The sequence below is a fragment of the Streptomyces sp. NPDC014727 genome (assembly GCF_043083485.1).
Classification (GTDB): Bacteria; Actinomycetota; Actinomycetes; order Streptomycetales; family Streptomycetaceae; genus Streptomyces.
This window is the reverse complement of record NZ_JBIBYR010000012.1, coordinates 171,342-228,503: the sequence shown is the minus strand read 5'-3', so window position 1 is coordinate 228,503 and position 57,162 is coordinate 171,342. Positions and strand designations below refer to the sequence as shown.

Annotated in this window: 49 protein-coding genes (1 of these 49 cut by a window edge); 32 read left to right on the top strand and 17 right to left on the bottom strand. The window is 71.4% G+C overall.

Annotated features, from left to right (window positions below):
- Positions 1-2,407, bottom strand: partial view of an FtsK/SpoIIIE domain-containing protein gene (locus tag ACF1B9_RS20920; RefSeq protein WP_391744624.1) — the 5' portion only. It extends 1,976 nt beyond the left edge of the window; only the first 2,407 of its 4,383 coding nucleotides appear in the window; it begins with the start codon at positions 2,405-2,407; its stop codon lies beyond the left edge, outside the window.
- 243 nt (positions 2,408-2,650) lie between these two features.
- Here ACF1B9_RS20920 and ACF1B9_RS20915 point away from each other — a divergent pair, with 243 nt between their 5' ends.
- A complete protein-coding gene (locus ACF1B9_RS20915; protein ID WP_391744476.1) occupies positions 2,651-3,592 on the top strand; it encodes a hypothetical protein in 942 nt (313 codons plus the stop codon).
- An 85-nt stretch (positions 3,593-3,677) separates the two neighbouring features.
- On the opposite strand, the gene ACF1B9_RS20910 is transcribed toward ACF1B9_RS20915, so the two are convergent.
- The 4 genes from ACF1B9_RS20910 to ACF1B9_RS20895 all read right to left on the bottom strand — a co-directional run bounded on the left by ACF1B9_RS20910 (position 3,678) and on the right by ACF1B9_RS20895 (position 7,404).
- Positions 3,678-4,262 carry a sigma-70 family RNA polymerase sigma factor gene (locus ACF1B9_RS20910; protein WP_391744478.1) on the bottom strand — a complete coding sequence of 195 codons (585 nt, stop codon included), beginning with the start codon at positions 4,260-4,262 and terminating at the stop codon, positions 3,678-3,680.
- A 142-nt stretch (positions 4,263-4,404) separates the two neighbouring features.
- Positions 4,405-5,175 (bottom strand): LamG domain-containing protein, encoded by a 771-nt coding sequence (locus tag ACF1B9_RS20905; RefSeq protein ID WP_391744479.1) that lies wholly within the window; start codon positions 5,173-5,175, stop codon positions 4,405-4,407.
- Between the two features lie 360 nt (positions 5,176-5,535).
- A complete protein-coding gene (locus ACF1B9_RS20900) occupies positions 5,536-6,069 on the bottom strand; it encodes a hypothetical protein (protein ID WP_391744481.1) in 534 nt (177 codons plus the stop codon).
- A 165-nt stretch (positions 6,070-6,234) separates the two neighbouring features.
- Entirely contained in the window at positions 6,235-7,404 is a 1,170-nt protein-coding gene (locus tag ACF1B9_RS20895) for a pyridoxal phosphate-dependent aminotransferase (RefSeq protein ID WP_391744483.1), read from the bottom strand.
- Positions 7,405-8,277: 873 nt separating this feature from the next.
- Between ACF1B9_RS20895 and ACF1B9_RS20890 the strand changes: the two genes are divergently transcribed.
- The 15 genes from ACF1B9_RS20890 (at position 8,278) to ACF1B9_RS20820 (ending at position 24,889) form a co-directional block, all read left to right on the top strand.
- Positions 8,278-8,799 (top strand): DUF2617 family protein, encoded by a 522-nt coding sequence (locus tag ACF1B9_RS20890; protein ID WP_391744484.1) that lies wholly within the window; start codon positions 8,278-8,280, stop codon positions 8,797-8,799.
- Positions 8,800-8,884: 85 nt separating this feature from the next.
- Entirely contained in the window at positions 8,885-10,483 is a 1,599-nt protein-coding gene (locus tag ACF1B9_RS20885; protein WP_391744486.1) for a polyamine aminopropyltransferase, read from the top strand.
- A gap of 184 nt (positions 10,484-10,667) precedes the next feature.
- Positions 10,668-11,639 carry a carbon monoxide dehydrogenase gene (locus tag ACF1B9_RS20880; protein ID WP_391744487.1) on the top strand — a complete coding sequence of 324 codons (972 nt, stop codon included), beginning with the start codon at positions 10,668-10,670 and terminating at the stop codon, positions 11,637-11,639.
- A gap of 22 nt (positions 11,640-11,661) precedes the next feature.
- Positions 11,662-12,459, top strand: coding sequence for an aldose 1-epimerase (locus ACF1B9_RS20875; RefSeq protein WP_391744489.1), 798 nt, complete (start codon positions 11,662-11,664; stop codon positions 12,457-12,459).
- Between the two features lie 77 nt (positions 12,460-12,536).
- Positions 12,537-13,076, top strand: a complete 540-nt coding sequence (gene pyrE, locus ACF1B9_RS20870) for an orotate phosphoribosyltransferase (RefSeq protein WP_351084159.1) — start codon at positions 12,537-12,539, stop codon at positions 13,074-13,076.
- Positions 13,077-13,287: 211 nt separating this feature from the next.
- Positions 13,288-14,319 carry a class II fructose-bisphosphate aldolase gene (gene fbaA / locus ACF1B9_RS20865; protein WP_391744491.1) on the top strand — a complete coding sequence of 344 codons (1,032 nt, stop codon included), beginning with the start codon at positions 13,288-13,290 and terminating at the stop codon, positions 14,317-14,319.
- A gap of 113 nt (positions 14,320-14,432) precedes the next feature.
- Positions 14,433-15,608, top strand: coding sequence for a MalY/PatB family protein (locus tag ACF1B9_RS20860; RefSeq protein WP_391744492.1), 1,176 nt, complete (start codon positions 14,433-14,435; stop codon positions 15,606-15,608).
- A gap of 166 nt (positions 15,609-15,774) precedes the next feature.
- On the top strand, positions 15,775-17,337 hold the full coding sequence (locus ACF1B9_RS20855) for an MFS transporter (protein WP_391744494.1): 1,563 nt from the start codon (positions 15,775-15,777) through the stop codon (positions 17,335-17,337).
- Between the two features lie 93 nt (positions 17,338-17,430).
- Positions 17,431-17,844 (top strand): DUF3151 domain-containing protein, encoded by a 414-nt coding sequence (locus ACF1B9_RS20850; protein ID WP_391744496.1) that lies wholly within the window; start codon positions 17,431-17,433, stop codon positions 17,842-17,844.
- A gap of 272 nt (positions 17,845-18,116) precedes the next feature.
- Complete coding sequence (locus ACF1B9_RS20845; RefSeq protein ID WP_391744497.1) at positions 18,117-18,965, top strand: tryptophan 2,3-dioxygenase family protein; 849 nt, start codon at positions 18,117-18,119, stop codon at positions 18,963-18,965.
- The gene (gene kynU, locus ACF1B9_RS20840; RefSeq protein ID WP_391744499.1) at positions 18,958-20,154 is read left to right on the top strand and encodes a kynureninase; all 1,197 of its coding nucleotides are present in this window, start codon (positions 18,958-18,960) and stop codon (positions 20,152-20,154) included. The genes ACF1B9_RS20845 and kynU overlap by 8 nt, the downstream gene beginning before the upstream one ends.
- Before the next feature lie 268 nt (positions 20,155-20,422).
- A complete protein-coding gene (locus ACF1B9_RS20835; protein ID WP_391744500.1) occupies positions 20,423-21,298 on the top strand; it encodes an alpha/beta hydrolase family protein in 876 nt (291 codons plus the stop codon).
- A gap of 139 nt (positions 21,299-21,437) precedes the next feature.
- A complete protein-coding gene (locus ACF1B9_RS20830) occupies positions 21,438-22,895 on the top strand; it encodes a histidine kinase (protein ID WP_391744626.1) in 1,458 nt (485 codons plus the stop codon).
- Positions 22,896-22,900: 5 nt separating this feature from the next.
- The gene (locus tag ACF1B9_RS20825; protein WP_391744502.1) at positions 22,901-23,581 is read left to right on the top strand and encodes a response regulator; all 681 of its coding nucleotides are present in this window, start codon (positions 22,901-22,903) and stop codon (positions 23,579-23,581) included.
- 69 nt (positions 23,582-23,650) lie between these two features.
- Positions 23,651-24,889, top strand: a complete 1,239-nt coding sequence (locus ACF1B9_RS20820) for a cytochrome P450 (RefSeq protein WP_391744504.1) — start codon at positions 23,651-23,653, stop codon at positions 24,887-24,889.
- Positions 24,890-24,905: 16 nt separating this feature from the next.
- On the opposite strand, the gene ACF1B9_RS20815 is transcribed toward ACF1B9_RS20820, so the two are convergent.
- The 3 genes from ACF1B9_RS20815 to ACF1B9_RS20805 all read right to left on the bottom strand — a co-directional run bounded on the left by ACF1B9_RS20815 (position 24,906) and on the right by ACF1B9_RS20805 (position 27,937).
- Positions 24,906-25,235: a hypothetical protein gene (locus tag ACF1B9_RS20815; RefSeq protein WP_391744506.1), complete on the bottom strand. Its 330-nt coding sequence runs from the start codon at positions 25,233-25,235 to the stop codon at positions 24,906-24,908.
- A 117-nt stretch (positions 25,236-25,352) separates the two neighbouring features.
- On the bottom strand, positions 25,353-26,999 hold the full coding sequence (locus tag ACF1B9_RS20810; RefSeq protein WP_391744508.1) for an ABC transporter permease: 1,647 nt from the start codon (positions 26,997-26,999) through the stop codon (positions 25,353-25,355).
- Positions 26,996-27,937: an ATP-binding cassette domain-containing protein gene (locus ACF1B9_RS20805; protein ID WP_391744509.1), complete on the bottom strand. Its 942-nt coding sequence runs from the start codon at positions 27,935-27,937 to the stop codon at positions 26,996-26,998. The genes ACF1B9_RS20810 and ACF1B9_RS20805 overlap by 4 nt, the downstream gene beginning before the upstream one ends.
- A 101-nt stretch (positions 27,938-28,038) precedes the next feature.
- Between ACF1B9_RS20805 and ACF1B9_RS20800 the strand changes: the two genes are divergently transcribed.
- Positions 28,039-28,581, top strand: coding sequence for a GbsR/MarR family transcriptional regulator (locus tag ACF1B9_RS20800; RefSeq protein WP_391744510.1), 543 nt, complete (start codon positions 28,039-28,041; stop codon positions 28,579-28,581).
- A 21-nt stretch (positions 28,582-28,602) separates the two neighbouring features.
- On the opposite strand, the gene ACF1B9_RS20795 is transcribed toward ACF1B9_RS20800, so the two are convergent.
- Together ACF1B9_RS20795 and ACF1B9_RS20790 are read right to left on the bottom strand one after the other, a co-directional pair.
- Positions 28,603-30,624 carry a hypothetical protein gene (locus ACF1B9_RS20795; protein WP_391744511.1) on the bottom strand — a complete coding sequence of 674 codons (2,022 nt, stop codon included), beginning with the start codon at positions 30,622-30,624 and terminating at the stop codon, positions 28,603-28,605.
- A gap of 38 nt (positions 30,625-30,662) precedes the next feature.
- Entirely contained in the window at positions 30,663-31,520 is an 858-nt protein-coding gene (locus ACF1B9_RS20790) for a diacylglycerol kinase (RefSeq protein WP_391744513.1), read from the bottom strand.
- 186 nt (positions 31,521-31,706) lie between these two features.
- Between ACF1B9_RS20790 and ACF1B9_RS20785 the strand changes: the two genes are divergently transcribed.
- Both ACF1B9_RS20785 and ACF1B9_RS20780 read left to right on the top strand, forming a co-directional pair.
- Positions 31,707-32,990: an adenylosuccinate synthase gene (locus ACF1B9_RS20785; protein ID WP_391744515.1), complete on the top strand. Its 1,284-nt coding sequence runs from the start codon at positions 31,707-31,709 to the stop codon at positions 32,988-32,990.
- A gap of 326 nt (positions 32,991-33,316) precedes the next feature.
- On the top strand, positions 33,317-34,201 hold the full coding sequence (locus ACF1B9_RS20780; protein WP_391744517.1) for a glycoside hydrolase family 19 protein: 885 nt from the start codon (positions 33,317-33,319) through the stop codon (positions 34,199-34,201).
- Between the two features lie 66 nt (positions 34,202-34,267).
- Here ACF1B9_RS20780 and ACF1B9_RS20775 read toward each other — a convergent pair whose 3' ends face one another.
- The gene (locus ACF1B9_RS20775) at positions 34,268-35,758 is read right to left on the bottom strand and encodes a helix-turn-helix domain-containing protein (RefSeq protein WP_391744627.1); all 1,491 of its coding nucleotides are present in this window, start codon (positions 35,756-35,758) and stop codon (positions 34,268-34,270) included.
- A gap of 397 nt (positions 35,759-36,155) precedes the next feature.
- Between ACF1B9_RS20775 and dnaN the strand changes: the two genes are divergently transcribed.
- Positions 36,156-37,283, top strand: a complete 1,128-nt coding sequence (dnaN, locus tag ACF1B9_RS20770; protein WP_391744518.1) for a DNA polymerase III subunit beta — start codon at positions 36,156-36,158, stop codon at positions 37,281-37,283.
- 168 nt (positions 37,284-37,451) lie between these two features.
- Here the strand turns inward: dnaN and ACF1B9_RS20765 are convergent, their stop codons facing one another.
- From ACF1B9_RS20765 to ACF1B9_RS20750, 4 genes are all read right to left on the bottom strand, one after another.
- Positions 37,452-39,443 (bottom strand): Ig-like domain repeat protein, encoded by a 1,992-nt coding sequence (locus tag ACF1B9_RS20765; RefSeq protein ID WP_391744519.1) that lies wholly within the window; start codon positions 39,441-39,443, stop codon positions 37,452-37,454.
- Between the two features lie 346 nt (positions 39,444-39,789).
- The gene (locus ACF1B9_RS20760) at positions 39,790-40,650 is read right to left on the bottom strand and encodes an RNA polymerase sigma-70 factor (protein ID WP_391744520.1); all 861 of its coding nucleotides are present in this window, start codon (positions 40,648-40,650) and stop codon (positions 39,790-39,792) included.
- Positions 40,647-41,225, bottom strand: coding sequence for a carboxymuconolactone decarboxylase family protein (locus ACF1B9_RS20755; protein ID WP_391744522.1), 579 nt, complete (start codon positions 41,223-41,225; stop codon positions 40,647-40,649). Before ACF1B9_RS20755 ends, ACF1B9_RS20760 begins: the two co-directional genes overlap by 4 nt.
- A gap of 303 nt (positions 41,226-41,528) precedes the next feature.
- Positions 41,529-43,355: a protein kinase gene (locus ACF1B9_RS20750; protein WP_391744524.1), complete on the bottom strand. Its 1,827-nt coding sequence runs from the start codon at positions 43,353-43,355 to the stop codon at positions 41,529-41,531.
- A gap of 433 nt (positions 43,356-43,788) precedes the next feature.
- Between ACF1B9_RS20750 and ACF1B9_RS20745 the strand changes: the two genes are divergently transcribed.
- The 3 genes from ACF1B9_RS20745 to ACF1B9_RS20735 all read left to right on the top strand — a co-directional run bounded on the left by ACF1B9_RS20745 (position 43,789) and on the right by ACF1B9_RS20735 (position 46,984).
- Positions 43,789-45,162: an aspartate aminotransferase family protein gene (locus tag ACF1B9_RS20745; protein WP_391744526.1), complete on the top strand. Its 1,374-nt coding sequence runs from the start codon at positions 43,789-43,791 to the stop codon at positions 45,160-45,162.
- A 113-nt stretch (positions 45,163-45,275) separates the two neighbouring features.
- Positions 45,276-46,160: a GntR family transcriptional regulator gene (locus tag ACF1B9_RS20740; protein ID WP_391744527.1), complete on the top strand. Its 885-nt coding sequence runs from the start codon at positions 45,276-45,278 to the stop codon at positions 46,158-46,160.
- A gap of 173 nt (positions 46,161-46,333) precedes the next feature.
- Entirely contained in the window at positions 46,334-46,984 is a 651-nt protein-coding gene (locus tag ACF1B9_RS20735) for a hypothetical protein (protein ID WP_391744628.1), read from the top strand.
- A gap of 152 nt (positions 46,985-47,136) precedes the next feature.
- Here ACF1B9_RS20735 and ACF1B9_RS20730 read toward each other — a convergent pair whose 3' ends face one another.
- The gene (locus tag ACF1B9_RS20730; protein WP_391744629.1) at positions 47,137-47,916 is read right to left on the bottom strand and encodes an SLATT domain-containing protein; all 780 of its coding nucleotides are present in this window, start codon (positions 47,914-47,916) and stop codon (positions 47,137-47,139) included.
- A 373-nt stretch (positions 47,917-48,289) separates the two neighbouring features.
- Between ACF1B9_RS20730 and ACF1B9_RS20725 the strand changes: the two genes are divergently transcribed.
- The 9 genes from ACF1B9_RS20725 to ACF1B9_RS20685 all read left to right on the top strand — a co-directional run bounded on the left by ACF1B9_RS20725 (position 48,290) and on the right by ACF1B9_RS20685 (position 56,153).
- Positions 48,290-48,625 (top strand): YbaB/EbfC family nucleoid-associated protein, encoded by a 336-nt coding sequence (locus tag ACF1B9_RS20725; protein ID WP_351086067.1) that lies wholly within the window; start codon positions 48,290-48,292, stop codon positions 48,623-48,625.
- A gap of 61 nt (positions 48,626-48,686) precedes the next feature.
- A complete protein-coding gene (recR, locus tag ACF1B9_RS20720) occupies positions 48,687-49,286 on the top strand; it encodes a recombination mediator RecR (RefSeq protein WP_351086039.1) in 600 nt (199 codons plus the stop codon).
- 209 nt (positions 49,287-49,495) lie between these two features.
- Positions 49,496-50,155 (top strand): DUF5063 domain-containing protein, encoded by a 660-nt coding sequence (locus tag ACF1B9_RS20715; protein WP_391744528.1) that lies wholly within the window; start codon positions 49,496-49,498, stop codon positions 50,153-50,155.
- A gap of 112 nt (positions 50,156-50,267) precedes the next feature.
- A complete protein-coding gene (locus ACF1B9_RS20710) occupies positions 50,268-50,615 on the top strand; it encodes a hypothetical protein (protein ID WP_391744529.1) in 348 nt (115 codons plus the stop codon).
- 77 nt (positions 50,616-50,692) lie between these two features.
- Entirely contained in the window at positions 50,693-51,088 is a 396-nt protein-coding gene (locus ACF1B9_RS20705; protein WP_391744530.1) for a LamG-like jellyroll fold domain-containing protein, read from the top strand.
- Positions 51,089-51,485: 397 nt separating this feature from the next.
- Complete coding sequence (locus ACF1B9_RS20700) at positions 51,486-52,757, top strand: aspartate kinase (RefSeq protein ID WP_351086044.1); 1,272 nt, start codon at positions 51,486-51,488, stop codon at positions 52,755-52,757.
- Positions 52,754-53,818, top strand: coding sequence for an aspartate-semialdehyde dehydrogenase (locus ACF1B9_RS20695; RefSeq protein WP_391744531.1), 1,065 nt, complete (start codon positions 52,754-52,756; stop codon positions 53,816-53,818). The genes ACF1B9_RS20700 and ACF1B9_RS20695 overlap by 4 nt, the downstream gene beginning before the upstream one ends.
- 359 nt (positions 53,819-54,177) lie before the next feature.
- A complete protein-coding gene (locus ACF1B9_RS20690; protein WP_351086048.1) occupies positions 54,178-54,750 on the top strand; it encodes a SigE family RNA polymerase sigma factor in 573 nt (190 codons plus the stop codon).
- The gene (locus ACF1B9_RS20685; protein WP_391744532.1) at positions 54,750-56,153 is read left to right on the top strand and encodes a hypothetical protein; all 1,404 of its coding nucleotides are present in this window, start codon (positions 54,750-54,752) and stop codon (positions 56,151-56,153) included. The genes ACF1B9_RS20690 and ACF1B9_RS20685 overlap by 1 nt, the downstream gene beginning before the upstream one ends.
- A gap of 88 nt (positions 56,154-56,241) precedes the next feature.
- Here the strand turns inward: ACF1B9_RS20685 and ACF1B9_RS20680 are convergent, their stop codons facing one another.
- Positions 56,242-57,156, bottom strand: a complete 915-nt coding sequence (locus ACF1B9_RS20680; RefSeq protein WP_391744534.1) for an SURF1 family protein — start codon at positions 57,154-57,156, stop codon at positions 56,242-56,244.
- Between the last annotated feature and the right edge of the window lie 6 nt (positions 57,157-57,162).

Here is a 57,162-nt window from a genome sequence, read left to right as displayed (position 1 = left end):
AGGAGACGACGCCGCTGGGGCGCTGCGTCGCCAGGATCAGGTGGATGCCGAGGCTGCGGCCCCGCTGGGCGATGTTGACCAGACCCTTCACGAAGTCCGGCAGGTCGCGCACCATCGAGGCGAACTCGTCGATGACGATGAGCAGCCGGGGCATCGGCGCGCGGCCCGCCGGGTTGCGTTCCAGCAGCTCGACGTAGTCCTCGATGTCCTTGGCGCCGGCTGCGGCGAGGATGTGCTCGCGCCGGGTGAGTTCCGCCGTCAGCGACACCAGGGCCCGCTCGACGAGGTGGGCGTCGAGGTCGGTGACCATGCCGACGGTGTGCGGCAGGTCGACGCAGTCCTTGAACGCGGAGCCGCCCTTGTAGTCGACCAGGACGAACGTCATCGCGTCCGGACGGTTCGCCACCGCGAGCGAGGCGACCAGCGTCTGGAGGAGTTCGGACTTGCCGGAGCCGGTGGTGCCGGCGACCAGCCCGTGCGGGCCGTCGCGCCGCAGGTCCAGGTGGAACGGGCCGTCCAGGGAGACGCCGACGGCCGCCCGGGTCGAGCGGCCCCCCGCCGTCCAGCGCGCCCGGATGGCGGCGGCCTGCGGCGGGTCGAGGGCGAGGACGTCGAGCAGCCGCGCGGAGCCGGGAAGCACCGCGGCCTCCTCGTCGGCCCCGCCCGGGTCCCGCAGCGGGCCCATCGCGCGGGCCAGTGAACGGCACCAGTCCAGGGACACCGCGTCGGGCCGGATGCCCCCGACGGTGCCCCTCCCGGAGCGTCCCACCCGTACGGTTCCGCCGGGCTCCTCGGCGACGACGGCGTGGCACTCCTCGGGCAGCAGCCGCTCCTCGGCGTCCAGGCAGACCGCGCGGACGCCGACGGCCGGTCCGTCGCGCAGGATCTGCGCGACGCCGGGCAGCGAACGCAGCCTGCGGGCTCCGTCGAGGATGACGAGCACGTCGGGCCCGGCGGGCCGGTTCCGCCGGTCCTCCCGTCCGGCGCGCTCGACGATCAGTGCGGTGAGTTCGGCGACCCGCCGGGCGCAGGTCTCCGTGCCGTAGCCGATGCTGGCCGGGGTGTCGCCGGACTTCTTGCGCACATGCGGCAGCCAGCGCAGCCAGGACCAGCCGTCCCGGCCCCGTTCGCCGGTCGTCAGCAGATGGATCTGGAGGTCGCGGGGGCTGTGCAGGACGGCGGCCTGGGCGACCGCCCAGCGCGCCACGGCGCGCGCGGCCGGGCCCTCGCCGGCGATGCCCAGGACGTCGTGCTCCCGCAGCGGAACGGTCACCGGGACGTCGTACGCGGTCCGCGGGTCCTCGCGGCGGTGTTCGTCCTTCGTCGGGTCCTGGAGCACCACGTCGGAGGCCAGATCGGCGGTTCCGATGCGCAGTTCGAGGAAGTCGGCGTCGGAGGTGCGGCGTTCCCACAGGCGGCGCCGGGGGCCGACGGCGGTCAGGACGACCTCGGCCGGGTCCGGGAAACCGCGGCGCCGGGCGGTGCGTTCGGCCGCCAGGGCCTTCGCCGCGTCGCCCTCGATGCGTGCCTTTTTCTCCTCGTAGGCGGCGACACTGCCGGAGTGGGTCTGGCGCCCGCTGCGCCGGCTCATCAGATAGTTGCCGAGGATTGCGACCGGGGAGAGCAGCCCGAACAGCAGCATCGACATACGGCCGAAGATCAGCGCCCCGGCCCCCGCCATCACCAGCGGGGCCGCCGCGGTGATCCACGGGAGCGGCCGGGCGGCGGGCGGGGCGGGCGGGGAGGGCAGGGTGAAGCGGGTGGCGTTCTCGGCCGGCCGCAGCCGTGGCGGCCGGTTGTAGTCCCAGCCGGTGCCGTCCTCCGACGGCTGCACGGCCGCGTCCGGCTTCTGCGGGAGGGCGAGTTCGAGCAGGCTGTCTCCGACGAGGAGCTGTGCGCCGGCCGGCCAGGCGGTCGCCTCGTCGAGGTCCTCGCGGTCCAGTTGCAGGGTGCCGCCGCCCGGCGCGGAGGCGTCGGGCGCGATACGGCAGCGTCCTTGGGGTCCCACCGCCAGGACGGCGAACGGACGGTCCGGTACGGCACGCAGCACCTGGGCGGTCCCGTCGTGGGCCAGCCCGATCCGGTACTCGCCCATGTCGAGCCGGTGCACGGCGCCCGCGCCGGTCCCGCCGACCGCACGGATCTCCACCAGCCCGTCCGGTTCGGCCGACACGGTGCCCGCCGGGCGGCCCAGGCCCACGATGGCCGCATGGTGCACGGGCGCGTCTCGCAGCCGCATATCGGCGGGCAGCAGCCGGTCGCCGGCGTACAGGCCGAGGCCCTCCGGGGGCCGGTGGACGCCTCCCGCCCCGGCCAGCGCCTCCGCGACAGCCCGCACGGGCGTGTCGGGGTCGGCGTCGAGGTGGACGTCGAACGCGTCACCGCCCTCCTCGACCACGGTCAACATCAACGACACGAGAACGTCCTCCAGCCGGCGTGAATGGGGGGCCTCGGCAGCCGCACTCGGCGGCTCCCGTGCCACTGACGGGACCTACGGCGCCGGTACGCGGATGGTTCACCCGGCGCACCGGTGAACCATCCGCGGACGGGCGCCGTAGTGGCCATCGGGTGCACGGCGCAGCGACTGTGCCGCCCTCGTCCTCGACCGTCCCGGCTCCGCCGCCGGGGCGTCCCGACAAGGAGTCAGAAGATGATCTGGTACGTCCTGGCCGTGGTGCTGGGGCTGGCGCTGATCGGGGCGGTGGCCGCGCTGATCGTCACCGAGCGACGGCCCCGCCCGCCGAAGCCCGTCGCCGCCTCGGTGGCCGTCGTGGGCCGGGAGGCGCTGGACGTGGTCAACGCGGGCTTGCGCCGGCTGACGGGCGAATGCCTGCGCTCCGGCCGGTCGCTGCCCGACCTGTACGCCGTCGTCTACTCCGAGGAGCGGCTCGCACTGCTGCTGGCCGGGGCCGAGGAGGCCGCCCCCGCGCCCTGGACCGTAGAGGCGGACGGCGAGCGCTGGACGATCTCGCCCGACGATCTGCACCGCCCCGGCCCGGAGGGCGAACCGGCCCTGTCGTACGCGCTGACGGTGACGGTGGGCCTGGACGGACCCGACCGCGTGCTGGTCGACCTCTCCCGGGCGGCGGGGCCCGTCTCGGTGACGGGTCCGGACGAGGAGGTGCGCAGCCTGGTGCGGGCCATCGTCACCGAGGCGCTCGCCGGCCCGGTGGGGGCGCTCGCCGAGGTCACGCTGGTGGGATCCCTGGCCGGCGGCCGGTTCCTTTCCGGCGACGAGCCGTGGACCTCGCGTCTGCACGACGCGGCCAGCCTGGAGGAGGCGTTCGCCACCGTGGCGTCGGCGGGCACGGGGGCGCCGGAGCCCGGCTCGCCCGACGTCACCCAGATCTACCGGCTGATCGAGGGGAGCAGCCGGATCGCCGTTCAGGGCGAGGCGCCGCATCTGTTCGTCGTGGACGCCTCGCAACTCCCGCGACGGGAGGGGGCACTGGCCGGTCTGCGGCGCGGGGACGCGCTGCTAGTGGTCGGCGAGGCACCCACGGGGTGGCGCTGGCGTGTCGGTGCGGGTGGATCGCTCGACACCGGGCCGCTCGGCCTGGAGATCACCCGGCACGTGGGACGTCTGGCATGAGAGAGCCCGGCGGTAGGCAGCGGGGGTGAAGGTGCGTGCCCCAGCCCGGCGACGCCGCGAAGCCTACTGTTGGGCCCTCTAAGTGTCATCCGGCCTCGCGGTACAGGCCGGCCGCGTACAGCCCGCGGCTGTGCAGTGCCTCGCGCAGGGCGCGGGCGGCGTAGAACGTCCGGGACTTGACCGTGCCCGGCGGCACGCCGAGGACCTCGGCCGTCTGGTTGACGCTGCGTCCCAGGTAGTGCACGTGCAGCAGGACCTCGCGCTGTGCCGGCCGCAGGTCTCGCAACGCGTCGATGAGCACCTGGGAGGTGAGCATGTGGTCCACGCCGTCGGACACCGGCAGGTGGGCGAGTTCGGGGTCACCGGTCTCCGGTGGTCTGGCCTGGCGGGCCCGGTGGCCGTCGATGACCAGATTGCGCAGCGCGGTGAACAGCCAGGGCCGCACCGAATCCGTGGTCGGGTCGAGTTCCTCGGCGTGCCGCCAGGCGCGTATCGCGACTTCCTGGAGGACATCCTCGGCGCGGTGCCAGTCGCCCTCCAGCCGCCGTGCGGCGAACTGCAGCAACGCGCTGCCGTGGAAGTGGTAGAGCGCTCTGAGGAACTCGTCGGGGCGGGGTTCCGCGGCACGGGGGCCAGGAATGAGGTCTTCGGTCGCAGCGCTGGCCGACAAGGGCCTTTCCTCTCCGGTCGTCTGTAGGCAAGACGGGTTCCGCCGGCTGCGGGACAACCGGCAGACGCCGCCGCGAGCCGCCGTGCACCCGTGCGGCGCCCGTCAGGCTGCGGCGGCGGTGAACTCGCCCCGTCAGCGCCGGTCAGCCCGGTTCGCGAGAGGAAAGCGAGGCCACCTCACGGGACGTCAACTCCCGGTCATAGACATGTACGTCGGCGATGTCACCGTTCCAGTAGTCGGTCGCCTTCCCCCCGAACTTGGCGCGTCCGATCACCACAGTGCCAGTGGGCTTCACGCTGTTGGTAGCCACCTTGGTTCCCGCGAGCCGGCCGTCCACGTAGAGCTGCATTCGGTGGTCCTTCTGACTGTACGTGCCGGTCAGGTGGTACCAGCGGCCGGGCTGCGGCTTCTCGGGCGTCTCCGCGACCGTACGGGTACCGAAGAAACTGAAGGCGAAGTTCCCGTCCTGGTCGGAGTGCTGGAGGAAGAACGTGCTGATCCCGTCGCCGTCCTGGGACACGGCGGTGCGCATGCCGGTCATGCCCTGGGGGGTGAGGCGCACCCGCGCGGCGACCGAGTAGTCCTTGCCCACGGTGTCGAGCCGGGTGTTGGAGTCCGCATATCCGCTGGTGCCGTCCAGATGCAAGGCGCCGCCCTTGGGGCCGTCGGTCCACTGCGTGCCGCCGCTGACCACGGCGTCTTGCGCGCCGGCCTTCGCGGTGCCGGACTGGTGCAGGGGCCACCAGCCGAGGCCCTGCAGCGACTCGGCGTCGTCGGTCGGGCTCGACGCGGCCGGTTTCGCCTCGGCCCTTTCCTTCCCGGAGTCCTGGCCGCGCACCAGTTGGACGACGACGAAGGCCAGCGCGACGGTCAATACGGTGATCGTGGTGATGAGCGGCCATCTGCGCGTCATGAATGTCCTCAGGAGGTGCGGCATAAATGTGTCACCGGTGATTACGCGTCAGGTCCGGAAGTGGTTCGATGCGCACGTGAGTTGTGACAGACATGCGAGACAGCGGACCTGACCGCCCCTGGAGGTGCGCCGCGTGCGCCCGTGCGCCGGGAGATGCGGTGACGCCTTGTCCGGGGCAGCGGAACATGGGGAGTTGCGGCGTTCCGGCGGCGCGGGCGATGGTTCAGCCCGGCCTCGGCGATCGGTGCCCAGGCCGCTCGGAACCGCCTGACTCGGCTGAGTTGCACGGGAGTTCACGACGGCGCCCGACAGATTCGTCCACGCCCTGTTGCTGAACGCGGTTCCGCGTTGCTGGGCTGATCAGTCGGCCTTGGTGTACGTGAGCTGTTCGCCGGTGTCCGTGTTCCCGCGGCTCAGGGAGCCGTTCGGGAGCAGGGTGAGTGTGGTGGGTTTGCCCGCGGTGCAGGACGACATGGGTTCGCCGACGGTGACGGTGGAAGGGCCGACCTCGACGGGGCCGCTCGGGGTCGGTTCCGAGGCCAGGTCCGCCTTGAAGACGCAGTGGTAGGAGCCGCCGTTGTCGAGCGGGCCGTCCGCGGTGAGGGTGAGGACGGACTGGCCCACCGTGCCCTGCTGGATGACGAGTTGCCGGGTGGAGTGGCCCGAGGGGTTGTCGATGGAGCCCGACCAGGTGCCGAGGTAGCCGGCCGGGACGGGGCCGTCGCTGTGCTTCTTGCCGTCGGCCGGGCTCGACGCGGCCGGTTTCGCCCCGGCCGGTTTCGCCGTGGCCTGTTCCTTTCCGGAGTCCTGGCCGCGCACCAGTTGGACGACGACGAAGGCCAGCGCGACGGTCAATACGGTGATCGTGGTGATAAGCAGCCATCTGCGCGTCATGAAGGTCCTCAGGAGGTGCGGCATAAATGTGTCACCGGTGATCACGCGTCCGATCCGGAAGTGGTTCTGTGTGCACGTAAGTTGTGACAGGCCTGTGAGGCGGCGGACCTGTCCGCCCCTGTCAGGTTGCTGTCCGTACTTCATTCGGGATGAAGGGGCGCGGATTCAGGACGCCAGGCGTCGCAGGCGGCCGACCGCCTCCTGGAGGACGTCGTCGCGCTTGCAGAAGGTGAAGCGGACCTGGCTGCGGCCGGCGTCGGGGGTGTCGTAGAAGACGGAGTTGGGGACGGCGACGACACCGCAGCGTTCGGGGAGGGCGCGGCAGAAGGCGTAGGCGTCCTTCTCGCCGAAGGGGGAGATGTCCGTGGTGATGAAGTACGTGCCCTGGGGTTCGTAGACCTCGAACCCGGCCGCGCGCAGCCCGCCGCCGAGCAGATCGCGCTTGCGTCGCAGGTCGGCGCGGAAGCCGTCGAAGTACGTGTCCGGCAGGCGCAGCGCTTCGGCGATCGCGTACTGGAAGGGGCCCGCGCTGACGTAGGTCAGGTACTGCTTGGCCGTCCGGACGGCGGCGACGAGCGGGGCGTCCGCCGTGACCCAGCCGACCTTCCATCCGGTGTACGAGAAGGTCTTGCCGGCGGACGAGATGGAGACGGTGCGCTCCCGCATGCCGGGCAGGGCCGCGATGGGGCGGTGCGCGCCCTCATAGACCAGGTGTTCGTACACCTCGTCGGTGACGACGAGCAGGTCGTGTTCGACGGCGAGTGCGGCGATGGTGCTCTGTTCTTCGGCGGTGAGGACCATCCCGGTCGGGTTGTGGGGGGTGTTGAGGAGAAGGAGACGGGTCCGCGGGGTGATTTTGGCGCGCAGCTCGTCCAGGTCCGGGCGGAAGGACGGCGCGCGCAGAGTGAGCGGCACCCGCTCTGCTCCGGCCATCGCGATGCAGGCGGCGTAGGAGTCGTAGAAGGGCTCGAAGGCGATCACCTCGTCGCCCGGTTCGAGGAGGGCGAGCATGGTCGCGGCGATCGCTTCCGTCGCCCCCGCGGTGACCAGGACATCTGTGTCGGGGTCGACGTCCAGGTCGTAGAAGCGCCGCTGGTGGTCGGCGATCGCGGAGCGCAGTTCGGGGACGCCGGGGCCCGGCGGGTACTGGTTGCCGTGTCCGGCGCGCAGGGCCCGGACCGCGGCCTCGCGGATCTCTTCGGGGCCGTCGGTGTCGGGGAAGCCCTGGCCGAGGTTGATGGAGCCGGTCCGTACGGCAAGTGCCGACATCTCCGCGAAGATCGTCGTGCCGAACTCGGCGAGGCGGGGGTTGAGCAGCGGTCGTCCCTGGGTCATGGCCGCCATCCTGCGCCGAAGCTCTGGAGTTGCTCAAGTCTGCTTTGGCCGAACGAGGCCGGGGGCATCCCCCAGTCACGCGGGAAGCGCACGGAAGCGGGGGGACCTCGCTTCGGGGGATCGGAAGGACATGAGGTCGTGGGGACTTTTGTCGGAATGGTGATCGCGGTGGCCGTGATCGGACTGATCGTCTCGCTCATGGCGAGGGCCGGGAACAAGAAGAAGGCGCGCGCACGGAGTGCGCGCCGGGGTGCCGGCGGCGGCAGCGCCGCGGGTGGCAGCTGGTGGGCCGGTGGCGGTGGCGGTAGCAATGGCGGTGGCGGCGGCGGTGGCTCGTCCTGCGGAAGCGTCGGCGGTGACTCCGGCAGTAACTCCGGCAGTAACTCCGGCGGTCATTCGGGCAGTCACTCCGGCGGTCACTCGTGCGGCGGTCATTCCGGGGGGCACTCGTGCGGCGGCGGTCACTCCTCGTGCGGTGGCGGCTCCTCGTGCGGCGGGGGCGGATGCGGCGGAGGCAGCTGACACGGGGCAGCTGATCCGTGACCGGGCAGGCCACATGCCCGGTGCCGGACCCGAGCGGTCCGGTGCCCGACAGGTGCCCGGCGGGTGAACTCCCGCCGGGCACCTTTTTGTTGGGGCTTTCCGCGAGATCCCGGTGAACAGATGAACCGAGGGGCCCCCGAGGGGATGGAAACCACGTCAAGTTGGGTAAAAACACTGTGGACGCGGCTTACTTCGTGATTCCCTCGGTGGAGAGAACTTCCAGCCCTCGGACCTGAGTTGGACCTGATCGGGCGCCTCACCACCTCCCACGTGCAGCACGTCGGAGGCGCCCCCTGTCCATGCGTCCACGCTTGTTTGCGGAGCCGACCCATGCTCACGACCCTCCAGACGGCCTATTCCGACACCCGTGCTGCCGATTTGGCCTGGGCACTGGGGCGCGAACCGCTCCCCGCCCTGGCCGTGCTCGACCTCGATCTCGCGGGTGCCCGACTTCAGATGCGCCTTCTCGGCGCCTCCCATCAGGTGCTGCTCGAGGAGGACCGCGGCACCTGTTCCGAAACCGTGGCGTGCATCCCCGGCAGCAGCACACCGCTGCCGCTGGGTGTCGCCAAGCGGATCGGGGAGTGGGAGTACGAATTCGCGGCGCGCGTCGAGACACTCTCGGCGGGCTCGTTCGCGGGGCGTGCCCAGGAGCTCCTCGCGCTCGTGACCGACCATCCCCATGGCCTCGCCGGGACGTTCCCCGGCAGCCCGCACGCCTTCACCGCCATGCTCGCCCAGCGGGCGGAGGGCCAGGTGCGGTGGCGCACCTGGCACGCGTACCCGCAGGAGGGGCAGTTGGTGGTGACGCGCACCCGGGTGGGCGTGCGGACGCCGGCGGCAGCACTCTGACGCGGCCCCGACTCCGGTGTGAGCACGCCACTCGCACCCTTGTGGGTGACAGGCGGCAACCTCTTCGTGACGTAGCGTTCGCCTCATGATCGACCAGCAGGTGTCGCTGCGAGGGGGCGCGGCATGCCTTCCCGTACGACCGAGGACCGGTCGGTGTCTCGTGCTGGCCGCTGTCTTCGTCTGTGCTGCCTGCGGTCTGGTGTACGAGCTCGAACTGGTGGCGCTCGCTTCCTACTTGATCGGTGATTCCGTCACCCAGGCGTCCGTCGTGCTCTCCGTGATGGTGTTCGCGATGGGCGTCGGCTCGCTCCTCGCGAAACGTTTACGCAGCCGTGCCGCGGTCGGGTTCGGGCTGATCGAGGCGGTGCTCGCACTCGTCGGCGGCTCCTCGGCGCTCGTGCTGTACGCGACGTTCGCGTGGATCGGGGAGTCGCGGTACGCCCTGGTGGGGTTCTCGTTCGCGATCGGCGTCCTGATCGGAGCGGAGATCCCGTTGCTGATGACGCTGATCCAGCGTGTCGACCGGCAGGACGCGGGCGGGGCCGTCGCCGACCTCTTCGCCGCCGACTACGTGGGTGCGCTGGTGGGCGGACTGGCGTTCCCCTTTCTGCTGCTGCCGGTGCTCGGACAGCTCACCGGGGCGCTGTTCACCGGCGCGGTCAACGCGGCGGCGGGCGGGGCTCTGGTGCTGTGGGTGTTCCGGCGGGACCTCACCCCGCGCTCCCGGTGGCTGCTGGTCGTCGTCAACGTGGCTGTGATCGCCGTGCTCGCCGTCGCCACCGCGCTGGTCGACGACTTCGAGCGGGCGGCGCGGCGCGCGGTGTACGGGGACGGGGTGCGGGTCGCGCTGCAGACCGGCGTCCAGGAGGTCGTGCTGACGGGGGCGGGCCGCAGCTCCCTGGATCTGTATCTGGACGGGCGGCTGCGGGTCAGCGCGCGCGACGAGTACCGCTACCACGAGGCGCTGGTGCACCCGGCGATGAACGGGCCGCGCGCCCGCGTCCTGATCCTGGGCGGCGGCGACGGTCTCGCCGCCCGGGAGGTGCTGCGCTATCGGGACGTACGCCGCGTCACCCTCGTCGAGCTGGATCCCGGCGTCACCCGGTTGGCGCGTACCGACCGCGCGCTCTCGGCGCTGAACGCCCACGCGTTCCGCGATCCCCGGCTGACCGTCGTCAACGCGGACGCCTTCAACTGGCTGCGGGCGGCGCACGGCGGCTACGACGTGGTGATCTCCGATCTGCCCGACCCCGGGATCTCCACCAGCACGAAGCTCTATTCGGCGGAGTTCTACGGCCTGGTCGCCGAGGCCCTCGCCCCGGGCGGCCGACTGGCCGTGCACGGGGGTCCGCCGGTCACCCGGCCGCATACGTACTGGACGGTGGAGGCGTCGATGAGGGCCGCGGGCCTGCACACCCGTCCGTACCGGATCGGCGGCCGGCTCTCCGACTTCGCGGCCGGCCCCGACCGGGCCACGCACCGGGCGCAGGCCCAGGACGGCTGGGGTTTCGTCCTCGCGGGTACGGCGGCCAAGCCCGCGCTCCGGCTCTCCCCGCAGGCGCCGACGCTCCGGTCGCTGACGCGGTCCTCGCTGGTGCGCGCGGGCCGGGACGCGGAGAGCGCCCGGCCGGGCGGCCTGCTGCCGTCGACGCTGGTGCATCCGCGGTACTGGGAGGACCGGTGAACCCGCCGCCCGGCGGCGCCGGGGAGCCGAACGGCTGACGGGCCCGGGAACCGCCGGCTTGACGCGGAGACGCAGACGTGACGCGGAACCACCGAGGGGCAGCGAGACCGCCGAGGGGCCTCGGACCCCCGGCATGACGTAGAACCGCTGACGGGATGGCCGGGGCTGAGTAGGCTCGGTTTCCATGGAGCATGAGGTGTTCGTTCCGGTTCCGGCCCCGTCCCTGCGGCGGACGCTGGGCGATCCCGCCCGCGTCGCGCGCTGCGTACCGGGGCTTCAACGGGACGCCGACGAGTCCGCCGGTCCGCTGTCCGGCCGGCTCAGGATCCGGGTCGACGGCCACACGATCACGTACCGGGGCGTGCTGCGGCTCACCGCCTCTGCGCAGGACGGTCCGGACGGGGGCGGGATCCTGGTGGCGGGCGAGGGTGTCGAGGCCAGGGGAACCGGCTCGGCGAAGCTGACGCTGACGGTCAGCCTGACGGAGAAGGACGGCGGCACGGCGATCGGTTTCGCGGGTACGGCGAGCGGTGACGGCCGCCTGCTGGAGCTGGACCGGGCGGCGGCGCTCGCGGCGGCCCACCGGCTGCTGGACCGCTTCGCGCAGCAGTTGGTGACGGAGACGCTGGCGGGCGGCGCCGCTGCGGGTGAGGCACTCGGCGAGGCCGAGCGGTCCGTCGGGGAAGCGGTGGAGCAGGCGATCGAGGAGGGGGCCGAGGAGGCCGACGCGACCGGCGCGGCCGCCGCCCGGAACTCCGGGCCGGAGGCCACCGACGACACCGGCGACACGGACGACACGGACGACACCCCGCCCCCGCAGGATGCCGCCGCGGACGAATCACCCTCCGCCGAGAAGCCTCCGGGCACGGGCTCCGTCTTCGAGGCCCCCGTGCCTCCGTCGTCGCTCGACCCCATGGCGGACGCGGAGTTCACCGTCCCCGACGGCCCCCCGGCCGAGGCGGCGCACGCCCGGCGCACCATGATCGGCCGCAGCGCCGAGGAGGTCGACCACGCGCCGCCGCGCGGTAGGTACGCGCCGGTTCCGTCACCCGATTCGACCACCGCGGGCGTCACGCTGCGCTGGGTCGCCCCCGCCGCCGCGCTCGCGCTCGCGTCAGCTGTCGTGGTGAGCCGGGCGTTGCGGCGGCGCAGGTAGCGTCGCCAGTAATGTCGTTCCGGTGAGTAGCAGCGAGAAGGACGTCCGGCTGTCCGTCGGCGACGCAGAATTGACCGTGAACCCCGTCAACGGCTGTCGCATCAGCAGTCTGCGGATCGGTGGTACCGAACTGCTGCGGCAGGGGGAGCGGTACGGCTGCTTCCCGATGGTCCCGTGGTGCGGGCGCACCGAGGACGGGCTCTTTCACAACGGCGACGTCCAGCACCGGTTGCCGCTGAACTCCCCGCCGCACGCCATCCACGGCACCGGCAGGGACACCGCCTGGCGCACCGCCCGGGTGGGCGAGCGGGAGGCCTCGTTCTACTACGACCTCGCCGACCCGTGGCCGTATCCGGGCCGGGTGACCCAGACCTTCGAGCTGGCGGAGGACTCGCTCACGCTCGCGTTCGGCATCGAGACGTACGGTGACTCGTTCCCGGCACAGGCCGGCTGGCACCCCTGGTTCCTGCGGGACATCGGCGGCGGCAAGAACGTGGAGATCGCCTTCGACGCGGCCTGGCAGGAGGAGCGGGGCGAGAACCATCTGCCGACCGGCCGCCGCATCCCGCCGCTGCCCGGTCCGTGGGACGACTGCTTCGGGATGCCGGACGGCGTCGATGTGACGCTCATCTGGCCGGAGCAGCTGGAGCTGACCGTGAAGAGCCGGGCCGAGTGGGTCGTGATCTACGACGAGCAGGCCGAGGCGGTCTGCGTGGAGCCGCAGTCCGGCCCGCCGAACGGGCTGAACACCGACCCCCGGTACGTCACCCCGATCGAACCGCTGGAGATCGCGTCGACCTGGAGCTGGCGCAGGCTCTGACCCGGCACGGGCCCTGGCGCGGAGGCCGGCTCCGGCGCGGGCGCGGGCCCCGGGGCGCGCGCCTTAAGCTCGTAGCCATGACTGACGTACGTGCTGAGCTGCTCCAGCAGATCAAGGACAAGGCCGTGGTGCACGGCAAGGTGACCCTCTCCTCGGGTCTTGAGGCCGACTGGTACATCGATCTGCGCCGCATCACGCTGGACGGCAAGGCCGCTCCGATGGTCGGTCAGGTCATGCTCGACATCACCGCCGAACTGGACTACGACTGCGTGGGCGGGCTGACGCTGGGCGCGGACCCGGTCGCCACCTCGATGCTGCACGCCTCCGCCGCGCGCGGGCAGGAGCTGGACGCGTTCGTCGTCCGCAAGGCGCAGAAGGCGCACGGGATGCAGCGCCGCATCGAGGGCACGGATGTGAAGGGCCGCCGCTGCCTGGTCGTCGAGGACACCTCGACGACCGGGGGTTCGCCGCTGACGGCGGTCGAGGCGGTGCGCGAGGCCGGTGGCGAGGTCGTCGCCGTCGCCACGATCGTGGAGCGGGGTGCGGCTCCGGCCATCGCCGAGGCCGGGCTCCCGTACCTCCACGCATACACGGTGGCGGACCTCGATCTGGCCTGATGTAGGGGTTGACCTGCGGTTTCTTTCGAGGGCGGGCTGTTTCACGTGAAACAGCCCGCCCTCGACGCATGCCCGCCGACCACTCGTCCGGGTACCGGGGGAAGGGCCAGGTGGAGCCGGAGCAAGAGTCTGGGAAGATGGGGGCGACGATGACGTCGCCCCCAGGTCAGGGAACCAGCACGCACACCCGCACACCCCAAGGAGCGGTCAGATGCCCATCGCAACCCCCGAGGTCTACGCCGAGATGCTCGACCGGGCGAAGGCAGGCAAGTTCGCCTACCCGGCCATCAATGTGACGTCGACGCAGACCCTGCACGCTGCACTGCGCGGCTTCGCGGAGGCGGAGAGCGACGGCATCGTCCAGATCTCCACCGGTGGGGCGGAGTTCCTGGGCGGCCAGTACAGCAAGGACATGGTCACGGGCGCCGTCGCCCTCGCCGAGTTCGCGCACATCGTCGCCGCCAAGTACGGCATCTCGGTCGCGCTGCACACCGACCACTGCCCCAAGGACAAGCTGGACGGTTACGTACGTCCGCTGCTCGACATCTCCGCCGAGCGCGTCGCCAAGGGCCAGAACCCGCTGTTCCAGTCGCACATGTGGGACGGTTCGGCCGAGACCCTCGCCGACAACCTGGCCATCGGCCAGGAACTGCTCGCCAAGGCCGCCGCCGCCAAGATCATTCTTGAGGTCGAGATCACCCCGACCGGCGGCGAGGAGGACGGCGTCACGCACGAGATCAACGACGAGCTGTACACGACCGTCGACGACGCGCTGCGCACCGCCGAGGCGCTCGGTCTGGGCGAGAAGGGCCGCTACCTGCTGGCCGCCTCCTTCGGCAACGTCCACGGCGTCTACAAGCCGGGCAACGTCGTGCTCCGTCCCGAGCTGCTGAAGGACCTCCAGGAGGGCGTCGCCGCCAAGTACGGCAAGCCGGCCGGCAGCCAGCCCTTCGACTTCGTCTTCCACGGCGGCTCCGGCTCCACCGAGCAGGAGATCACCACCGCGCTGGAGAACGGCGTCGTGAAGATGAACCTCGACACCGACACCCAGTACGCCTTCACCCGCCCGATCGTGGACCACGTGTTCCGCAACTACGACGGTGTGCTGAAGGTCGACGGCGAGGTCGGCAACAAGAAGGTCTACGACCCGCGCAGCTGGGGCAAGTCCGCCGAGGCGGGCATGGCCAAGCGCGTCACGGAGGCCTGCGCCAACCTGCGGTCCACCGGCACCCGGCTGAAGTAGCCGCCGGTACGAAGCGCGGCCGTGGGCCCGGTATCCCCTGGGGTGCCGGGCCCACGGCATGTCCGAGAGAAGAAGTCCCACGACATGTCCGAGAGAAGAAGTGAGGGATCCCTGTGAGTTCCAGCGCCCACTATGACTTCGACACCGTCGTCGACCGCCGGGGCACCTGGTGCGTCCAGTGGGACGGGGTCGCGGACCGGTTCGGGGCGGACGGACTGCTGCCGTTCACGATCTCCGACATGGACTTCGAGACCGCACCGGAGGTGCTGAGCGCGCTGCGGGCCAGGCTCGACCACGGCGTGTTCGGCTACACGACCTGGCAGCAGGACGATTTCCGCTCGGCGATAGCCCACTGGTACGCGACCCGGTACGGGACGGGGATCGATACGGGGCAGTTGGTGTACGGGCCGTCCGTGCTCAGCCAGCTCTCGCAACTGCTGCAGATGTGGACGGCCGAGGGCGAGGGCGTGGTCGTCCACACCCCGACGTACGACGGTTTCCGCAAGGCGATCACCGGGCTCGGGCGCGAGCTGCGGGGCGTGCCGGTGGGGGACACGGCCGCGCTGGAACGCGAGCTCGCCCGCCCCGACAGCAAGGTCCTTCTCGTGTGCTCGCCGCACAATCCGACGGGCCGGGTGTGGACGGAGGCCGAACTGGGCGAGATGTCGGCGCTCGCCGCGCGGTACGGAGTCCTGGTGATCAGTGACGAGATCCACGCGGACTTCGTGCACGAGGGGCGGGTGCATGTGCCGTGGACGCGGGTCGGCGGCGAGGAGCGCTGGGCGCTGATCACCTCCGCGTCGAAGGCGTTCAACTTCCCGGCGCTGACCGGCTCGTACGGGCTGATCGCAGATCCGGCCGACCGGGCGGAGTTTCTGCGCCGGATGGAGACGGCAGAGGGGCTCGCCTCCCCGGCGGTGCTGTCACTGACCGCGCACATCGCCGCGTACCGGGAGGCCGGCCCGTGGCTGGACGAGGCTCGCGCGTACATCGCCGGAAACCTGGCGCTGGTCGCGAAACGGCTGAACGGGGCCTTCCCGGAGCTGGGGTGGGAGCCGCCGCAGGCCGGCTACCTGGCCTGGATCGATCTGCGTCCGGCCGGGATCGACGACGACGAGGCGTTGCAGCGGGTGCTGATCGAGCGCGAGAAGGTCGCGGTGATGCCGGGGGCGGTGTACGGGGCGGAGGGCTTCGTGCGACTGAACGTCGGGTGTCCGCGGTCCAAGGCGGAGGCGGGCGTGGAGGCGCTGATCCGGGGCGTGCGGGCTGTGACGGGAAGGGCGTCGTAGGGCCGGGGACCGACCGAGGCAACCCCCGGTACTCCGTCCCGGCACCGGAACGGTGAGGGGAGCAGCCGTCCGTCGCCCCGACCGGCCGACCGCAGCCCCGTGAGCATCCCCTGCCCCGATGGCCCGTCCGATGGCCTTCCCGGCGTGGAACGGGGATGCTGCTCGTATGTCTGACGCAGAGACGGGAGCCATCCGCGTCGCTTCTCCGACCGGACGGTGGGTCATCCTCACCACCGTCCTCGGCTCCAGCATGGCCCTGCTCGACTCCACCGTCATCAACGTCGCCCTGCCCCGCATCGGCAAGGACCTCGGCACCGACCTGGCCGCCCTCCAGTGGACCGTCAACGCCTACATGCTGACCCTCGCCGGGCTGATCCTTCTCGGGGGCGCCCTCGGGGACCGGTACGGGCGACGGCGGGTCTTCGTCGTCGGAGTCGTCTGGTTCGCCACCGCTTCCGTAATGTGCGGCATCGCGCCGAACGCTGTCGTGCTGATCGCCGCCCGCGCCCTTCAGGGCATCGGCGGGGCTCTCCTCACACCCGGTTCGCTGGCACTGATCCAGGCGAGCTTCCATCCGGACGACCGGGCCCGCGCGGTCGGACTGTGGTCGGGGCTCGGCGGGGTCGGTGCCGCCATCGGGCCGTTCGTCGGCGGCTGGCTCGTCGACGGACCCGGCTGGCGATGGGTCTTCCTGCTCAACGTGCCCGTCGCCGCGGTCTGCCTGCCGGTGGCGCTGCGCCATGTACCGGAATCGCGTGACCCCGATGCACACGGGCGCTTCGACGTGCTGGGCGCCGTGCTCGGCGCGCTCGCCCTCGCGCTGGTGACCTACGCGCTGATCGAGGCGCCGGGACAGGGCGCGTCCGGCGTGGTGATCGGGGCGGCCGTCGCCGGGATCGTCCTCGGGGCGGTGTTCGTGCAGGTGGAGCGGCGGCGGGCGGACCCGATGCTGCCGCCCTCGGTGTTCGCGTCCCGGCAGTTCACCGTCGTCAACATCATCACCCTCTGTGTGTACGCGGCGCTCGGCGGCTACTTCTTCCTCTCCGCGATCCAGCTCCAGGTCGTGGCCGGGTACTCGGCCCTCGGCGCAGGCACGGCCCTGCTGCCCACGACCGTGCTGATGCTCCTCTTCTCCGCCTCCTCGGGCGAACTGGGGCAGCGCATCGGGCCTCGTATCCCGCTCACCGTCGGCCCGCTGGTCGCCGCCGCCGGAATGCTGCTGATGCTGCGGGTCGGACCGGGGTCGAACTCCGTCTCCGGCTACTTCACCGACGTGCTCCCCGCCGTCGGTGTGATCGGCGTCGGACTCGTCACCGTGGTGGCGCCGCTCACCGCGACCGTCCTGGCCTCGGTGGACACGGCACGGGCCGGCCTCGCCAGCGGGATCAACAACGCGGCCGCCCGCGCCGCCGGGCTGATCGCGGTGGCCGCACTGCCGCTGCTCGCCGGAATGGGCCCGGAGGCCTACCGGAACGCCGACGAGTTCGCCGTGACGTTCCGGCGGGCCATGCCGATGTGTGCCGGGCTGCTCGTGCTGGGCGCGGTGATCGCCTGGGCGACCGTACGGAAACCTGCCGCGGTGCCGGACGAGAAGCGGAAGGCGCGACCTGAGTGCACGGTGCACTGTGGCGTCGTCGCCCCACCTCTGGAGCCCGAGCGCGAGGACGTGGAGACGCCGGGCGCGAACCGGCCCTCCGAGCGGCGGCCCGGTACCGCCGGCGCGGACTGAACCTCATGGAGCGTGCGAGCGCCCCGGCGCGAACTGCCTTCCCGAGTGGCGGCCGGGTACCCCGGCGCGCAGGTGCCAGGCACACTTGAACCCATGTCGATCCACGAGAACCTGCTCGGGGGGCCTCCCCCGACCCACCTGCCCGACGACCCGGAGCCGCGCGAGCTGCTCGCCAACGGCACGGCCCCCGCCGATGTCGCGGCGAAGTACCCGACCTCCTCCCTGGCCTGGGCGCAGCTCGCCGACGAGGCGTTCGAGGGCGGCCGCGTCGTCGAGTCGTACGCCTACGCCCGCACCGGCTACCACCGCGGCCTCGACGCGCTGCGCAGGGCCGGCTGGAAGGGCCACGGCCCCGTACCGTTCGAGCACGAGCCGAACCGCGGCTTCCTGCGCGCCCTGCACGCCCTCGCGCGGGCCGCCCAGGCGATCGGCGAGCAGGAGGAGTACGAGCGCTGCTCGGCGTTCCTGCGCGACTCCTCGCCGACCGCCGCCGAGACCCTCGGCTGACTGTCCCGTACCTCAGGGTCCCCCATTCGGATCAGGCCGGATCAGCGAGCCGGGGCCCGGTGCCGGGACACGCGAGCCCGGCATGTTCCGGACGAGCGGCCCCTGCCGTACACGTACACCTTGTGACGTTCCGGACCCCGCAGATGTACAGGCATCTGCGGGGTCTGCACGCTTGTGCGGGCTCCGTCTAGGATGCCGACAGGGGACCGGAGCTCCACCACCTCACGGAAGGGGCGGACCGCTACCCGGAAGCTCGTGTCGAGGAGACAGCAATGTCGACGATCCACCCCGACCCCGAAGCCACCGGTGCGCAGACCCCGCACCTCGACTTCGCGGGAACGACTCCGTACGAGGACTATGTCCAGGCCGATGTCCTGACCCACCTCCAGCACCCTCGCTCCGACGACCCGGGCGAAATGGTCTTCCTGGTCACCACCCAGGTCATGGAACTCTGGTTCACCGTCATCGTCCACGAGTGGGAGACCGCCGCGCACGCCCTGCGCGAGGACCGGACGGTCGTGGCACGCGACGCGCTCAAGCGGTCGGTGCGGGAGCTGGAGGCGCTCAACGCCTCCTGGACGCCGCTCGCCCAGCTCACTCCCGCCCAGTTCAACTCCTACCGCGCCTCCCTCGGTGAGGGCTCCGGCTTCCAGTCGGCGATGTACCGGCGGATGGAGTTCCTGCTCGGCGACAAGTCCGCGTCGATGCTCGTGCCGCACCGTGGCGCGCCCCGCGTCCACGCCGAGCTGGAGAAGGCGCTCGGCGAACCGGGCCTGTACGACGAGACGCTCGCGCTGCTCGCCCGGCGCGGGTACGCCGTACCGCAGGCCGTGCTCGGCCGGGACCTCACGCAGAAGTACGAGCCGTCCCCCGAGGTCGAGGCCGTCTGGACGGAGATCTACGCCAACCCCGACCAGCACGACGAGCTGGTCCGGCTCGGCGAGGCGCTGACCGACGTCGGTGAACTGGTGTGGCGCTGGCGCAACGACCATCTCGTCGCCACCCGGCGCGCGATGGGCTCGAAGACCGGGACCGGCGGTTCCGCCGGGGTCTCGTGGCTGGAGAAGCGGGCCACGAAGAACGTGTTCCCCGAGCTCTGGACGGCGCGCAGCCATGTCTGAGACCTTCGCCGCGCGTGCCGCGGCACTCGACGCAGCCGACCCGCTCGCCGATCTGCGCAAGCTGTTCACCCTCGACGACACCGTGTACCTCGACGGCAACTCGCTGGGCGCGCTGCCCGCCCATGTACCCGCCCGGGTGCAGGAGGTCCTCACCCGCGAATGGGGCGAGCTGCGCATCCGGTCCTGGGGCGAGAGCGGCTGGTGGACCGCGCCCGAGCGGATCGGCGACCGGATCGCCCCGCTCGTCGGGGCCGCCGCCGGGCAGATCGTCGTCGGCGACTCGACGAGCGTGAACGTCTTCAAGGCCGTCGTCGCCGCGAGCCGGCTGGCGCCGGAAGGACGCGACGAGATCCTCGTCGACGCGACGACCTTTCCCACGGACGGGTACATCGCCGCGTCGGCGGCCCGGATGACCGGCCACCGGCTCGTCCCGGTCGCGCCCGCCGACGTGCCGGACGCCCTCGGACCGCGTACCGCGGCCGTCCTGCTCAACCATGTCGACTTCCGCACCGGCAGGCTCCACGACCTGCCCGCACTCACCGCCGCCGTGCACGCGGCGGGCGGGCTCGCCGTCTGGGACCTGTGCCACAGCGCGGGCGCCCTGCCCGTCGGCCTCGACGCGCACGGCGTGGACCTCGCGGTCGGCTGCACGTACAAGTACCTGAACGGCGGCCCCGGTTCGCCCGCCTACCTCTACGTCGCCGAACGCCACCAGGCGGCCTTCGACTCGCCCCTGCCGGGGTGGACGTCGCACGCCGACCCGTTCGGCATGACACCGGGGTACGTCCCGGCGGACGGTGCGGTACGCGGCCGGGTCGGTACCCCGGACATCCTCTCCATGCTGGCGCTCGAAGCGTCGCTGGACGTGTGGAACGGGGTGTCGATCGAGGCGGTACGCGCCAAGTCCCTGGCACTGACGGACTTCTTCCTGGAATGCGTCGACGCGTACGCGCCCGAGGGCCGGGTCACCTCCGTCACCCCGGACGCGCACGCGGAGCGCGGCAGCCAGGTCGCGCTGCGGTGCGCGGACGCGGAACCGGTGATGAGCGCGCTCATCGGGCGCGGCGTCGTCGGTGACCTGCGGCGGCCGGACGTGCTGCGATTCGGGTTCACACCGCTGTACGTGGGGTTCGCGGACGTGGAGCGGGCGGCGCGGGTACTGGGCGAGGTGCTGGCGGACGCGGCCTGAGGCGGCGGCGGGCCGGGAGCCGGCGGCCCTGGCCCGTCCCCGGCGCGTGCTTGACGGCCGGGTCGGCGGTGACGTCCGGGTCGCCGTAGCGGGTTCGTGCGGTGGGTCCGCGTCGTGGGTCGTCTCGTGGGATCGCGCGGTGGGTCCGCGCGGGGCTGGTGCGAGCGCTGGTTCTGCTGGTCCGCCGCCGGTACCGGCGGCCTTCCGTACTGGTACCGTCCCCGCAGGTCAGCCCAGTTGGGCTCAGAGACAGGACGGTGGGAGCAGCATGTCGGATTCTGCCGCGCGTGATCGTGACGCAGCCGAGACCGAGTCGGCCCTCTCGCATCCACCGGTCGCCCCCGATGCGTCCGCCGCCTACGGCAACCACCCCGACCAGCTGATCGACTTCTACGCCCCGCGCGACGGCCGGAGCGGTGCGCCGGTCGTGGTCGTCGTGCACGGCGGGTCCTGGCGGGCGCCGTACGACCGGCAGCACGTTTCGCCGTTCGCGGACTTTCTGGCCCGGCGCGGTTTCGCCGTCGCCAGCGTCGAGTACCGGCGCGGCGGCGAGATCCCGCAGCAACGGGGTTCCGGCCCGGTCGCGGGCCGCTGGCCGGAGACCCTCGACGACGTCGCCGCGGCGATGGACGCGCTGCCGGACCTGCTGGCGCGGGAGCTTCCGGAGGCCGACGCCCGGCGGATCGTCGTCACCGGGCACTCCGCCGGCGGGCAGCTCGCGCTGTGGGCAGCGGCCCGGCACGTGCTGCCCGAGGACTCGCCGTGGCGGCTGCCCGCACCGCCGCCGCTGCGGGGTGTCGTCGCCCTCGCACCGATCGCCGACTTCGCCACGGCCGTCGAGCTGAATGTGTGCTCGGGCGCGGTCGTCCAGTTCCTCGGTGGAGAAGAGGACGTCGAGGAACGCTCCGCGCACGCCGACCCGGCTGCGCTGCTGCCCACCGGGATCGCGACGACGGTGGTGCAGGGCACCACCGACCTCGATGTGCCGCAGGCGGTCTCGGAGGCGTTCGTCGACGCGGCGGCGAAGGCGGGGGAGACGGTGGGGCTGACCCTGCTGCCCGACGTCGGCCACTACCCGTTGATCGACCCGGCGACCGACGCGTGCGCGGTGGTGGCGGAGGAGCTGGCCCAGCTGGCCTGGTGAGCGGGGCCCGTCGGCGGTCCGGCCCGTAGTACTTGCGACGGACGGCGCAGGATCCGTATCACTGCTGACGACCCGGGCGGCGCTCGGCCCCTACCTTGAGAACGTGACCGAGACCAAGAGCAGAAGCCCTGAGTACCGAATGGCCGCGGGAACGCTGGGCGGCCTGCGGCAGGACCTATTCCGTGACGCCTTCGCATACCGTCCGCTGGAGCGGATGAGGACCGACGGGCCGCTGCTCCGGCAACTGCCGGAGCGGATGCGTGAGCGTATCGCGTGGACGCCCCACGCACTGGTCGGCACGGCAGCCCTGTTCGTGGTCCTCATCGGCCTGCTCTCGGCGGACTCCGGCGCTCTGCGTATGGCGGTCGGCACCGTCATGCTCATGCTGCTCCCGGCGATCACCGTACTGATGACGCTGGTCAGGCCGGTCGGCGCGTTCTGGATATCGATGGCGCTCACTCCGTTCGCGGCGGTCATCGACGGTCACTACTGGCCATGGGTGCCCAGTACCTTTCTCTCGCATCTGACGGTGCTGGTCGTGGTCGCGGCCCGGACCCGGCCCCGTACCGCCGCCTGGATGTGGGGGCTCACCTTGGCGTTCGGCGGCATGCTGGACAACCTGGGCGGCTGGCACACCTCCTCCACCACCTCCGTCCTTGCCGTGGTCTCCGCGTTCGCACTGCTGGTGGTGGCCGTGGTGCAGATCCGTCGCGACGCGGAGCGCGAGGTGACCGTGCAGCGCACCGTGACCGCCGTCGAACGCGACCGGCGCACACTCCTCGAGGAGCGCACCACGATCGCCCGGGAGCTGCACGACGTGGTCGCCCACCACATGTCGGTCGTCGCGATCCAGGCCGAGGCCGCCCCGTACCGGGTGGAGAACCCGCCGCCCGAGCTGGAGCAGGCCTTCGCCACGATCCGGGAGAACGCGGTCGCCGCCCTCACCGAACTGCGCCGGGTCCTCGGTGTCGTACGGGCCGAGGACCAGCAGGTGCCGGACGCCCCGCAGCCCACCCTCGCCCAGCTCGACGGGCTCCTCGCCAATGTGCGCGAGGCGGGTCTGCAGACGGAGAAGACGGTCACCGGCGCGGTACGTGAACTGCCGCAGGGCGTCGAGCTGTCGGCGTACCGGATCATTCAGGAAGCCCTCAGCAACACGCTGCGGCACGCACCGGGTGCCACGGCCAAGGTGGAGATCGGCTACGTGCTGAGCGGGCTCGGTCTGCGCGTCGTCAACGGGCCGCCGACCGGTCCGGTGCAGCCCTCGCCGGGTGCCGGTCACGGGATCACCGGGATGCGGGAGCGGGTCGCGATGCTGGACGGCGACATGACGGCCGTGGCGACGGCGGAGGGCGGCTACGAGATCACGGCCTTCATCCCGGTCCGTCTCGCCGAAGAGCCGCACGAGTCGCAGGAGTCGCACGAGTCGCACGAGTCGCACGAGTCGCACGAGACACTGGGGACGCACAGGACGCATGGCAAGACCGATGAGCCGTACGGGACGGATGAGCCGTACGTGACGGGCGAGAGGCTCGGGGCTCGGCCGGAAAAGCGGGAGATCCGGCTGGAGAAGACGGAAGAGGCGGAAAGAGCATGACCGGCATGACCACCTCCCCCACCACTCCGCCCATCCGGGTGCTGATCGTCGACGACCAGATGATGGTCCGCGAGGGCTTCTCGGTGCTGCTCAACGCCATGCCGGGGATCGAGGTCGTCGGCGAGGCCGTCGACGGCCGACAGGCCATCGCGCAGGTCGCGGCGCTGCGGCCCGATGTGGTGCTGATGGACATCCGGATGCCGGAGCTCAACGGCATCGAGGCCACCCGCGAGATCGTCGCCGCCGACGCGGACGCCAAGGTGCTGGTGCTGACCACCTTCGACCTCGACGAGTACGTGTACCAGGCGTTGCGCGCCGGGGCGTCGGGCTTCCTCCTCAAGGACGCCTCCGCCCGCCAGCTCGCCGACGGGGTACGGGTGGTCGCCTCCGGCGAGGCGCTGCTCGCCCCGACCGTCACGAAGCGGCTGATCAACGAGTTCTCGAAGCTCGCCGAGGTCCCGCGCCCGCCCGCCCTCGCCCGGATCGGCGACCTCACGGAGCGCGAGACGGAGGTGCTCGTCCTCATCGCGCAGGGGCGGTCCAACTCGGAGATCGCCTCGCGTCTGGTGGTCGCCGAGTCCACCATCAAGACGCATGTGAGCCGCATCCTGGTGAAGCTGGGGCTGCGGGACCGCACGCAGGCGGCCGTCTTCGCGTACGAGGCCCGGCTGGTCACGCCTTCCTGAGGGGCCCGGGGACCCGGGGGGACCGGGCGGGGGTGGTCGGCGGGCGGTGGGTCCGGTTAGCGTCCGCATATGCACCCGTCTTCCCGTTCCGCGGCCGATGCCCCCTTCGGTTCGTTCGACCCCTGGTCCCCGGCGTTCGTCGCCGACCCGTACCCCGCCTACGCCACCCTGCGTGCCGCCGGCCGGGTGCACTACTTCGAGCCGACCGACCAGTGGCTCGTCCCGCACCACGCCGATGTGTCCGCGCTGCTGCGCGACCGCCGCCTGGGCCGTACGTACCTGCACCGTTTCACCCACGAGGAGTTCGGCCGTACACCGCCGCCCGCCGCGCACGAGCCCTTCCACACCCTGAACGGACAGGGGCTTCTCGACCTGGAGGCGCCCGACCACACCCGGATCCGGCGCCTGGTCTCGAAGGCGTTCACCCCGCGTACGGTCGAGCAGCTCGTCCCGACCGTGCAGCGGCTGGCCGCCGGGCTGGTGGACTCCTTCGTGGAGGCGGGCGGCGGCGATCTGCTCAAGGCGGTCGCCGAACCGCTGCCCGTGGCCGTCATCGCCGAGATGCTCGGCATCCCGGAGTCCGACCGCGCCCCGCTGCGGCCCTGGTCGGCGGCGATCTGCGGAATGTTTGAACTGAACCCGTCCGACGACACCGCCCGTGCCGCCGTGCGCGCCTCGCTCGAATTCTCCGCGTATCTGCGCGAGCTGATCGAGGAGCGGCGGAAGAACCCCGGCACGGATCTGATCTCCGCGCTCATCGCCGCCCATGACGAGGGGGAGCGGCTGAGCGAGCAGGAGATGGTCTCCACCTGCGTACTGCTGCTCAACGCGGGCCACGAGGCCACCGTCAACACCACGGTGAACGGCTGGTGGACCCTGCTGCGTCACCCCGAGCAGCTGGCCGCCCTGCGCGCCGACCACGGGCTGCTGCCGACCGCGATCGAGGAGCTGATGCGGTACGACACTCCGTTGCAGATGTTCGAGCGCTGGGTGCTCGACGACATCGAGATCGACGGCACGGTCGTTCCGCGTGGTTCCGAGGTGGCCCTGCTCTTCGGTTCCGCCAACCGCGACCCGGCCCGCTTCCCGGCCCCGGACACCCTGGACCTTTCCCGCCGGGAGAACCCGCACATCACCTTCGGCGCGGGCATCCACTTCTGCCTGGGCGCCCCGCTGGCCCGGGTCGAACTGGCCGCTTCCTTCGGCGAGCTGCTGCGCCGTGCCCCGAACCTGCGACTGGCGGCCGAGCCCGAGTGGAACCCGGGCTATGTGATCAGGGGGCTGAAGGAACTCCGCGTCGAGCTGTGACGGGGCCGGCCGGGGCTCAGCACTTCGGCCCGCAGTTCATCGGCGGCCCGTCCAGCACGTCGGACGCCACTCCGAAGCCGGCCAGGGCCGTGAGGAGCACCGCCGCCCCGAGGGCCGGCCGCCACTTGCGCTGAACGAGGGCGAAAAGGGTGAGCCCGGCCGCGATGCCGCCGAGGGTCATGACGGGCAACCCGAGCCAGAGCACGTTCCACTCCGACTCGCCCTCGAAGCCGCCGAAGATTCCGCGTCGGCCGTACGGGGCCCAGGCGAGCATCCCGGCGGCCCCGCCGGCGGCGGCGATCGCGCATCCGGCGACCCCGCGGATGGCTTCGCGTCGGCTGTCCATGATCTGGAGGACGCCTGCGCTTCGCCGGAAGGTTGCACCCTTGGCGCCGGGCTTCGGTAGCCCCGAAGCCCCGAAGCCCCGAGGCCCCGAAGCCCGGATGGCCGCCCACCGGCGCCGTCAGGTCAGGACATCGCGTCGCCGCAAGGCCCCCATCCCGGCCCCCACCAGCACCACCGCAGCCGCGGTGAGCGCCAGCACCGGGCCCCACTCCATCCCCGTGCCCCCCGGCAGTTTCGGCAGGTGCGTGAACGGTGACACGTCCATCACCGGCTGCGGCAGATCGATGGCGGGCCCGATCCACCCCAGTGCCAGGCAGATCCCGGCCACGCCCCACGACGCCACCGCCGCCTTCGGGAGCGCCCCGTACAGCAGGACCGCCACCCCGCCGAGCGACCAGACCGCCGGCAGCTGCACCAGCGACGCACCCAGCACGGCCGGGAGGTCGTGTCCGTATCCGGCGGCCAGGCCGAGGCCGCCGACCGTCATGATCAGGGCCGCGCCACCGAACGCGATGACCAGATGACCGGCCGCCCACCCGATCCGGCTCACCCCGCCCGCCAGCACCGGTTCGGCACGCCCGGCGGTCTCCTCGCCGTACAGCCGCAGCACCGACGCGACGATGTACAGCGCCGCGACCATCCCGAGCATGGAGACCATCGCCGCGAGGAACGCGTCGGTCAGTCCGGCCTGTCCGCCCATCCGCTCGAAGATCTCCCGCGTCTTCGCGTTGTCGCCGACGAGATCCGCCGCCCCGCCGGTCAGTCCGCCGAAGACGGCACCGACCGCGGCGAAGGACAACGTCCACCCGGTCAGTGCACCGCGCTGGAGCCGCAACGCGAGACCGAACGCCGTGGAGATCCGCCCCTGCGCGGGTCCGGGCCGGGCCGCCAGGAAGCTCATGCCGACATCACGCCGCCCCGCCAGGGTGTACGCGAGGGCTGCCTGGACCGCGACGGCGCCCGCGATGAGCAGGAGCACCCACCAGCGCTCGTCCCCGTACGCGCGCACGTTCTGCGCCCAGCCGACGGGGGAGAGCCAGGTCAGTACGGACGAGCCGTCGTCCGTCGCCGAGTCGCCCGCCGCCTTCAGCACGAACGCGGCACCGATCACCGCCGCCGTGATCCCCTTCGCGAGTCGTGCGCTCTCGGTGAACTGAGCGGCGATCGCGGCGGTACAGGCGAACAGCAGGCCTGTACCGGCGACCGCCAGGGCGAGCGCCACCGCTCCGGCGCCGCCCGCACCGGAGCCGGCCGTACCGGCGGCGATCACCAGTGCCAGCGCGGTGTCGGCGATCAGCGCGGCGAGGAGTGCGGAGGTCAGCGGGGCGCGGCGCCCCACCATGGCGGAGGAGAGCATCTCCTGACGGCCTGTCTCCTCTTCCTCCCTGGTGTGCCGGATGACGACGACCAGACTCATCACGGCCGCCAGCGCCCCGCCGAAGCCGGCCATCCGCCAGCTGACGAGCCCGCCGACGGAGTCGTCGAAGACCGGCCCGTACAGCGCCCGGATCGAGCTGTTGCCGTTCATCGACGCGGCGAGCTCGGCGCGCTGGGCGGCGGTGTCGTACAGCGAGGCGAAGGACTTGCCGACGGAGGAGAAGGAGGCGCCGAGCACGAGCACCCAGATCGGCATCATGATCCGGTCGCGCCGCAGCGCGAGCCTCAGCAGGGTCCAGGTGCCGGCGAGCCGCCCGGCCCCGGATCCGGTCCCGGCACCGGTCCGGCGTCCCGCACCGGCCGGTGCGGTCGTGGTCACGGCAGTCATCGCGCCGCCACCCCCACACCCTCGCCGCTGTCCGGCGTGCCCGGCGCGTCCGTCGCGTCGGCCGTGTAGTGACGGAGGAAGAGCTCCTCCAGCGTGGGCGGGGTGCTGGTCAGCGTCCGTACCCCCGATGCGGAGAGCGACTTGAGGACCGCGTCCAGCTTGTCCGTGTCGACCCGGAGCGTGACCCGCAGGCCCTGGACGTCGAGCTCATGGACGCCGGGCAGTTGCGCGAGCCCGTCCGGAGCAGCGGCCAGCTCGGCGGTGATGTTCGTACGGGTCAGATGGCGCATGTCCGCCAGCGAACCCGTCTCCACCGTCCGCCCCTGGCGGATGATGCTGACCCGGTCGCAGAGCGATTCGACCTCGCTGAGGATGTGGCTGGACAGCAGGATCGTCCGCCCGCGCGCACGCTCCTCGGCGACGCAGCCCTGGAAGACCTCCTCCATCAGCGGATCGAGCCCGCTCGTCGGTTCGTCGAGGATCAGCAGATCCACGTCCGAGGCGAACGCGGCGACGAGGGCGACCTTCTGCCGGTTGCCCTTGGAGTACGTACGCCCCTTCTTCGTCGGGTCCAGCTCGAAGCGCTCGACGAGGTCGGCGCGCCGGGTCCGGTCGAGGCCGCCGCGCAGCCGCCCGTACAGATCGATCACCTCGCCGCCGGAGAGGTTGCGCCACAGCGTGACGTCACCCGGGACGTACGCCACCCGCCGGTGGAGCTCGACCGCGTCGTCCCACGGGTCGCGGCCGAGCAGCTGGGCAGCGCCGGAGTCGGCCCGCAGCAGCCCCAGCAGCACCCGGATGGTGGTGGACTTCCCGGAGCCGTTGGGCCCGAGGAAGCCGTGGACCTCACCGGTCTCGACCATGAGGTCGAGGCCGTCCAGCGCATGCGTCCGACCGAACGACTTGTGCAGCCCGGCCACCGTGATTGCCTTCGTCATGATTTTGAAGGTACGCTACGTTCACAAATTTGTGAAGTTAAGGAAGCGTATTAAAGTTGGGGCACGGGCGGGGGCCGGGAACCAGGGGAGACGATCGGGTCATGACCAGCGAATCCGAGAAGGACACGCGTGACGAGCGCGACGAGCAGGCCGTGTCGCGGTTCGTGGAGCGGTTCGCGTCCGAGATGACCGAGGCGGGGATGCAGCGGATGGCCTCCCGGGTCTTCGCCGCGCTCCTCGCGGACGACGACGGGTCGATGACCTCCGCCGAGCTCGCCATGGCGTTGCAGATCAGCCCGGCGGCCGTGTCCGGCGCGGTCAATTACCTCACGCAGGTCAGCATGGTCGGCCGCGAACGCGATCCGGGCTCGCGCCGGGATCGCTACCGCCTGCACGACGAGGTCTGGTACACCACCTTCACCCAGCGCGACCGGGTGCTCACCCGCTGGGAGAGCACCCTCAGGGACGGCGCCCGCACTCTGGGCGAGCACACCCCGGCCGGCGCCCGCCTCGCCGAGACAGCGGCGTTCTTCGAGTTCGTGCAGGAGGAGCTGGCCGGAATGATGGACCGCTGGCGCGAGCACCGCACCACACTCGACCTCCCGGTGGCCGACGAGCGCGGGGGACAGCGCGCGGGCGCCTGACGCGGCGTGGGACGGAGCCCGTCACACCGGGCCCGGGACCAGGTCCGCCAGGGCGTCGACGGCGCCGGGGTCGGACGGGTCGATGTCCTCGTACAGGCCCTGCGGCCAGTACGGGCGCCCCTCGATCCAGGCCACGACCAACGGCTGCCCGTCGCGCCGTCCGCGCAGTTCCGCGATGCCGGTCGGCGCGGGCAGCCCGGCCCATGGGTACGTGTACGGCCCGGGCGGCAGGAGCCGCAGCAGACCCTCCGGCGGAGGGTCGTCGACGTTCTCGGCGGCCTCTTCGCCCGCCCCGTCGCCCGTGTCTCCAGCCGCTCCCTCGATGGGGAAGAGCACGAGCACGGGCCCGGCGGTCGCGCTGGACACGTCGTGCAGCAGGGCGTATCGCAGGGTCCGGGTTTCGGGAGCGACCACGGCACGGGCCATCCGCCGCGCGAGCGGGATGCCGGAGCTGATCGTCCGCCAGGCGAAGTAGAGCCCCAGGGCCCCGCTCAGCACGGCGAGCCCCCGGGGCAGTTCCGGGACCATGTTGGCGCCCAGGACCCAGCACAGTACGGCGACGGCGCTCGCGAACCCCAGCAGCCACAGGGTCTCCGCGGTTCCGGCGACGTACCGCAGCATGGGCACCCGCCACCAGATCACCTTCTGCCCCGACCGCACCTCGCCCACCGCTCGCGGCTCCACCGGGTCCGGGCCGCGCAGCCCGGCCTGCCGGTCCGCCACGGCGGCGAACGCGGTGTAGGTGGCGGGCGCGGGCCGCGCGGACTCCGTGCCGGGCCGGTCGTCCGGTCCGGCGCCCGGTCCCGTACGCACCCACGGCCGGTCGGGCAGCGGGTGCGGCGGCAGCCTCCGGCCCCGCGATCCCCGCCCCCGTACGACCAGCCGGACCACACCGCCGACGCCCCCGAACGCCACCAGCGCCAGCCCACCGAGCCCGACGGCGTCCGTCACGGCGAAGGCCTGGGTGCCGCGCAGCTGCGCGTCGTACAGATCGCCCTTGAACGGTGGATACGAGACGACGTAGCCGTTCTCGTAACCCTCGACCGAGGCCCGGTACGGGGCGCAGTGGAACAGCCCCGTGCGTTTCTTCCCCCCGTACGGATCGGTCCACCGCACGACGCAGCGGCCGTCGCCGCGCTCGCCGATCACCGTCAGGTCGACCCGCGGGTCGCCATCGGACGCCACCGACCACCACGTGGCGAGCGCCACCAGGAGGCAGCCGACGACGAACACCCAGCGGAAGATCCCCCGCCACCAAGGTCGCCGCCGCACTTCTGCCACCGGCGCTGCCTCGGCCACCTTCGCCACCGGCGCTGCCTCGGCCACCTTCGCCACCGGCGCCGTCTCCGCCACCGGCGCCCCGACCACGGCCGCATCACCCGGCGCGATCTGCGGCTGGCTCGGGGCCGGGCGCGTGTGGAGAGCGCTGGCCTGGGGGCGGGCCGCGATCGAGCGCGCCCGACGGCCTCGTACCGGCCTGGCCCAGATCAGTTCCGTGCCACCAGGGGGCGCCAGCACACCCCCCTTGCGGGGATCGCCGCACCACCACAGCACCCCGCCGGGTCCGTTCAGCAGCTGCAAGCGCCACTGGACGGTGGACGGTGCGAGCGGAAGCAGCTCACTCGGCCCCGGCCCGCTCAGCACCACGACGGCCCTGCCGCTGCCGCGTTGCAGGGCGACCGAGGTGTGGGCCACCCACGGCCCGGCGCCGAGCACCCGGCGCATCCGCCGTGCCCGGTGCCTCACCACGGCCCCGCCCACCAGCAGCGCCACGCCCAGCCCGCCGAGCGTCGGAATCATGGACCACCCGATGACGAACACCGCGCAGAACACCGCCGAGCACAACCCCGCCGCGCCGCCACCGAACAAGCGCCAGGCCGAGGCCCAGTACCGTTCCAGCGCGTCCGTCGTCCCCGGCAGGTCCAGCGCGGCCGGGGCCGGCCGACCCGCCGCCGGCGCGGGAGCCACGGCCTCGGCGTCGACCCTGGCGCCCGCCCCCGCGTCCACCCCAGGTCTGTCCGTATCGCCTGAGCTGTCCGACATCTCCAGCCCCACCCCTCCGCCTGGCCCGACCCCGGAGGCTACCCCTCGTCCGTCGGCAGCATCAGCCCCCAGGCGCCCGCCCGTACCGTCCAGGTCCTCGTCCGGACGGGGCCGGCGACCTGTATGTCCGCCCGGTAGCGGAAGTCCGCGCCCGAGACCGTGACGGCCTTCGCCTCCGCCGTGACCGGTTCGGCCGCCGGAGGGCGGATCACCACCTCCGCGAGACCTCCGTCGCCGCCCTGCGAGGTCACCGTCACCGACTCGACCGGGCGGTCCAGATCGTTCAGCAGGACGCCGTCCGCCTCCACCCGCAGCCGGTGCGTCGGGTGCGGGGAGGGCGGCGTCTGCGGGATGGGGCGCACCAGCGTGCGGACCAGGGAGCGGCAGGTGTCCCAGACCGCCGTGACCCCCGTAGGGGCGGCCACGGCGCCCGGCAGCGCGCTCAGGGCCGGGATGTGCAGCGACCCCAGGACCACGCCGTCGCTGTCGTCGACCAGCAGGTCCAGTCTGCGCACCGCGCCGTCCAGCGCGGTGCGCGCCGCCGCCACCGCGCCCAGCGGCACGCCGAGCGACCGGGCGAGTTCCAGCGCGGCCGAGGCGCCGACCGGGATCAGCGAGAGAGCGGCCTGGGCGGGCTCGCGCTCCCGGTGGAGCAGGGTCACCGCCCGTCGCAGCGCCCGGTCGTCGCCGACCACCACCGGGCGCCGACCGCCCCGGCGGGACAAGGCCCGCGCGAACTCCTCGGGGCCGTCGGGCAGGCAGATCTTGGCGTGCGAACCGGCGCTCAGTACGTCCTTCGCGATACGGACGGACTCGCCGTCGGTCCGGCGGGCCACCGGGTCGATGACCACCAGCAGCTGGTGCGTACCGTCGCCGGGGGGCTGGGCAGCCGACACCTCGGTCCTTCCTCGGGTAGCATCTTGGTGCAAGAGCCCCTTGCGCTATTGCGCCAGGGGCTTCGTCTATTCCGGGGCACCCGGTTCGACGGTTCAGGCATTGCCGTACAACGACGTACGGCACGTACGACGTTTACGTACGCCCCCTGACCTTGGACATGCCCCGCCCGGAAGGGGTGTACGCCTGTGCCCGCACTTGTGCTGCTCGGTGCTCAGTGGGGTGACGAGGGCAAGGGAAAGGCCACCGACCTCCTCGGTGGATCCGTGGACTATGTGGTGCGCTACCAAGGCGGCAACAATGCCGGCCACACGGTGGTCGTCGGCGACCAGAAGTACGCACTTCATCTCCTCCCTTCCGGAATCCTTTCGCCGGGGTGCACCCCGGTCATCGGAAACGGTGTCGTCGTCGACCCGGCCGTCCTGCTCTCCGAGCTGAGTGGGCTGAACGAGCGCGGCGTGGACACGTCCAAGCTGCTGATCAGCGGTAATGCCCATTTGATCACCCCGTACAACGTCACCGTCGACAAGGTGACGGAACGGTTCCTCGGGAAGCGCAAGATCGGCACCACCGGCCGCGGCATCGGCCCGACGTACGCCGACAAGATCAACCGTGTGGGCATCCGCGTCCAGGACCTCTACGACGAGTCGATCCTGGAGCAGAAGGTCGAGGCGGCCCTGGAGCAGAAGAACCAGCTTCTCGCCAAGGTCTTCAACCGGCGCGCCATCGAGTCCGGCAAGATCGTCGAGGAGATGCTCCAGTACGCGGAGCAGATCAAGCCCTACATCGCCGACACGACGCTTGTCCTGAACAACGCCATCGACGAGGGCAAGGTCGTCCTCTTCGAGGGCGGGCAGGGCACGCTGCTCGACGTCGACCACGGCACGTACCCCTTCGTCACCTCGTCGAACCCGACCGCGGGCGGCGCCTGCACCGGTGCCGGTGTGGGCCCGACGAAGATCAGCCGGGTCATCGGCATCCTCAAGGCATACACCACCCGTGTCGGTGCGGGCCCGTTCCCGACGGAGCTGCTCGACGAGGACGGCGAGGCGCTGCGCCGGATCGGCGGCGAGCGCGGTGTCACCACCGGCCGTGACCGTCGCTGCGGCTGGTTCGACGCGGTGATCGCGCGGTATGCGACCCGGGTCAACGGTCTCACCGACTTCTTCCTCACCAAGCTGGACGTGCTGACCGGCTGGGAGCAGATCCCGGTGTGCGTCGCGTACGAGATCGACGGCAAGCGTGTCGAGGAACTCCCGTACAGCCAGACCGACTTCCACCACGCGAAGCCGGTCTACGAGATGCTGCCGGGCTGGTCCGAGGACATCACGAAGGCCAAGACCTTCGACGATCTGCCGAAGAACGCGCAGGCGTACGTGAAGGCGCTGGAGGAGATGTCCGGCGCCCCGATCTCCGCGATCGGTGTCGGCCCCGGCCGCACCGAGACGATCGAGATCAACTCCTTCCTGTAGGGCTTTCTGCAGGAGCGGTGAACGTGCCAGGAGGGCCGGGACGGTGAGTCCCGGCCCTCCTGGCGTCCGGTCGAAGGTTTTACCTTCGGGCCGCCCCGTGTTCCGGACCATGATCCAGACTAATCCCTTCCGGAATTACTCCTGTTGGGGGCGGGTCCGGCGGCGCGAGGGTGTCGCGGCCCTGCTCCCGGGCACTCCTTCGAGAAACTTTCCCCGTCTTGGTCTAGACCTTGACAGGTTCAGACCAGCGGCGCTTGAGTGACCGTCAACCCCCCCATGTGGCGGCACACCGTCCAGCCGGTGCGCCGCGCCGAAGGAGTGATCACGTGATCAGACGCATCATGGGCCTGCTCGCCGCGCTGGGCGCGGTCGTCGCGATGCTTGTCGTCCTTCCTTCCACCACCGCCGCGGCTGCCGACTGCGCGGCACCCTGGAACTCCTCGTCCGTCTACACCGGCGGCGGAACGGCCTCCTACAACGGGCACAACTGGACCGCCAAGTGGTGGACCCAGAACGAGACCCCCGGCAGCTCCGACGTCTGGGCGGACCAGGGCAGCTGTGGCGGTGGCGGTACGGACCCGGGCACCCCGTCCGGCTTCGTCGTCAGCGAGGCGCAGTTCAACCAGATGTTCCCGAACCGGAATCCGTTCTACACGTACGGCGGACTGACCGCGGCGCTGAGCGCCTACCCGGGCTTCGCGAACACCGGCAGCGACACCGTCAAGCGCCAGGAGGCGGCGGCGTTCCTCGCCAACGTCAGCCACGAGACGGGCGGTCTGGTGTACGTGGTCGAGCAGAACACGGCCAACTACCCCCACTACTGCGACAGCAGCCAGCCCTACGGCTGCCCGGCCGGTCAGGCCGCCTACTACGGCCGCGGCCCGATCCAGCTCAGCTGGAACTTCAACTACAAGGCCGCCGGTGACGCGCTCGGCATCGACCTGCTGGGCAACCCGTACCTGGTCGAGCAGAACGCCTCGGTCGCCTGGAAGACCGGCCTCTGGTACTGGAACACCCAGAACGGACCCGGCACCATGACCGCCCACAACGCCATGGTGAACGGCGCCGGATTCGGCGAGACCATCCGCTCCATCAACGGCTCCCTGGAGTGCAACGGCGGCAACCCCGCCCAGGTCCAGAGCCGTATCGACCGATACCAGGCGTTCGTGCAGATCCTCGGCACCACCCCCGGTTCCCATCTGAGCTGCTGACCCGCGGACCCCCCACCCGACGGGGGCGTGCCCGGCCGCTTCGGTCGGACACGCCCCCGCTTTGGTTCACCGGACGGCGCCGCCGGCTCCCGCGACGTCCAGCGCCCGGAAGGCCAGCCACAGGTCGTACCGCGCGCTCGGTGCCTGCAGCAGCGAGCGCTGAAGAGTGGATTCGAGACGCGTGAGGCGCTTGCGGACCCCCGGCACCGAAAGGCCCAACGCGGCGGCCGTGGGCCCGAGCTGGGCCTCGCAGTCCAGCCAGGTGCGCAGCGTCGTCCGCGGATCGGCGGTGGTCCGGGCGGCGCCGGACGCGGTGAGCGGGCGCAGTTGCTGGGCCGCCCACTCCTGGACGGCCGGTCCGCGCAGGATGTCGTCGAGCCGGTGGGGCGGCCGGGTCGCCGCCTCGTCAGGGGGGACCGCCCGCAGCACGGAGGGTGTGGCGCGGACGCGCAGGGCCAGATCGAGGGCGGCCTGGCCGGCGACCCGGCCCAGGTCGAGGCCGAGCAGCTCGCCGATCAGCCGGAGCCGTGCCGTCAGGGTGTTCCGATGGATCTTCAGGTGCTGCGTCGCGTGCGAGGAGAACGCGAGCCAGGAGGCCAGCGTCGCCGCGAGTTCCTGGCTGCCCGGGTCATGGCTGCGCCGCGGTACGTGTGTGAGCAGCGGGTTCAGCAGCGCGTCCGCCCACCGCGCGCCGGCCGCACCGACGGCCAGGGCGGCCTCCGGCGCCGAGCCGAAGCGGGCGTGCCGTGCGGGCAGCCGGCGGGCCACGGCCAGGGCATGGAAGGCCTGGCGGTATCCGGTCGCGGTGTCGGACAGCGGTACGTCCTCGCTCGCACCCACGACGCACTCGTCCACCACGTCGGCGACCCGGAGGCCGAGTTGCCGCTCGGCGGCGTCCGGACCGGCGGGCACGACAAGGATCAGATGACGCGCGTACACCGGACAGCGCACGATCCAGGACCGGCCGCCGGAGAGCTCCGCGCAGTTCCGCGCCACCTCGTCCCGGCGGCCTGTCGGGCACTCCACGACACACACCTGTACGGGGTCGGGCAACGCGGGCCTCAGAGCGCCCGCCACCTGATGCGCGATGGACAACTGGCCGGTCATGAGCAGATGCAGCACCGCCTCCCGGTTGCGCGACTCCGCCAGGTCGACGCGTCGGCGCTTGCGTTCCACGGACTCCGCGGCCCAGCACGTGGCGAGCGGCATCGCGACGTCGGAGAGAAGCCCGACGAGGCCGTCCGGCAACGGGCGCGGGGCGACGACGGCCAGGACCGGGGAAGAGGCGTCGGGCGGGCCGTCCAGCGGGAACAGCAGCACGGTGCGCGAACCCCGGTCGCACGAGAAGGAGCGCGCGCCGAGCGCTGCCAGTTCCCTGGCGCCCTCGGTGGCCAGCGCGGCGGCCTCGGCGGCATCGGTGACCGTACGGTCCGGGCCCCGGACCACGCCGTGCAGGACGGTGCCCTCCCCGTCGAGCAGTCCGGCCCAGCCCTCCGCCCGGCCGGACACCCAGCGCAGCAGCTCCCGCGATCCGCCGGAACGGGCCAGCCGGTGCATCCGCAGTACGTCGTCGGCCCGTTCCCGCGCGTACACGCGCCCTCCGCTCCCCGCGCTTCCGCGCCTTCGCACTCCCGAAAAAACCGGAGTGCAGCGTACCGGGTCTGGCTGTGCGGACTGATACCTCGGGCGGCTCACACAGTGCGAACTGAATCTTTCTGTCACGTACCCGAAGTCCTAGAGTCCGAACACGGTTGCGGGGCCCTTCGGGGGAGGGGCGCACGGGGACGACGGCAGCGGCTCACGGGGGTGGCCGCTGTCGTCGGCCGCGGCCGGTCGTTCCTTCTCCCTTTCTCCTTCCTCCCGTTGTCGCTCCTGCTCCCGTTGTCAGTGGTGGCCCCTAAGGTCGGCTCACGATCAGGATCACGATCAGAGACGACCGGGAGAGGCCGCCGCCATGGAGTTCCGCATCGAGCGCAGTGCACTGACCGACGCCGTGGCCTGGGCGGCCCGCGTGCTGCCCACGCGCTCTCCCGTACCCGTGCTGGGCGGGCTGCTGGTGGAGGCGGCCGACGGCCGGCTGCGCATCTCGGGCCTCGACTACGAGGCTTCCGCGTGCATCGAGGTGGAGGCGGAGACCATACGGGCCGGGAAGGTGCTGGTGATGGGCCGGCGGCTGCTCGATGTCTGCCGGGTGCTGCCCGAGGGCGCGGTGGAATGCGCGGTCGAGGGTTCACGTTTCTCGCTGGCCAGTGACAGTGCCCGATTCGGGCTCTCGGTGCTGCCGTTGGACGACTATCCGTCGCTGCCGTCCCTGCCGGAGGTGCTCGGCGCGGTGGACGCGGAGGAGTTCGCCGCGGCCGTCGCCCATGTGACGGTGGCGGCGGGCCGGGACGACACGCTGCCGACCCTGACCGGCATCCGGCTGGCCCTCGACGGCGACACGATGACACTCGCCGCCACCGACCGCTACCGCTTCGCGGTACGCACGCTCTCGTGGAAGCCCGGCAAGGACGGGGTCTCGGTCGATGTCGTGGTCTCCGCCCGCAGGCTGACGGAGATCGCCCGCTCTTTCGGCGGGTCCGCAATGGTCCGGCTCGCGCTGGACGCCGGTTCGGTCGGTTTCGAACTGGCCGGGATGCGCACCACGGTGCGTCTGCTGGACGGCCGACTGCCGCGCCACGACAAGCTGTTCGCGATGACGGACCCCGTCTCCGCGCTGACGGACCGGGCGCCCCTGGTCGAGGCCGTCAAGCGCGTCGCCGTGGTCGCGGAGGGGGGCAGCCCGCTCCAACTGACCTTCTCCGGCGGCTCGGTGCTGCTGCAGGCGGGTTACGAGGACGATGTCGCCTCCCAGCGTCTTCCGGCCGTTCTCGACGGCACCGATGAGCTGACGGTCGCCTTCAATCCCTCGTATCTGATGGACGCACTGGCCTCGTTCGACGCGCCCGTGATCCGGTTCGAGCTGTTGGGCCCCGGCCAGCGCGCGATGGTCACCGGGTGGGCGTCCCAGGAGGACGCCGTGGCGGAGGCGTCGCACCCGGCCCACCAGCATTTGCTGATGTCGGCCCGGCCGCTGGTGTAGGACGGCCGGGCCCGGGAGGAGTCCCGGGTGCCCCGAGCTGGGCATGACCCCCGGTTGGCTACGCCCTCGGCACCCACCGCCGCCGCCCCTGAACGACGGAGGTGCGGGGCCGCGCGATCCCGCCCGGCCCCGCACCGTTCCGCCCGCTCGTGGGCCTGCCCGCACCGCCTACTTCGTGAAGATGAAGTACTTCCAGGCGCCGTGGGTGGTCGAGTTCACCGTGTCCCCCGAGGTGCCGTTCACGTACGAGGCACGGACGCGCATCCGGTAACCGGTGTCATGGGTGCCGGTGAGCGTCACGAGGGACTTGCCGTCGGTGCCGAGCTTGAAGTACTGCGAGCCCGCGTCGTACCACGTGCCCTGGTAGTAGAACTGCAGGGACAGCTTGTGCGAGCGGTTCTTGTAGTAGCTCATCGTCGTGGTGAAGACCGGATTGGTCTTCTTGTGGAAGTACGCGTACGACGTGGAGCCGATCTTGGCCGTCTTGTACTGCTTGGAGACGGAGGTCGAGACCTTCACCCTGGCGTACGCCGTGGAGGTGACCGTCTTGGACGCGTACCGGCCGTCACCCTTGAAGACGGCGGTGACGGTGGTGTCCCGGGTCATGCTGACCGTGGTGGACAGATTGCCCTTGGAGTTGACCTTGCCGGTCGCCACCAGTTTCTTCGGCTTGTCCGGACCGAACGGATCCACCCACAGCTCGACGGTGCGGTTCTTGTACGTCTTGCCGAGGTGCGCGGTGAACGACACCTTCGCGCCGTAGGAGTAGAGCGCCTTGTTGTGGTTGAGCGTCAGCGAGGGCACCGTCCGGGGGACGGCGACCTTGGCGGAACCCGACGCCGCGGAGTGGGCGGCGTCGCCCGCGTACGAGACCTTGTACGTGACCTGGCCGCCCGCGGTCGGGGTGTCGGTGAAGGAGAAGCTGCCGTCCGACTTCAGCGTCACCGAAGGGAGCGCCTTGCCCTTGGGCGACTCGATGTCGGTGCGCGTCACCGTGGCCTTGGCGCCTGCCGGGAACGCACCGTCGGACTTCACCCGGCCGGTGACGGTGAGCTTCTTGCCCAGCGCCGACTTCGCCGGGGCGTTGACCGTGACGGTGGACGCGGACTTGACGGCGTCGGTGAGTACCCGCAGCGAGCGGACGCCGTAGCTGTTCACGGTGACGGCGAACAGCCGGCTGGTGTCCGGTGCCCAGGCCAGGCCCGCGTCCTCCAGGGTGTCCGCACCGCTGCTGTTCCCGGTGTTGGGGAAGTCGTACGTCCGGACCGGCTTGCTGGTGACACCCGGCTTGTAGACGTAGACGTCCGGGTCGTACCAGGCGGACGATCCGGCGGCGACCATGCCGTTCGGAGCGATGTCGACCGCGTTGGGGTACGAGGTGGACGGATACGCGATCCCCGGCGTGAGGTCCGTCGCGCTGTACGCCTGGTGAAGGTACGGAGCGGCGCTGGCCACCACGACCTGCTTGCCGTCCGGCGTCAGCGCGAGGTCACGCAGATTGCCCCCGTCCGTGGACCGGAACGCGGTGCGCGTGGCCGTACCCGAGGACACGTCGTACATGGCCAGATACGTCGGGCTCTGGGTCTCGATACCGGCGGCCAGCGTGTCCGGCGCACCGGGCGTCGATGCCAGGGTCGGGGCCGCGTACCACGTGCCGTTCGTCTCGTGGTCCAGGGTGACGACCGGTTCGGCCCCGGACAGGTCGAGCGAACCGATGTGGCCCGAGCCTCCCCCGCCGTACCCGAACCAGAGCTTGCCCCCGGCCAGCGCCGGGAACTTCGGGTCGGTGCCGTTGCCGGTCGCGTACCGCGCGGACTCCTTGAGAGCCGCGGTGTCGATCGTCACGATGGCGTCGACGCCCGGCACAGCGGCGTACAACGTGCCGGAGTCTGCGGACAGTTCGAGACCGGTCACGCCCGGCAGCGACGGGATCGTACCGACGACGTTGCCGCTGTAGTCGGCGACGAGGACCTTGCCGCCGGTCGGGTCACTGATGAAGACCCGCTGGTGGACACCGTCCGCGACGATGTCGCCGACGGATGCGGCGGGAAGGATCTTGCTGGAGTCGGCAGCGGCCGGATTCGCCGCACCGCCGACCAGAACCACTGAGCTGAAGAGGACCGCGAGCGAGGTCGCGGCCGAGATTCTGCGCGTACGCAAAATGATGTCTACCCCCACGGTAAGAGGGCCGCGTGGCACCCGGAGATGAGCGCGGGGTGCGGCCCGTCACCGCAGGGTATGGCATGACGTCCACATCTCGTACACATATGTGGGGCCGGGGTGCTCCCGGCCCCGTGAACCGTCCGCCGACGGCATCCGACAGGTTCAGGTGTGAGTGGTTGAGGGAAATCCGGGTGGGGTTGATCATGGTCGACCAGCTCGCCGGCCAGGGGCGCTGCCGGGGTTCACGGAAAGATCGTCGGGCCGGTGTCGGTGCCGGCTGCGGTCCGTCCGTGCCGTGGGCGGGGTTCCGGGCGCGTCATGCCCAGAACACCCGCGCCACGGTCTACCTGGTGAGGTCGGCCGGTTTGTCGAGTCGCGTCAGCTTCTGAGGGTTGGACGTCGCGTAGATCCGGCTGATGCGCCCGTTCTCGATCACGAGGCTGACCGCGGCCCGTCCGCTGTCGGATTCGATCCGGATCGCGGGGGCGCCGTTGAGCCACACCGCCATGGTCTCGACCTCGGCCCGGTCCGTGCCGGCGAGCATCGTCGCCACGAGTTCGGCCCCGTGGACGGGGGCCGGTGCGGCGGCCGTGAGCCCGCCGCCGTCGGCGATGAGGACCACGTCCGGCGCCATGATCTCCAGAAGATCCTGGACGCGTCCGGTGTGCAGCGCGGCGACGAACCGGGCCACCACGGCCTTGTGCTCCGACCGGCTCACGCTGACGCGTGGCTGCCGGGCGGCGACGTGGTTCCGGGCCCGCCGGGCGATCTGCCGAACCGCAGCGGGGGTCTTGCCCACGGCCTCGGCGACCTCGTCGTACGGCACGTCGAAGACCTCGCGGAGCACGAACACCGCGCGTTCCACCGGCCCGAGCGTCTCCAGGACGGTCAGCATCGCGATGGAGACGCTTTCCGCGAGTTCGACGTCGTCGGCGACGTCGGGGTGGGTCAGCAGGGGTTCCGGCAGCCATTCGCCGACATAGTCCTCGCGGCGGCGTGAGAGTGTGCGTATGCGGTTGAGTGCCTGCCGGGTGACGGCCCGGACCAGGTACGCCCGCGGGTCGTGGACCTGTGACCGGTCGGTGCCGGCCCACCGCAGCCAGGTCTCCTGCAGCACGTCCTCCGCGTCGGCCGCGGACCCGAGCATCTCGTAGGCGACGGTGAACAGCAGGCTGCGGTGGGCGACGAACGGGTCCTCGGTCATTCCGTGGACCCTGCGCGGGACGTTGCCGGACGCTTGGCCAGCGGGATCTCGCAGGCGTCGGAGAAGCCCTGCGAGGTGACCCCGTTCGCCACGTTGGCCCTGGTCGCCAGGTTGACGTAGGCAATGAGCGCGGTGAGCTCCACCATCGCCGGCGTCCCGAGCCGCTTGAGAAGGGCGGCGTACTGCTCGTCGGTGACGGTCGGCGGCGTGTTCGTCATCGCCTCGGCGTACCCCATGACGTCGCGCTCCAGCGGAGTGAACACGTCCGACTCCCGCCAGCGCGGTACCTGGCTCGCCTTGGCCAGGTCCAGGTTCTCGTTCTGCGCCTGGAAATAGCCGACGTCCAGGCACCAGCTGCAGCCGACCTGCGACGCGACGGCCATGTGCGCGAACGACTTCAGGCCCGGGTCGACCGCGTCCCACGCCCCCACCCTGGCGCCGAACTCCAGGTTGTCCTGGGTCACCCGGGGGCTGTGCCACAGCACCTCGACGTTCTCGGGCACGATGCCCAGCTGCTTGATCATGTTCTCCTTGAGCTCGGCGGGGAGGTCGGCCTTCGGCAGGCGCAGCGACATGCTGTCTCTCCTTGTATGCGTCCCTGTGGGGCTGTTCGGCATGAAGACACCGCCCGGCCCACGCATGTGACAACCACCGCAGCCCCGGCGCTGATGGCTGTGATCAACGCCGTCGACCGGCTCGACGTGAGCGCGTGCAACCCCGGCGGCTCCTGCCGACCCGGCCGGTTCGCCGACCTGGCGAACCGACCGACGGGTTCAGCTGTGTCACGGCCCGGGAGCGCTCGATCCGGGCCGGGCCGGGCCCGCGCCGTGGCGCGCCGGAAGCGGCACTCTGCAGGGCGGATGGCTGCCAACAGCTGATCAGCCGGTCTTGGTGTACGTGAGCTTCTCGCCGGTCCCCGGGATCTCCCGGCTCAGAGTGCCGTTCGGGAGCAGGGTGAGTGTGGTGGGTTTGCCCGCGGTGCAGGACGACATGGGTTCGCCGACGGTGACGGTGGAAGGGCCGACCTCGACGGGGCCGCTCGGGGTCGGTTCCGAGGCCAGGTCCGCCTTGAAGACGCAGTGGTAGGAGCCGCCGTTGTCGAGCGGGCCGTCCGCGGTGAGGGTGAGGACGGACTGGCCCACCGTGCCCTGCTGGATGACGAGTTGCCGGGTGGAGTGGCCCGAGGGGTTGTCGATGGAGCCCGACCAGGTGCCGAGGTAGCCGGCCGGGACGGGGCCGTCGCTGTGCTTCTTGCCGTCGGAGGGGGAGCGGTCCGCGTCCGGGGAGTCCGAGGAAGAGGGCGCGGTGGGGGACGGCTCGGGCGTCGGGCCCTTGTCGCTCATGAGCGCGTACACGGACCCGCCCGCGCCGATGGCGACGACCACTGCGATCACGATGAGGGCGATCGTCGCCGCCTGTCCGCGCCGGGCGGATTCGGGGCCCGGCTGCGGGGCCGCGCCGGGGTAGAGGGGGCCGTACGGGGGCGTGGTACCGAAGCCCGGCTGGTGCGGCGGCCCCGGTGGCTGGGGATGTTGCTGCGGGTATCCGTAACCGGCATGGCTCTGCTGGGCGGGCGGCTGCTGTGGACAGCCGTACGAAGGAGAGGGCGACGGGCCGAGGGGTGGGGCGGGTGACGGCGTGCCGACCGTCGTGGGGAGCGTGCGGTCGGCGCCGGGCGGCGGCTCGGGGGTGGGGCGGTCTGTGGGCGGTGCGGACGCCGCGGGCGCCGGTGGCGCCTTGTCCGGGACGGGGTCCGGTGCGGATGTCTCCTCCGGGTCCTCGGAGTCCAGCAGTTCCACGGCGTGGCGCCCGAGTTGGGCTATGAGCGCGCCCGGGAGCCAGGGCTCCGCCGTATCGCCGTCGGCCAGGCGTTCCAGGATGGCGTCCGTCGTCGGACGGGCGGCCGGGTCCTTGTGCAGGCAGTCCCGGACCAGTTCGACGAGGTCCACCGGGACGCCGGCCAGGTCCGGGTCCTCCTGCGCGATCCGGAACATCTGCGCGTGCACGTTGCTGTCGGACGCCCCGAACGGCAGGCGGCCGGTCGACGCGTACGCCAGGACCGAGCCCAGACAGAACACATCGCACGCCGGGGTCACGCGCTCGCCCCGTACCTGCTCGGGTGCCATGAAGCCGGGTGAACCCAACAGGGCCCCGGTGCGGGTGAGTCCGCCGTCGGTGACGGTGTCGAGTGCGCGGGCTATACCGAAGTCGATGACGCGCGGTCCGTCGATGGTCAGCAGGATGTTGGAGGGCTTGAGATCGCGATGGACGAGCCCGGCGGCGTGGATGGCCTGGAGGGCGTGGGTGAGACCGGCTCCCAGGATGTGGACCGAGCGTTCGGGCAGCGGACCGTACGCCCCGGAGGCCTTCCCCACGGGGGCGCCCGCGCGGCCGGTGACGGTGGCCTGGAGGGAGGGCCCGGCGACGTACCCGGTCGCGACCCAGGGCACGGCCGCCTCGGTGTCGGCGTCCAGGACGGGGGCGGTCCAGTCGGAACCGACCTGGCGGGCGGCCCGCACCTCCTGGCGGAAACGGTCGCGGAACTCCTGCTGCTCGGCGAGGTCCCCCCGTACCAGCTTGATCGCGGCGGTCCGGCCGCGGTCGGACCGGGCCAGATAGACCTGACCCATGCCACCCGCGCCGAGCCGGCCCAGCAGACGGTAGGAGCCGATGCGTTGCGGATCGGTGGACCCGAGCTTCTCCATGGTGTGCGTCCTCCCCCGTGCGGCGATACGCCGGAACGCGTCGAGAATAGCGGCGTGCTTCGCGCCCCGGCGGGCCCGGATTGTCAGGGACGTCCGGGGGCACCCGGCGACTCCTCTCCGGTTCCGTCCGCGGCCCGCAGGACGGGCCGGAAGCGCCCGCCCGCGCCCCCTTTCGGTCCGCTCGGTGAGCGAGGAGAGAGACGGCCGCCCGGCGGTCCCGGTTCCCACCGCGCGCCACGCCCCACCGCTCGGGCCCGCTGCTCACGCGGGCCGCTCGTCGGATTCGGTAGGTACTTCGCGAGCCCTCTCCCGACCAGCGGATCCGCGATCCGCTTGCGGTGCCGCGCCGACCAGACACCCTGCCCACCTGAGGGCCTCACGCCATACAAGGTGGCCATGTCGGGCCGCTCCCGGCGCGGCCTACGCTCGCCGCATGACCCCTCATGCCCCTCATGCCCCGCATGTCGACCCCGCTGCCGGTGCGGCCGTGAAGGCCGCCGACCGCGCGCACGTGTTCCACTCCTGGTCCGCCCAGGGCCTGATCGACCCGCTCGCCGTCGCCGGCGCCGAGGGGGCGTACTTCTGGGACTACGACGGCAACCGCTACCTGGATTTCACCAGCGGCCTCGTCTACACCAACATCGGTTATCAGCACCCCACCGTCGTCGCCGCGATCCAGGAGCAGGCGGGCAAGCTCGCCACCTTCGCCCCCGCGTTCGCGATCGAGGCGCGCTCCGAGGCCGCGCGCCTCATCGCCGAGCGCACCCCGGGCGACCTGGACAAGATCTTCTTCACCAACGGCGGCGCCGAGGCGGTCGAGAACGCCGTCCGGATGGCCCGGCTGCACACCGGCCGTACGAAGGTGCTCTCCGCCTACCGCTCGTACCACGGCGCCACCTCCACCGCGATCAACCTCACCGGTGACCCGCGCCGCTGGCCGTCCGACAACGGCTCGGCGGGCGTCGTCCGCTTCTGGGCCCCGTTCCTCTACCGCTCGCCGTTCCACTCCGCGACGGAGGCCGAGGAGTGCGCCCGCGCGCTCCAGCACCTGGAGGACACCCTCGCGTTCGAGGGCGCCGCCACCATCGCCGCCATCATCCTGGAGACGATCCCCGGCACGGCGGGCATCATGACGCCGCCGCCCGGCTACCTCGCGGGCGTCCGCGAGATCTGCGACCGGTACGGCATCGTCTTCATCCTGGACGAGGTGATGGCCGGCTTCGGGCGCACCGGCAAGTGGTTCGCCGCCGACCACTTCGACGTGGTGCCGGACCTGATGACCTTCGCCAAGGGTGTCAACTCCGGTTACGTGCCGCTCGGCGGTGTCGCCATCTCCGCCGAGATCGCCGCCACCTTCGAGACCCGCGCCTACCCGGGCGGACTCACCTACTCCGGTCACCCGCTGGCCTGCGCGGCGGCCGTCGCCACCATCCAGGTGATGGAGGACGAGAAGGTCATCGAGAACGCCGCCCACATCGGCGAGACGGTGCTCGGGCCCGGTCTGCGCGAGCTCGCCGACCGCCACCCGTCGGTCGGCGAGGTCCGCGGCCTCGGCGCGTTCTGGGCGCTGGACCTGGTCCGCAACAAGGAGACCCGCGAGCCGCTGGTCCCGTACAACGCGTCGGGCGAGGCCAACGCGCCGATGGCGGCCTTCGGCGCGGCGGCGAAGAAGAACGGCCTGTGGCCCTTCATCAACATGAACCGCACCCACGCCGTTCCGGCCTGCAACGTCACCGAGGCCGAGGCCAAGGAGGGCCTCGCGGTCCTCGACGTGGCGCTGTCCGTCGCGGACGAGTACACCGTGTAGCGGCAGGGCCCGCGCGGCCCGGCGGTGCGACGCCCCTCCCCTTTCCCCTGCCCGGATCCGGGCAGGGCGGCCCTGCCTTAAGGTGACCGAAAGCGAAAAAGGGGAGGGGCGCCATGTGCGCGAGCGGAGCTGTGACCCGCAGTACGCTGCGGCAGCAGATCACGGACGCGCTGCGTGACGAGGTGCTTGCCGGGCGTCTGCAGCCGGGACGGGAGTTCACCGTCAAGCAGATCGCCGAGCAGTACGGCGTCTCCGCGACACCGGTGCGCGAGGCGCTCTTCGATCTCTCCGCGCAGGGGCTGCTCGAATCGGATCAGCACCGCGGTTTCCGGGTGCGTGAGTTCACCGTCGACGACTACCGGTCGATGGTCGAGGCACGGGCGCTGGTCATCGACGGAGTCATCCGCGCCCTCTTCCGGGAGCCGACGCCGTCGGCCGCGCAGGTGGTGACGTACCGGGAGGGCATGGTCCCCGTACGCCGCAGGGCCCAGGAGGCCGCACGGGCGGCGCGGGGCGGCGATCTCGACATCCTCATCGGCTACGACCTGCGCTTCTGGCGAGAGCTGGGCGCGCTCATGAGCAACTCGTACATCAACGACTTCCTGCACCGGCTGCGCGTCCAGGCATGGGTGTTCGCGGTGCCGTATCTGCGCCATGACGCGGGAGCCCGGGACTGGCTCTGGCACGGCCATCCGGAACTCGTCGCGGCGCTCACGCTCGGTGACCACGACGCGGTGCGCGCGGTGATCGACGACTTCAACGCGCACGCGTTGAGCTGGGCGGACCGGCTCGCGGCCGGAAATCCCGGACAGCCGGACCACGACCCGCAGCCGGCGGGAGCGCCATTAGTGGGGGAGCCCCCGACGGCGGAGCCTTCGGCGGCAGAGACCTCGGCCGGGCGGTCCTCGACGGGGCCGGCGGGACCGGCAGGGCCGACGGGGCCGACGGAACAGGCCTCGGCCGCCACAGGACCGGAGCCGCGGCGTCCGGCCGGCTGACGCGTCGGCCGTGTGGGCAGCGCGGACGTGTCCCGGGCGCGCGAACCAGGGGCACCCGGCCTCCACCGCCCCCTACCCGTGACCATCGGCCACTGTGCGCGACGGGCCCGCCGCATTACGCTGGCCCGACCGTCTGAGAATTCCGATGCGCACCCGTGGGAGAGCGAGACTTCGTGGCCTGTGACCTGTGGCTGGTCCCCCTCGTCGATGTGCTGTGCCACAGCCCCGACAACCCGTTCGCCGAAGAGATCGCCGTCTACGACAAGGCGTTGAGCGAGGCAGGACTGCCGCCCGTTCCCGTGTACGCCTACATGCCGGGCCTGACCGGAGACGTCGCCCCGGTCGCGGGGTTCGACTACGACGCGCTGCACTTCCTGCGCCGCGCCTATCTGCTCCAGCTCAGCGGCCTCGCCGTGACACCCGTCGACGAACTGGGCGGGGACTACCAGCAGTTGCTGGAGATGTTCGAGGCGACGGCCCAGCAGTCCCACCTGGTCTGGCACTACGACCACGCGGGGGCGTACGTCCCGCTGGACTTCGCCGTTCCGCTCTCCGACGACGACCTGCTCGCGGGCGGCGGCCCGCTCGGTTCCGCGCATGGGCTGCTACGGGAGCTGGAGTTCGTCGCCCCGTCCATCGGCATCGACCCGGCGAATCCCCCGGCCGCCCCGCTGCCGCCCATCGGGCCGACCTCCCTGGAGGAACCGGCGGGCCCGATTCTGTACGACGACAGTCCGTTCGCGCGCGAGCGGCACGTCTGGCTGGGCCTGCACGCGGCGGCCACGCGCAGCCTCGCCCAGGGCTCAATGATCATCTTCAGCTGAGGCGCACAACGCCCGGAAGATGCACGGCTGCCGGAAGGTGCACAGCGGCCGGACGATGACGGCCAGAAGATGACAGCCGGACGATGACAGCCGGAGGCAGCGGGCCGTGGCGCCGGGACGGGCCGCACACCTCCGCAGTCACCGCGGTGGGATCACCGCGGTGACTCCGGAGGCCGTTGCCTCGGCATGTTCGGCCGGGTCATCGTCTGCATCGGGAACCGTCCCGGCAGCGCCCCGTGGTCCGTACGCCCCCCGTTCCCGCTGCCCGACGACAGCGCCTGCATCCCCATCGGCGCGGGCCCGGCCCGGAACTCCACCATCCAGTCCGCGGTCTCGGTCCGTACGAGTTCCGTGATGTCCTCCGAGAACCGCCGCAGCACCCCCAGACACCGCTCGGCCGCCTCGCTGGCCGTCCCCTCGGTCGGGCCGAGCACCTCCCGTACGCACTCCGACGCCCAGTCGAACTGCAGCACCTGAAGGCGTCGCTGCACGGCCTGGGCGGTCGCGAGGTTCCTTATCCAGCCCGAGGTCAGGCCGAAATACCGGTCGCTCGCCATGCACGCGGCGCCCAGCAGCAGCGACAGATAGCCCCAGCCAGCCGTTCCGCTCAGCGCCCCGGTGAGATCGAGTAACGGCAGCGCGGCACCCGCGACCGCCCCGGCCGCCGTGCCGATCCGCAGCATCCTGGCCCCGCGCCGCTTCCGGACCCGGTCGCCCAGATACCAGTCGGCGGTGCGCAGCGCATCGGCCTCGACCCAGCGGTACAGCTCGTCGAGGCGTTCGGCCGGTTCCCCCCAGTTGCCGAGCGGGAACGGTTTAGCGGTCAGATCCCCGCCCCGCGCACCCCGGCCGCGTGCGCCGGAGCCAGAACCGGAGGGACCGGCCGAGCCGGCCGAGCCGGGCTCGTTGCGGGGCGCCCCTTCGGGCTGCATCTCCGGCTGACTCACCGGGTACTCCTCTGCATTCTGCGTAGCGACGCCTGATGTGTGGTGGTGTGTGTTCGATGGTGGGCTGATCACTGCTCTCCGGCGTGGCCGACTGTCCCGGGTACGTAACCTTGCGTGACGGACGGTGCGCCTAGGTGTCCTGATGCGTATGCCCTTCCTACCGCCGAATGGTGGGCTGCGTGGTCGGAATCGCGGCATTCCGGGGTGTACAGGGCCTGTGATCAGGTATAGGAGTCCACTCGACGCTGTTTGAAACTCACCCGAAAGAGTTGCTCGCCAGTGGGTGGGGCGCACTGCGCGGTGACCACGTAGGCTCGGCGTACCGAAACATTTTGTCGTCGAATTGCCAGGAGTGACCGTGATTCCCGGTGGTGGTCAGCCCAATATGCAGCAGTTGCTGCAGCAGGCGCAGAAGATGCAGCAGGATCTCGCCACGGCCCAGGAGGAGTTGGCCAGGACCGAGGTCGAGGGCCAGGCGGGTGGCGGTCTGGTGAAGGCGACCGTGACCGGCTCCGGTGAGCTCCGCGCTCTGGTGATCGACCCGAAGGCCGTCGACCCGGAGGACACCGAGACGCTCGCGGACCTCGTCGTCGCCGCGGTCCAGGCGGCGAACGAGAACGCGCAGCAGCTTCAGCAGCAGAAGCTGGGCCCGCTGGCCCAGGGCCTGGGCGGCATGCCCGGCCTCCCCTTCTGACCGCGCGAACACGAACTCGGCGTTCAGCTCATCCAGGATCAGGAGAAGGAAGGCGTTCCCGTTGTACGAAGGCGTTGTTCAGGACCTCATCGACGAGTTGGGCAGGCTGCCCGGCGTCGGTCCCAAGAGCGCGCAGCGGATCGCCTTCCACATCCTGCAGGCCGAGCCGACCGATGTGCGCCGCCTCGCCCATGCCCTCCTGGAGGTCAAGGACAAGGTCCGGTTCTGCTCGGTCTGCGGCAATGTCGCCCAGCAGGAGCAGTGCAACATCTGCCGGGACGCGCGCCGCGACCAGACGGTCATCTGCGTGGTCGAGGAGCCGAAGGACGTCGTCGCGATCGAGCGGACCCGTGAGTTCCGGGGCAGGTACCACGTGCTCGGCGGTGCTATCAGCCCGATCGAGGGCGTCGGCCCCGATGACCTGCGCATCCGTGAGCTGCTGGCCCGTCTTGCCGACGGCTCGATCACGGAGCTGATCCTTGCGACCGACCCCAACCTGGAGGGCGAGGCCACCGCGACGTACCTGGCGCGGATGATCAAGCCGATGGGCCTGCGGGTCACCAGACTCGCCAGTGGGCTGCCGGTGGGCGGCGACCTGGAGTACGCGGACGAGGTCACCCTGGGCCGCGCCTTCGAGGGGAGGCGCCTGCTCGATGTCTGATGCGCTCACGACCACGTCGCACGCCGCACTCGCGGCCGCGACGTCCGGCGCACTCGCGGCCGCGACGTCCGGCGCACTCGCGGCCGCGACGTCCGGCGCATTCACGGCCGCGACGTCCCATGTTCTTGCATCGACTCACGACGGCTTTACGTTCAGCGACGCTATGTTCTACTCACCGTTCGCGACCGTGCCCACGGGAGGTCCCCTCGATGTCTGACGCCACGCTGAACTCCGTCACGCAGGACCCGGACGACTTCGCCGTCCAGATCGCCGACCAGATCAAGACGTTCATCGTCGCGGTCACCGAGGTGTCCAAGGTCGAGGAGCCCGAGGAGGCCGTCCCCGTCCTGCTGCTCCAGGTCTCCCAGCTGCTGCTGGCGGGCGGCAGGCTCGGTGCGTACGAGGACATCGTCCCGGACGAGCGCTACGAGCCGGACCTCGGCGCGGAACCGGACGCCGACGGCCTGCGCGAGCGGTTCGCCGCCCTGCTGGAGCCGATCGACGTGTACTCCGAGGTCTTCGACCCGTACGAGCCCCGCAAGGCCCCGGTCCCGGCCCGTATCTCCGACGACCTGGCCGACCTGGTCACCGACCTGCGCCACGGCCTGGCCCACTACGAAGAGGACCGCACGACCGAGGCCCTGTGGTGGTGGCAGTTCTCCTACTTCTCCAACTGGGGCTCCACCGCATCCGCCACCCTGCGCGCCCTCCAGTCCCTGATCGCTCACATCCGCCTCAACCAGCCCCTCCAGGAACTGGACGGCCTGGACACCGACTCGGAGACGGTCGACGACGAACTGGCCGAGGAAGCGGGCCGGGTGATGGCCGCGGAGATCGCGGGCCCGCTGGGCCTGCGACCGGTGCAGTAGACGGGTAGGCAGTAGTGCCCGCAGGCTGTCGGGCGCCACGGGTCGGGACACCCACGGCCACCACCTCGGACGCGCAACCTGGTGGAAGACCGCCGACGGCACCGAGCGGCGATTGAGGGTCACGACCACGGCCAAGAGGCAGGGCTCACAGTTCTCCTGGCAGCTACCCGACGAGATTCCGGGCGGCACCGTGGTCTCGTGGCATGTGCGGGCCGACAACGGCGAGGCGGTGTCGCCCTGGAACTCCGAAGGCGCGGGCACGGTCTGCGAGTTCGTGTACGACGACGACGATCCCGAGCAACCCGTGGTCTCGTCGGCCGACTATCCCGATGGCGATGCCTGGACGGACGGCGTCGGGGTCCGCGGTACTTTCCACGTCGTGTCGCCCTCCGAGGATGTGGCCTCCTACAGCGTACGCCGTGCAGGGGCCCGCGTTCACGCTGGGCCTGCGGCAGGCTGACGGCCGGCCCGCATGGTCGTTCACCGTGGGTGGTACGCCACTGACCGGTGGCCTGCCCGAGGCGGGCGAGTGGGCGTATGTGCTCGGCCGGTACCTGGACGGGCAAGGCGCGGCTGTATGTCAATGGCAAAGCCGTGGGTGACGAGCAGTCGGTGACCCCGGTGGCGGGCGACGGGGACTTCCAGATCGGCCGGGCGCAGGGTACGGCCGGATACCGGGACCGCTGGCAGGGCGAGGTCGGTGACGTGCGGGTCTACGACCGGGTGGCGGTGTCGGCCGAGGTCGCGGAGCTCGGTGTCCGCAAGGCCCGGTTGCTGGGCCGTTGGGAACTGGAGACCGCTCCGCAAGGCGTCAGTCCGGAGGCGGACGGCGGGCAGCCGTTGACTCTCGGGCAGGGCGCGTCGATCTACCGGACCGACGACGCCTGCGACCCGGCGACGGACCCGGAGTGCGCTCCCCGGACCTGGTGCTAGATGGCGAGGGCCATCTGAACCGGACGAGCGGCGGCGGCCTTCGCCCCACCCGTCGGCCGCGGACGATGGCCGAGGGCCAGCTGGGGAGGCCCCGGTCCCCGGCCGCGGGGCGGCTTACGCATGGTGGGGGCCTTCGAGGGGCGGACTGGGGGGTTCCGGTCCACGCTGGAGGGGGTGGCCCCTGAATCGAGGGCCCAGCTCGTCATATGTGTGGGCTGGACCACATGAGGGAGTGCGCGCCCGATCGGCGGGCAGCAGCCCCGTACGAGCAGTTCGGAGCGACACGTCGATGATCACGTGCTGAGCGGGACATCTCACCATGTGATATCAGCGGGGCGTTTCCGGACTGCTCGTTAAACTGAGCCGACCGCAGTAATGGACTGAGCGAGGAGCGCACGTGGGCCTTGTCGTGCAGAAGTACGGAGGCTCCTCCGTAGCCGATGCCGAAGGCATCAAGCGCGTCGCCAAGCGAATCGTCGATGCCAAGAAGAACGGCAACCAGGTGGTTGTCGTGGTGTCTGCGATGGGCGACACGACGGACGAGTTGATCGATCTCGCCGGGCAGGTATCCCCGATCCCTGCCGGGCGTGAGTTCGACATGCTGCTGACCGCCGGAGAGCGGATCTCCATGGCCCTGCTGGCGATGGCGATCAAAAACCTGGGCCACGAGGCCCAGTCGTTCACCGGGAGCCAGGCAGGCGTCATCACCGACTCGGTCCACAACAAAGCGCGCATCATTGATGTGACGCCGGGCCGTATCCGTACGGCGCTGGACGAGGGGAACATCGCGATCGTCGCGGGGTTCCAGGGTGTGTCCCAGGACAAGAAGGACATCACCACGCTCGGCCGCGGCGGGTCCGACACCACCGCGGTCGCGCTGGCAGCCGCGCTGGATGCCGAGGTCTGTGAGATCTACACCGATGTGGACGGTGTCTTCACCGCCGACCCGCGGGTCGTCAAGAAGGCCCGGAAGATCGACTGGATCTCCTTCGAGGACATGCTGGAGCTGGCCGCGTCCGGCTCCAAGGTGCTGCTGCACCGGTGCGTGGAGTACGCACGCCGCTACAACATCCCGATTCACGTCCGCTCGTCCTTCTCCGGACTGCGCGGAACCTGGGTCAGCAACGAGCCGCAAGGGGACCAGAAGGTGGAGCACGCGATCATCTCCGGAGTCGCCCATGACGTCTCCGAGGCCAAGATCACCGTCGTCGGTGTGCCCGACAAGCCGGGCGAGGCCGCCGCGATCTTCCGCGCCATCGCGAACGCCGAGGTCAACATCGACATGGTGGTGCAGAACGTCTCCGCCGCGTCGACCGGTCTGACCGACATCTCGTTCACGCTGCCGAAGGCCGAGGGCCGCAAGGCCATCGACGCCCTGGAGCGCAACCGCGGCACCATCGGCTTCGAGTCGCTGCGCTACGACGACCAGATCGCGAAGATCTCCCTGGTCGGCGCCGGTATGAAGACCAATCCGGGCGTCACGGCGGGCTTCTTCGAGGCGCTGTCGGACGCCGGGGTGAACATCGAGCTGATCTCCACGTCCGAGATCCGTATCTCGGTGGTCACCCGCGCCGACGACGTCATCGAGGCTGTGCGCGCCGTGCACACCGCCTTCGGCCTCGACAGCGACTCCGACGAGGCCGTCGTCTACGGGGGCACCGGCCGATGACTGCCCGCCGCCCTTCGCTCGCGGTCGTCGGAGCGACCGGGGCGATCGGCGGTGTCATGCTCCAGATCCTTTCGCAGCACGCGGATGTCTGGGGCGAGGTGAAGCTGATCGCCTCGCCGCGTTCGGCCGGCCGCAAGCTGGTCGTGCGCGGGGAGGAGAGCGAGGTCCTCGCACTCACCGAGGACGTGTTCGACGACGTCGACGTGGCGCTGTTCCTCGTGCCCGACAACGTCTCCGCGCAATGGGCGCCGATCGCCGCCGCCAAGGGCACGGTCGTCGTCGACGACTCCGCCGCGTTCCGGCTGGACGCGGACGTTCCGCTGGTCGTGCCCGAGATCAATCCGCATGCTGCACGGATCAGGCCGCGCGGCATCGTCGCGAGCCCGAACTGCACGACGCTCTCGCTGATCGTCGCGGTCGGTGCCCTGCACGCCGAATTCGGGGTGCGGGAACTGGTCGTCTCCTCGTACCAGGCCGTGAGCGGGGAGGGCCGCGACGGCGTCGCGGCGTTGCGTGAACAGCTGTCGATGGTCGCCGGTACGGAGCTGGGGACGAAGCCCGGAGACGTACGCCGGGCCGTGGGGGACACGGAAGGCAGTCCCTTCGCCGCGCCGGTGGCCCTCAATGTGGTGCCCTGGGCCGGGACCGAGGTCGGGGACGGCTGGTCGTCGGAGGAGCTGGCGATCCGCCAGGAGTGCCGCAAGATCCTGGACCTGCCGAGCCTGCGGGTGGCTGCGACCTGTGTGTACGTGCCCGTCATCGCGACGCACTCGATGTCCGTGCACGCGCGGTTCGAGAGCGAGATCGCGGTCGACCGGGCCCACGAGATCCTGGCGACGGCGCCCGGGGTCGTGCTCTACGACAGCCCGGCGGCAGGGGACTTCCCGACGCCGTCCGACGTCGTCGGTACCGATCCGACCTGGGTCGGGCGGGTGCGCAGGTCGCTGGACGATCCCCGGTGTCTGGAACTGTTCGTCTGCGGCGACAACCTCCGTAAGGGCGCGGCCCTGAACGTGGCGCAGATCGCCGAGTCGGTGGCCGCCGAATTCCCCCGGTCCTGATCGAACCTGTTTTGTACTCTCTGTGAATGCCCTGTGAGCAAGTTGAAGGTCTGAACCTCTTGAGCTGGGGCGTTGAGGTGTCCGACGATGACCTTCCGGCCCACTGCAACCGTTGGCCGGAAAGCGCGCGTCTATGCGATCACCTCTTGCGCGGCGGGGCGCATATTCGGGGCATTTGGGGAAGAGCAGGTACGTATGAGGGCATGTCGCACCGCGTCAAACGCGGTGCCGCGCGCGTACAACCCTGACGGGGGGAAACGTGTCCAACTGGCGTGGCAGAGGTTCTCGATATCACAGTGGTGGGCCCCCTGCGCGGCGCTGCGGTGCGTCCGCTCAGACGGCCCCGCGCACCCGGCGGTATGCCGGTGATCGCGCCCATGCCCGCTGCGCGTCCCGCGCGGCTGCCGTCGCAGCGCGAGGGCGCTGAGGAGAGCGTGGCTGCCGGAACCACGGTCGACCATCTCACCGAGACCTATCGCGCCCACTACCGTTCGCTGCTCGGCCTCGCGGCGCTGCTCCTGGACGACACCGCCTCGTGCGAGGACGTGGTGCAGGAGGCGTTCATCCGTGTGCACTCGGCGCGCAACCGGGTACGGGACCCCGAGAAGACGCTCGCGTATCTGCGCCAGACCGTCGTCAACCTGTCGCGTTCCGCGCTGCGTCGCCGCATCCTCGGGCTGAAGTTGCTCTCCAAGCCGATGCCGGACATGGCGAGCGCGGAGGAGGGCGCGTACGACCAGTTGGAGCGGGACGCGCTGATCAAAGCGATGCGGGGGCTGCAACGGCGCCAGCGGGAGGTGCTGGTGCTGCGTTACTTCGCGGACATGACGGAAGCTCAGGTGGCCGAGACGCTCGGCATATCCCTGGGCTCGGTCAAGGCCTACGGCTCCCGTGGGATCGCGGCGTTGCGCGTTGTGATGGAGGCGCAGTGATGAGCCGACGCGACCGCAGGGACGACAACGGCCACGAGCACGAGCCTCGGATTGACCGGACTGGAAACGGAATTGTGAACGACGGGCCGGAGACCACCCCGGACGTGAACGCGGACACGGACGATTCGACCAGGGTCGATTCGCCCAGGGACGATTCGGCCGCGGATGCGGATGAGCGCCGTGCAGATGGTGCGGATCGCGAGCGTCAGAGCCTCGTGTCCGCGGGGGGTACGGACGAGGTCACCGGGGCCGCCGGGACGGCTGTGACGGCTGAGCTCGGGGGACTGAGCAGCCTCTTCGGCGCGGGCGCGGGCGCGGGCTCCGGCATGAGTACGGGGTCCGGTACGGGCATGGGTTCCGGTGCGGGAGACGGTGGTGGCACGGGCATGGACGAGGTCGCACTGCGCCGCATGCTGCACGGGGCCGTCCAGCACATCGAACCCCGCGACGGCACCCTCGACCACCTGTATCGAGCGGTGCCCGCCCGGCGTGCCAGGCGGCGGCAGGCCGTCGTCGGCATGGCGGCGGCGGCCCTGCTCATCGGCACCGCGATCCCCGCCTTCGTCCATGTCGCGAACTCCGACGGCTCGGACACCGCCAATCCCGCGATAGCCGGGCACGGCGAGCAGGCACAGGGAGGCAACGGCACCGAGAGCGGCGCGGGAAGCGGCGGGAAGAGCAGCGGCGGCAGCAGCGACGAGCAGGGCAGCGGCCGGAACCAGCCCACGAGCACGAGCAGCCCGTCCGACAGCCGTGGCCAGAGCTCCGACGGCAGTCTGGCCGGCGGGGTCTCCGACCCGGCCGCCTCCGCGGCGGCCTCGATGCCGACCTGCGACCCGGGCCAACTCGCGGTCGCGTCGGCCGAGACGGGCGCTGCCGGAGCCGACGGCACGGTGTACGGGACCTTCCGGATCGCCAATGTCTCGGGCACGGACTGTTCGGTGAGCAACAGCGGCAGCGTGGGCTTCCAGGCGATGGGCGCGGCCGACCCGGCGAGGATCACGGTCGTCCAGCACACCGCGGGTGACGCGGCGTCCGGGCTTCCCGACCCTTCGCAGGAGCAGGGAACGGTGTTGCTGAAGCCGTCCATGGCGTACGAGGTGAAGTTCGCCTGGGTGCCGAAGGACACCTGTCCAACGGCCGGAGGCTCACCGAGTCCGACACCGACGGAAGGCGCGGGCGGCTCGGGCGGTGCCGCTGCCGCCGGTACCGGTGCGGGTAGCACCGACGGGGTCACGGAGACGGCTCCGCAGCTCGGCGGCGAGGACGGCGGTGGAACGCTGGACGGCAGCGTCGCCGTGACCCACACGCCGGAGGCGGGGGCGCCGGTCGCGGAGGCCAAGATCGCCAACGCCTGCTCGGGCACGATCTACCGGACCGGGGTGCTCGCCCCCGCGACGTGACGCGGGGATAGGGCGTACGACGCACGCCATAAGCGTGAGGGGGCCGACCGGTTCGACCGGTCGGCCCCCTCACGCATACGGCTTACCCTCAGCCGGCGCCGGCGCTCACATTGGGACCGGCTGCGTCGGTCGTGTCGGTGGCATCGCTGGCATCGGTGGGGGCGGCGGCATCGGTGGCGGGCAGGGTGCCCGTTTCGGTGTCCGCGGTCGAGCCCGTGCTCGCATTCGTGTCCGCATTCGTGTCCGGGACGAGGCCCAGCTTCAGGTCGCGGGCCGCTTCGGCCTCGCGGCGGACCAGCCGGAACCACATGAAGAGCACGAACCCGGCGAAGACGAACCACTCGCCGGTGTAGCCGAGGTTCTGGAAAGCCTTCAGATCGAGTCCGGTGCCCTGCGGTGCGGCGGCCGGTACGGGACGCAACGAGCCGGTGGCGTCGGTGTCCTGGAGCGTCACCCAGGCGTCGTAGACGTCGTACGGGACGAGGTTGACCAGGGACGCGGCGCTGATCATGCCGAGCTGGCCGGCCGGGAGCCCGCCGCCCGAGTCGACGCCGGTGGTCCCGGCGTTCTCGGATGCCTGAAGGTCACCGGTGACCGTGACCTCGCCGGCCGGTGCGGCGGGTACGGCGGTGTGACCGGGCCGGCCGGGCAGCCAGCCGCGCACCACCGGTAGGGCCTTGCCCCCGTCCGTACGGAGCATGTTCAGGACGTAGAAGCCGCTCTTGTCGTCCAGCTTCCGGCCGGGCACCAGGAACTGGTCGGCGTACCGGCCGGTGGCGGTGGCGGGGCGGCCCGAGGTCACCGTGTCGACGGGCAGGAGGTCGTCGATCGGCTTGGCGGCCCTCGTGCCGGGGGCAGGCTGCTTCTCGGCGGCGTCGTGCGTCTGCACGCGGTCCTCGAAGCGGCCGAGCTGCCAGGTACCCATGACGATGCAGAACGGGATGGCCAGCACGACGAAGAGGTTGATCCCCCACCATCGCGGGGTCAGCAGGAACCGGTACACCCCTCC

What these genes read in the sequence shown, in the direction of transcription:
- ACF1B9_RS20915 (WP_391744476.1), top strand. Translation starts at nt 2,651, where the DNA reads ATGATCTGGTACGTCCTGGCCGTGGTGCTGGGGCTGGCGCTGATCGGG.
- ACF1B9_RS20905 (WP_391744479.1), bottom strand. Translation starts at nt 5,175, where the DNA reads ATGACGCGCAGATGGCCGCTCATCACCACGATCACCGTATTGACCGTC.
- ACF1B9_RS20900 (WP_391744481.1), bottom strand. Translation starts at nt 6,069, where the DNA reads ATGACGCGCAGATGGCTGCTTATCACCACGATCACCGTATTGACCGTC.
- ACF1B9_RS20895 (WP_391744483.1), bottom strand. Translation starts at nt 7,404, where the DNA reads ATGACCCAGGGACGACCGCTGCTCAACCCCCGCCTCGCCGAGTTCGGC.
- ACF1B9_RS20890 (WP_391744484.1), top strand. Translation starts at nt 8,278, where the DNA reads ATGCTCACGACCCTCCAGACGGCCTATTCCGACACCCGTGCTGCCGAT.
- ACF1B9_RS20885 (WP_391744486.1), top strand. Translation starts at nt 8,885, where the DNA reads ATGATCGACCAGCAGGTGTCGCTGCGAGGGGGCGCGGCATGCCTTCCC.
- ACF1B9_RS20880 (WP_391744487.1), top strand. Translation starts at nt 10,668, where the DNA reads ATGGAGCATGAGGTGTTCGTTCCGGTTCCGGCCCCGTCCCTGCGGCGG.
- pyrE (WP_351084159.1), top strand. Translation starts at nt 12,537, where the DNA reads ATGACTGACGTACGTGCTGAGCTGCTCCAGCAGATCAAGGACAAGGCC.
- fbaA (WP_391744491.1), top strand. Translation starts at nt 13,288, where the DNA reads ATGCCCATCGCAACCCCCGAGGTCTACGCCGAGATGCTCGACCGGGCG.
- ACF1B9_RS20855 (WP_391744494.1), top strand. Translation starts at nt 15,775, where the DNA reads ATGTCTGACGCAGAGACGGGAGCCATCCGCGTCGCTTCTCCGACCGGA.
- ACF1B9_RS20850 (WP_391744496.1), top strand. Translation starts at nt 17,431, where the DNA reads ATGTCGATCCACGAGAACCTGCTCGGGGGGCCTCCCCCGACCCACCTG.
- ACF1B9_RS20845 (WP_391744497.1), top strand. Translation starts at nt 18,117, where the DNA reads ATGTCGACGATCCACCCCGACCCCGAAGCCACCGGTGCGCAGACCCCG.
- kynU (WP_391744499.1), top strand. Translation starts at nt 18,958, where the DNA reads ATGTCTGAGACCTTCGCCGCGCGTGCCGCGGCACTCGACGCAGCCGAC.
- ACF1B9_RS20835 (WP_391744500.1), top strand. Translation starts at nt 20,423, where the DNA reads ATGTCGGATTCTGCCGCGCGTGATCGTGACGCAGCCGAGACCGAGTCG.
- ACF1B9_RS20830 (WP_391744626.1), top strand. Translation starts at nt 21,438, where the DNA reads ATGGCCGCGGGAACGCTGGGCGGCCTGCGGCAGGACCTATTCCGTGAC.
- ACF1B9_RS20825 (WP_391744502.1), top strand. Translation starts at nt 22,901, where the DNA reads ATGACCACCTCCCCCACCACTCCGCCCATCCGGGTGCTGATCGTCGAC.
- ACF1B9_RS20820 (WP_391744504.1), top strand. Translation starts at nt 23,651, where the DNA reads ATGCACCCGTCTTCCCGTTCCGCGGCCGATGCCCCCTTCGGTTCGTTC.
- ACF1B9_RS20815 (WP_391744506.1), bottom strand. Translation starts at nt 25,235, where the DNA reads ATGGACAGCCGACGCGAAGCCATCCGCGGGGTCGCCGGATGCGCGATC.
- ACF1B9_RS20810 (WP_391744508.1), bottom strand. Translation starts at nt 26,999, where the DNA reads ATGACTGCCGTGACCACGACCGCACCGGCCGGTGCGGGACGCCGGACC.
- ACF1B9_RS20805 (WP_391744509.1), bottom strand. Translation starts at nt 27,937, where the DNA reads ATGACGAAGGCAATCACGGTGGCCGGGCTGCACAAGTCGTTCGGTCGG.
- ACF1B9_RS20800 (WP_391744510.1), top strand. Translation starts at nt 28,039, where the DNA reads ATGACCAGCGAATCCGAGAAGGACACGCGTGACGAGCGCGACGAGCAG.
- ACF1B9_RS20795 (WP_391744511.1), bottom strand. Translation starts at nt 30,624, where the DNA reads ATGTCGGACAGCTCAGGCGATACGGACAGACCTGGGGTGGACGCGGGG.
- ACF1B9_RS20775 (WP_391744627.1), bottom strand. Translation starts at nt 35,758, where the DNA reads ATGCACCGGCTGGCCCGTTCCGGCGGATCGCGGGAGCTGCTGCGCTGG.
- dnaN (WP_391744518.1), top strand. Translation starts at nt 36,156, where the DNA reads ATGGAGTTCCGCATCGAGCGCAGTGCACTGACCGACGCCGTGGCCTGG.
- ACF1B9_RS20760 (WP_391744520.1), bottom strand. Translation starts at nt 40,650, where the DNA reads ATGACCGAGGACCCGTTCGTCGCCCACCGCAGCCTGCTGTTCACCGTC.
- ACF1B9_RS20755 (WP_391744522.1), bottom strand. Translation starts at nt 41,225, where the DNA reads ATGTCGCTGCGCCTGCCGAAGGCCGACCTCCCCGCCGAGCTCAAGGAG.
- ACF1B9_RS20750 (WP_391744524.1), bottom strand. Translation starts at nt 43,355, where the DNA reads ATGGAGAAGCTCGGGTCCACCGATCCGCAACGCATCGGCTCCTACCGT.
- ACF1B9_RS20745 (WP_391744526.1), top strand. Translation starts at nt 43,789, where the DNA reads ATGACCCCTCATGCCCCTCATGCCCCGCATGTCGACCCCGCTGCCGGT.
- ACF1B9_RS20740 (WP_391744527.1), top strand. Translation starts at nt 45,276, where the DNA reads ATGTGCGCGAGCGGAGCTGTGACCCGCAGTACGCTGCGGCAGCAGATC.
- ACF1B9_RS20730 (WP_391744629.1), bottom strand. Translation starts at nt 47,916, where the DNA reads ATGCAGCCCGAAGGGGCGCCCCGCAACGAGCCCGGCTCGGCCGGCTCG.
- ACF1B9_RS20715 (WP_391744528.1), top strand. Translation starts at nt 49,496, where the DNA reads ATGTCTGACGCCACGCTGAACTCCGTCACGCAGGACCCGGACGACTTC.
- ACF1B9_RS20705 (WP_391744530.1), top strand. Translation starts at nt 50,693, where the DNA reads ATGTGCTCGGCCGGTACCTGGACGGGCAAGGCGCGGCTGTATGTCAAT.
- ACF1B9_RS20695 (WP_391744531.1), top strand. Translation starts at nt 52,754, where the DNA reads ATGACTGCCCGCCGCCCTTCGCTCGCGGTCGTCGGAGCGACCGGGGCG.
- ACF1B9_RS20690 (WP_351086048.1), top strand. Translation starts at nt 54,178, where the DNA reads ATGCCGGTGATCGCGCCCATGCCCGCTGCGCGTCCCGCGCGGCTGCCG.
- ACF1B9_RS20685 (WP_391744532.1), top strand. Translation starts at nt 54,750, where the DNA reads ATGAGCCGACGCGACCGCAGGGACGACAACGGCCACGAGCACGAGCCT.